This is a genomic window from Streptomyces sp. NPDC002138 (assembly GCF_040296485.1).
Classification (GTDB): domain Bacteria; phylum Actinomycetota; class Actinomycetes; order Streptomycetales; family Streptomycetaceae; genus Streptomyces.
Map to the genome: position 1 here is coordinate 1 of NZ_JBEOXE010000049.1, position 54,470 is coordinate 54,470.

A 54,470-nucleotide genomic window follows, 5' to 3' on the forward strand; every position below is an offset into this window, starting at 1 on the left:
CCCAGACCCCGCGCCTCAAACGCCGGCGAGGCTGGGGTGGGCCACCGCGCCTCAAACGCTGGCGGGGCTGGGGTGGGCGACGTACTGAGTGGGCGGCACAGCCGGCGGCACAGGAGCCCGATTCGTGCCCCGGAAGCCCAAGTCCCGGGCGTCGCCGGGTAGCCGCCAAGCCGGGCGGCGGATCGGAAGTCGCCGGGAGGGGGCGTCAGCCAGGGGCACAACAGCCCGAGCTCCCGCCCCCGGAGCCAGGGGCACCGCAGTCAGAACCCCGCCCCCGGAGCCAGCGGCAGCCGGCGGCGGGTGCGGCAACCCCCGTCACCCGTAAGCGGTACCGGGCCCCGCGCCGCGGCTTCGGATGCGGCATGGTGGGGGGATGCAGTTGCGCCGGGCCGTGCCCCTGTCCCTCGTCGTGCTTCTCGCGGGCACCGGATGCGCCTCGGTCGGCGACGCCTCACCGGACCCCGGCCCCCCGCGGCCCGCCCCCGCGCCCGCCACGGCACCCGCCTCGGCGCCCGCCGAAGATCCCGTCCTGCCGCTCGGCAGGGTCGCCGGTCCCTCGGGTCCGGCGATCGTGGAGCCGGACCCCGCCCCGACCCCGCGGCACTCCCCCGGCGAACGCGCCATGCAACCGTCGGCCCCCCGGCGGACCACCCCCCGCAAGCCCGCCCCCGCCCACCCGCGCCGGTACGTCGCCCCCGCACCCGCGCGCCTGCCCGGCCAGGCGGAGATGGACGAGCTGTGCGCGGCGGCCGAGGGCTCCGTCCCGCCCAGCGTCCTGGACCTGTGCGTGGGCCGGTACGGCGGCTGACCCGCCGGGCACGCACACTCTTCGCGCGACAATGACTTGACCCTCCCCCTGTGTGAGGCCCTGCACTGGAAGGCGTCATGTTCACCATCGGAGACTTCGCCAAACACGGCCGGGTGTCGGTCCGCATGCTGCGTCACTACGACGCCATCGGACTGCTGCGCCCCGCCCGTGTCGACCCCGTCAGCGGCTACCGCCACTACGAGGCCGCTCAGCTCGCCCGGCTCAACCGGATCATCGCGCTCAAGGAACTCGGATTCAGCCTCCTGCAGGTGGGGGCGGTCCTCGACGAGCGGGTGGGCCCGGAGGAGCTGCGCGGGATGCTGCGGCTGCGCCGGGCGGAACTGGAGAGCGCCATGGCCGCCGCGGCGGCCCGGCTGGGCCGGGTCGAGACGAGGCTCCGGACCATCGAGAGCGAGGGAACCATGTCGACCGACGACATCGTCGTCAAGAGCCTGCCGCCCGTGCGGCTGGCCGAGTTGACCGGGATCGCGGCGAGTTACGCGCCGCAGGACATCGGGCCCGTCATCGGTCCGCTGTACGACGAGCTGTGCGTCCGGCTCGAGGCCGCGCGGGTGACTCCCGCCGGGCCCGGGATCGCGTACTACGAGGACGCGCCGGAGCCGGACGGCGGGGCGATCCTGGTGCACGCGGGCCTGCCGGTGGCGGCTTCGGTCCGCGCCGAGGACCTGGCCGCGGCGGCGGGCGGCGGGTCGGGCGCCCAGGTGCGGATCGTCGTGCTCCCGGCGGTGGAGCGCGCGGCCACCGTGGTGCACCGGGGCGCGATGGACGACGTACTGCCCACCTCGCAGGCCCTGGCCCGCTGGATCGACGCCGAGGGCCTGCGGTCGGCCGGGTACGCGCGCGAGCTGGCGCTCGCGTGCCCGCCCGACCGGGCGGAGTGGGTCACCGAGCTGCAGGAACCGATCGCCGGGGACCCCTCCGACGCGTCGCCCGGGCGGCCGTAGGCTGCGGGGATGCGGCGCGTTCTGGTGGTCGGGATCAGCGGGGCCGGCAAGTCGACCCTGGCGGCGGCGCTGAGCCGGCGGCTCGGTCTGCCGCACCACGAGATGGACGCGCTGCACTTCACCGGACCGGGGTGGGCCGTGAACGAGAGCTTCGTGCGGGACACGGCCCGCCTCGCCGCGCAGGACCGGTGGATCTTCGACTCGCTCGGCTACCCCGCCGTCCGGGACCTGCTGTGGGAGCGGGCCGACACCGTCGTCTGGCTGGACCATCCGCGCCGCGTGATCATGTGGCGGGTGCTGCGGCGCTCGCTGCGCAGGACCGTGCACCGCGAACGGATCTTCGGCGGGAACGTCGAGCGCTGGCGCGACTGGCTGCGTGCCGACCATCCCGCCTGGTGGGCCTGGTCGCAGTACTCCGCCCGGCGCGCCGAGATCGCCCGCCGCGCGGCCGACCCCCGCTTCGCCCCGCTGCGGGTGGTCCGCCTGCGCGGCCGGACCGAGGCGACGGCCTGGCTGCGTGACCAGGACGGCACCGGACACGGCCCCGTCCGGCGGTGACCCCCTGGGCGCAGGCTCCTCCTGGTCTCAGGCTCCTCCCCCCTGATCATCCTTCGCGGGGGGCCGGTTCCGTCCGCGAGCGCCACGGCTTGTGCGTCCGCGGCACGGCGTGCAGACGGCGCAGGGCGGTACGGGCGTGGTGGCCGCGGCGGCGCCACTCGGCGCGCGGGATCCCGGCGCGCTGACCGCCGCCGGTGATCAGGGCGTTCACCGGGGCGTGCGGGTCGGCGGCCATCCCCTTGGCCACCAGTACGCCGACGACCAGGGGGAGCAGGGCCACGGCGAGGGCGGCCCCGGCGGTGGTGACGTTCCGCAGGCTCGGGTGGCGGGGGCGGGTGGCGGCGTCGGATGTCATGCCCCCATTCGACCAGCGACGGCCGCGCGGGGAATCGGGCGGCGTACTCAGCTCGTTGGGGGTGTGGTACTCAGACGGCGCGAGCCGGGAGGGGCGGCACGGCATGGTCCATGGGCATGAGCATGAGGGTGCGGTGAGCGGCGGCGGGTTCGAGCCCGCGACGGGTGACGGGCCACCGCCCGCGGGCGGACCGGCGCAGGTGCGGGCCCGGGCGGCGGAGGTCCGTACGGCGTACGAGGGCCTGCTCGCCATGCGCCGGATCCTGGGCGGCGGCTCCGCGGCCGCCGAGGGTCCGCAGGCGCTCCCCGCGCCCTGGGAGCGGCAGCGGATGCCGCGCGCGGTGGCGCTCGTACTGGAGGCGGCGGGCTTCCCGGCGTCGGCGCTGGACGGGGCGGGCGGGCGCGCGGCCACCGGCTACCGGGTGCGGGCCGGGGAGGGTCCGGAGCGGGTCGAGGTGACCTGGGTGGGTCCGCCGGGCGGCGGGGCCGCCGGGGAGGAAGAGGAGCGCCTGACGGCGTGCGCCGAGGTGCTCGGGCGCCACGGCTGGGAGTGCCTGCTCTACCGGGGGCCGCGCCGCCGACGTTTCCTGGAGGTGGAGCCCCGGCGGTAGTGCCGTGTCCGGAAAGGTGTGCCGGGGCGCGGTGTCCGGTGCGGTGCATCTCAAGGCGGAGGGCCACGGCTCGTACTGGACGTACTCGCGTGGTCCGACAACGCGGAGAGGTGCCGTGCCGGGCGCCGCGAGCCGGTGAACCTTTCCGGCCACGGCACCGGGCGGCCGCCGCCGGTAAATCCGGTGTCGTGCGCGGCGGCCGTGGGGCACGCTCGTCGGATGAGCATGATGGAGGCCCTCGCGGCCAGGGTCGACGGCGGCGAGACGGTGGAGTTCCGGCCGCGGGGGTCCTCGATGGTCCCGCTCGTCCACGACGGGCAGCCGGTGGTGGTCGCGCCGGTGGACGCGGCCCGGATCGAGGTCGGTGACATCGTCCTCGCCCGGGTCGGGGGCGCCGTGTTCCTGCACCTGGTCACGGCGGTGGACGCGCCGCGCGGGCGGGTGCGGATCGGCAACAACCGCGGCCACGACAACGGGTGGACGGGCCGCGAGCGGGTCTACGGCATCTGCCTGGCGGTGGGTGGCGCACCGCGTCCCGGCGCCGCGGACCGGATCCGCCCGGTCCCCGGGCCGCCCGGCGGACTGCCGGCACCGCCCCGCACGCTGCCCGGTGCGATCCCGGCCCCGCGGCTGGACCTGGTGCCGCTGGACGTCACGCACGCCGAGGAGATGGTCCGGGTCCTGGCGGACCCCGCGCTGCACCGGTTCATCGGCGGCGCTCCGGCGGACCTGGACGCGCTGCGCGCCCGCTACGCCCGGCAGAGCGCGGGCTCCCCCGACCCGGCGGTCCTGTGGGGCAACTGGGTGCTGCGGCTGCGTGCCGGAGGGAGGCTGGTGGGGACCGTACAGGCCACCGTCGAGGACGGCACCGCGGAGGTGGCCTGGGTGATCGGCACGGCCTGGCAGGGCCGCGGCTTCGCGCGGGAGGCGGCGCGCGCCCTGGTGACCCGGCTGACGGAGCCCGCCCCCGCCGGGCCCACGCCACCCGGGGCGCCGGCGGACCGGGCGCCCGCACACTCCGTGACCACGGACACCGCGATCGCCGGCACCCCGGTCGCGCACACCGTGATCGCACACATCCATCCCGACCATCACGCCTCGGCCGCCGTGGCCGCCGCCTGCGGACTCGCGCCCACGTCCGGGATCCGGGACGGCGAGGTCCGCTGGCGGCTGGACGGCCCGGGCCGGGGCGCGGCTCAGCGCACGTCCGGGTAGCGCGGCAGCCGCAGGGCGTTGGCGACCACGATCGGGCGGACGCCGGGCACGAAGACCTTCTCCCACCGCGAAGGGGCGCGGGCCGCAACGGCCCGCGCCCCCTCTCACGCCCTCGGTGTCACTGCGGCCCGAAGGTCAGGGACAGCAACGGGGTCCCCTCGTTCGCCGCCGCCTCCGAGGACCACAGCCACGCCGGGTCGGCGCCGCCGTTGGTCAGCGCCAGGCTGTAGGAGCCGTTCAGGGCCGCCGCGACGGTGGCCCGGTCCAAGGCGGTCGTGGCGACGCCCGAGCCGTCCGGGATCCCGGGGAAGCCGCCGAGCGCGGGGGCGCCGAGGGCCGGGCGGTTGTTGTACGTCGTGCCCGTCTCCGTCCACGCTCCGGTGACCGGGACCACGGACACGGTGTCCGTCGTACCGGCGCCGCTCATCGTGCTCGTCTTCACGCTGAGCGTGGCCGACTTCAAGACCGTACCGGCGGGCGCCGCGGGCAGGTTGAAGCGCAGGTAGGTCTGGTAGAGCGCGCTGCCGCCCACCGCCAGCGAACCGGAGGTGCCGAAGTTACTGCCGGGCGCGCCCGCGTTGGCGTACGTGTCCTCGGCGGCCTGGACCTGGACCACCGAGTCGGCCGGGGCCGTGGCGAGCGCGAAGTGGTTCTGCACCTGCGCGGGGGTGAGCACCGTCGGGTAGACGGCGGTCTCGTCGAGCTGGCCCGCCCAGTAGTCGCTCGCGGGCCGCTCCGGCCAGCCGTTGAGGTTGTCGCCGCCCGCGTGCCAGTAGCCGGCGAAGTTCTCGTTGGTGGTGACGTTCAGGGTGCCCTGCTGAGCGCCGTCCACGTACAGGACCATGCCGCCCGCGCCCTGCGTCGCGACGACGTGGTGCCACTGGTTGTCGTTGTAGCGGGCGGACCCGCCGGTGGTGATGGTGCGGGTGGCGCCGGTGTAGACGCCGTAGACCAGGCGCCCGTCATTGGTCATGTAGAGGTGCTTGTCGTACTGACCGCTGTTGTTCGACTGGTTGCTGCCGAACCCGAAGAGCTTGCCGCCGCGCGTGGTGTTCGTCTTGAACCAGGTCTCCAGCGTGTACGTGTTCCCGACCGTCGAGCGGCGGTCGCCGTACACCTGGGTGTTCGTGCCGTTGAAGCCGATCGCCGTGCTCGCGCCGGTCACCGCGCCGGGGCTCTGGCGCAGCGCCGGGGCGTTGAGGTGGACGCCGGCGGAATTGCCGCCGTCCGAGGAGTCCGCGACGAAGGGCAGGGCGCTCTCGTCGTAGCGCCAGTACTGCGTGGCGCCGTCCGTACGCACCTGGTTGGGGTAGGCGTCGACGGTGGCCGGGACGGTCACGGAGGCCGTCGCGGAGAGGGCGCTGGTGTTGCCCGCGCCGTCGGTCGCGGTCACCCGGTAGCCGTACGTCTGGCCCGCCGTGACGGTGGTGTCGGTCCAGGACGCCTGCGGGCGCCGGAAGAACAGCGAGTCGGCGGCGACCGTGGCGATCGGGGTGGCCGAGCCGTTGCGGTAGATCTTGTAGGTGAGCGCGCTGTCGTCGAGGTCGAGGCTGGTGCGCCAGCGGACCTGCGCCTGACCCGGCTTGTAGCTCACCGCGCTCGCGACCGGGACGGTCGGTGCTCCGGTGTCGCCGGTGGAGGAGAAGCGGGTCAGGCTCTGCTGCGCCGAGCCGTTGACGGTGGTGAACTCGCCGCCGACCCAGAGGTACTGGACCCCGGCCTTGGAGCCGACGGTCATCACGCGCGGGCCGATGCCCTCGCCGATGCCGTCGTTGGTGTCGGGGGCCCAGCCCAACTTGGCAGTGCCCGAGGTGGGTTCGGCAAGCAGGTGGTGGCGCTGCCCGTCGGGGTACTCGCCGACGCTGGAGCAGTCGTGCGCGTGCGAGGCGCTGTAGAGCACGTTCTGGTAGGGCAGCACGGCCTGGGTGGCGCCGAGGCAGGTGTCGCGCCACCGCTGGTTGAAGTCGCTGAGGTTGAGCGCGATCCGGCCGTCGAACACCCCGCCGCCGGTGCCCTCGTTGCCGGTGTAGAAACCGGTGGCGTCGGCCGCGATGTCCTTGACGACCGAGTTGGTCTCGATGAAGCCGGGGTAGGCCTTGGTGAGCGAGCCGCTGTCCGCGTCGACGACGGCGAGGGCGTGGGTGTCCGTCCCGTTGACGGTGAAGAAGTCGCCGCCGATCAGTACGTTCCGCCCGTCCGGCGTCAGTTCGACCGCGCGGCCCGGTTCGTCCGCGTCGGCCGTGAAGGGCTTGAGCGTGCCGTCGGCCGTGGTGACGGCGGCGAACCGGCGCCGCGGCTGGCCCTGGACGGTCAGGAAGTCGCCGCCCGCGTAGACGGTGTCGTCGGTGACCGCGAGCGCGCGGACCGTGGCCGCGAAGGACGGGTGGAACGAGGCCTTCGGGGCGCAGGTCGCCACGTCGATCGCGGCGAGGCTGGAGACCGGTGTGCCGTTGACGGCGCCGAAGTACCCGCCCGCGTACAGGGTCCGCTTGTCCGGCGACAGGACCAGCGTACGGACGGTGGCGGTGCCGCCGCCGACGGTGAAGGAGAGCGTGCAGGCGGTCGGAGCGCCGGTCGCCGCGTCGAGCGCGACGAAGTTGACCGCGGACTGCTCGGTTCCGGCGCCGCCTTCGGGCGGGCGGACGGCCGAGAAGGTACCCCCGGCGAAGACGGTGCCGTTCGCCTCCGCGAGCGCCCAGACGACGCCGTTGGGCTGCCAGGTCGACAGGGCGTCGGCCGTGAAGGCCACGGGCGGCGTGAGCGCCGCCGCCTGTGGTACGAGGCCGAGACCGATGGCGACGCCGCCACCGGACAGGGCCAGGGCGAGAGCGCTCGCCAGGCCTTTGGATCTGCGCATGAACCCCCCAGTTCAAGGTGCGAGGTGATGGAGGTGCGGGATGGGGCGGGTGCGCGCATGGCTGGAAACAGCCGATCCGCAGCCATGCGTACGGCGCACCTTAGGGCGAATTCGCCATCCGTTCATCACACTTGACCTATCGGATTCCGAACGTGGTGCCCGCCCCCTTCGCACCGCCCCCCTCGTACGGTCCTCAGCCGCCCGCCGTGACACGGCACAGCAGCGCCGCCGCGGAGGGGCGGGACCCGGCCCGGGTGGTGAAGGCGATGCCCGCCGCGTACTCGGTCGGCAGGCACTGGCCCTTGTACCCCCCGTAGGCGAACTCGCCGCCCGGCGCGCCCGGAGGACGGTTGTCCCCCCGGTCGAACCAGACCGTGCGGCCCGCTCCCGCGAGGGCGCCCCGGCCGGGGACGCACAGGGCCGCGGAGAGCCGGTCGCCGCGCACGCTGTACCCGGTCAGGAACTGGCCGGCCGGGCACTGGAGCTTCGTGTAGCCGCTCGCCCAGTCGCCGCCCGCGGGCACGTACCGCTCGTCGCGCACCACGCTCTGGGCGCCGGTCGCGGCCCGCAGATCCGAGCCGGCGCACAGGCCCCGGCCGCCGGTGTGGCTCAGTCCGGCCAGCTGTGAGCCGTCGGGACAGACCGCCTTGCGGGCCCCGGCGTCCCAGTCCCCGGCGGTCCGGGTGACCAGGGAGGCGACCTGGTCGCGGTGGTCGGTGGTGAGCATGGACCAGCGGGTGACCGGGGCGACCGGCCCGGTCCGCCCGGCGGAGGCGGCGAGCCCGCTCCAGACCGGCGTACGCCAGTCCCCCGCGTCCAGGACCCCCGAGCGGCGGCCCCGCGCGTCGTAGCGGAGCAGGGCCCAGCTGTCGCCGCCCGGGACGCCCTGGGCGGTGGTGCTCCAGCCGACCAGCGGCCAGTACGCGAAGTCCAGGTCGGAGGCGGCGAGGGAGGAGGCCAGGCGGCCGAACCAGGTGCGCGGCGCGGCGCCGTTCTCGTCGCCGCCGATGCCGAACTCGCTGACCCAGACCGGGGCGGTGAAGTGGTTGCCCGCCTCGGCGGAGACGTAGAAGGCCTGGTCGTACAGGGCCTGTTGGAGTTCGGCGGCGCTCATGTCCTGATAGCGCGGGTCATGGGTCTCGCCGAGGCCGGTCGCGCCGCTGTGGTGCGGGCCGGTGTACCCGTAGAAGTGGGCGGAGTAGACCAGCTTGTCGGGGACCACGAGCGTGTGCGAGAGCGTCCGCACGGGGCTGAGGGTGGGGCGCCCGTGCGGCAGCCCGTCCAGCGGGACGCCGGTCCAGTTGATGCCCTCGATGACGATGAGCAGGTCGGGGTTGGCCTCCGCGAGGATCCGGTCGCCGGCCTCCTCGGCCGCCGCGTACCAGTCGTGCCCGTCCCCCAGGCCCCAGTTGGGATCGTCGAGGGTGTCGCGGCGGACCTCGTTGTAGAGGTCGGCGCCGACCACCCGCGGATTGTCCCGGTAGTGGCGGGCGAGGAACACCCAGTCGTCGGCCCACTGCTGGGTGGAACGGCCGCTGTTCCAGCGTTCGTTGCCGTCCAGACCGCAGCACCAGCGGGTGGTGTTGGTGTGGTTGTTGAGGATGACCGCGAACCCGTCCGCAGTGAGGGCCGCGACGACCGCGTCGTACACCTGGAAGGGGGTCTTCCCGCGCAGCGCCGGATTGGCGGCGACGGCGGCGTCCGGGACAGGGGCGGTGGTGCGGAGCATCTCGCCGGAGAAGGGCAGCCGGATGCTGTTGAGGCCGAGCGCGTGGAAGTCGGCGAGCAGGGCGGGCAGCGGGGTCCGGTCCAGGCCCAGCGGGATCCCGTGGGAGTCCTGGCCGGCGTGGTGGGTGGCGGGGTCGCCCTGGTCCCCGGAGCCGTTCCAGGAGCCCTGGGCGCCGTCCCAGTTGCCGGAGCGCAGCCGGAAGCGCTCGCCCTTCGCGTCCACGATGAAGCGGCCGCGGGTGGACAGGGGCGGGGTCCAGGCGGCCGCGGCGGCGCCCGGCACCGCGTCCCGTGCCGTCCCGGCCGTCCCGGCCGCGGCCGCCCACGCGGGACCGGCCGGTACGACGGCCGCGGCCAGCAGCGCGGCACAGAGCAGCGGCGCGCACCGCAGGAGGGCGTGGCGGGCCACGCGGAGGGGGCTCTGCATCAGGCACCTGCCGGTCCGGTCGTCTGTCCGATGTGAAGGAACGCGGTCAAGTTACCGGCCGGTCGCGCACAGTGGAAGTGCCGGAGAGGTGCCGGAGGGGACGCCGCTGAAAGGCTGGGAAACGGGCGGGAGAGCCGCGGGCCGGAGCGCGATCGGGCCCCCACCCTGGCGAAAGCGCCACGCCGTGGGCCCGGCCCCTCTACGGTGCCTTGCAGGGGGCTCGGCTCGGTCGGCGGAAGGCGGGGGCGGATGGACAGGGAAGAAGACATGCGGCTGGCGAGGATCACCCCGGAGATCTCGCGCCGCACCATCACGCTGCTACGGGAGCTGGCGGGCCTGGAGCCGCCGGAGCGGGTGCCGGAGGACGCGATGGTGCTGGCCGACGCGATCCTCGCCGAGCACGGCACGGACGGGCTCCGGGTCCTGGTCATGACCCTGTCGGCGTGGGCGACCGCCCAGATAGAGAACGTCGCCGAGCTGAGCCAGCGCAGTTACGAGGCGGTGCTCGACGCGATGGAACTGGCCTGTCTGGAGGCCAACGGCGACGAATGACGGACGGATGACGGGCCTGTGACCGCCGAATGTCGCCGGTGGCCGCCGAGGGGCACCCCTTTTGGCGCCGGTCGGCGACACTGGGTGGAGCGGGGGGTCCCGATCGGAGGCCGTCGTGAGCAACCCTTCCCCCATCCGGCTCGCTGCCGCCCTGTCCACCGAACACCGTGGACGGCTGATGAGCCACGCCCGCGAGGTGAATTTCCACGAGGGCGCGCGCATCTTCGACGAGGGCAACCGGGCCGAAGCCTTCTGGATCGTGCGTTCCGGCACCGTCACCCTGGAGGTCCCGGTCCCCGGCCGCCGTCCCACCCCGGTGGAGAGCCTCGGCCCCGGTGAGCTGGTCGGCTGGTCATGGTTGTTCCCGCCGTACGTCTGGCAGCTCGGCGCCGAGGCGATGACGCCGGTCCGCGCGTACGAGTTCGACGGGACGACCGTCCGGATGCTGATGGACGCCGACCCCGCCTTCGGCTCCGCCGTGGGCCACTGGGTGGGCCGGGTGCTGGCCCACCGCCTGCAACAGACCCGCACCCGGCTGCTCGACCTCTATGCCCCGCATTGAGCGTTCTGCGCCCCGCACCGAGCGCTGGTCTTCGGCCTTTTCGTATACGGGTTCTATACCGCTCCCCCCACAGGTCACAGGACCCGGCGTCGCAACAATGGGCGATCAGCCGGTCGCTTTGGGTGACGTGAAATGGGGGTGCGGGTAAGCGGTCATGCCCTGGGTGGGCAACACTCGTGTCCGTTATCCGAAGCAACCACCCAAGGGAGTGTTCGAAATGCGGTCCATCGCAAGGGGTATGGGTCTCGCTTCCGCCGCCATGGCGCTCACCGCGCTCGCGGCGCTGGCCGGTACGGGGGCGGCCGACGCCGCACCTTCCGGAACCGAGAGCCTCTACGCGCCGTCCGCGCTGGTACTCGGGGTCACGGCGGGCGACAACGCCCGTGAAGGAACGGTCCTGCGCGCCGTGACGCTCGTCTGCGCACCCCGCCCGAGCGGCACGCACCCGAACCCGGCCGCGGCGTGTAGTGAGTTACTGGCGGCCGCCGGACAGGCGGACACGATCACGGCGGGCGGGGCCGGGGCCATGTGCAGCAAGGAATGGGACCCGGTGACGGTGACGGCCGACGGGGTCTGGCAGGGCAAGCGGTTCTCCTACGACCACACCTTCGGCAACCGCTGCGCCCTGCGCAACGGCAGCGGGGCCCTGTTCGCCTTCTGAGCGTCAGCCCAGCTCGAGGCTGGTCACCCCGTAGAGAGCGGGGAGATCGGCCTCGGGAGCGGGTCCCGTGTACATCCGGGCGGCCTCGAAGGTGGGGACCAGGCCGAGTCCGGACATCAGGGCGAGGGCGGCGGGGTTGGCGTCGGGTACGTCCACGGCGACCGGCCCCGCTCCCCCGCCCGGAGCCGCGGGCACCGTCGCCGCCAGCCGCCCGATCAGGGCGGCGGCGACGGCCGGGCCGGCGGCGTACAGCGGACCGATCCGGGCGGCCGCGCTGCACGGCCGGATCACGCCGAGGCCCTCGATCCGCCCGTCGCGGACGGCGGCCAGGGCGGTGCGGCCGGGCAGCCCGGTCCAGGCGGCGAGGAAGGAGTCGCGCGGTTCCGGGAAGAACCGCCGGTCGTAGGCGGCCAGTTCGGCGAAGGGCAGGGAGCGGGCGTCGATCACCTCGATGCCGGACCCGCCGCTCTCGACGGCGGCGCTCAGCCCGTCCACGGCGGGCACGCCCTCGTGGCGGACGTTGTTCCAGGCGGAACGGAAACCGGACTTGCGGTAGTTGTCCTGCTGGGCGACGACCCCGTCGAGGCCGACGAGGCGCCCGTCGAGCCGGTGCATGGCGGCGTTCCAGAGCTGGATCCCGTACCCCCGCCCGCGCACGGCGGGGCGGGCGATGTAGAACCCGATGAAACCGAAGCCCGAGCCGTAGCGGACCGCGGAGACACAGGCCACGGGCTCCCCCTCGAGCCGCCCCATCAGGAAACCGCGCGGATCGGCCACGGCGAACGCCAGCCGGTCGGAGTCGCCCGGGTTCCATCCCTCGTCGTCGGCCCAGGCCCGGAACAGTTCCATGTCGGCGGCGCTCGCGCCGCCGATCTCGAATGCCGTCATGTCCGGTGTTGTACCAGAGACATGACCCGTGCCGGTACGGGGCGTGGGCGCGGCGGAGCCGGGTGGCGCGGGCGCACGGCGGACGCGACGGCCGGCTGTCAGTGGCCGCCGCGGGGCTGCCAACAGCCGCCCTCCAGGTAGGGGCCGTGGGTCTCGATCCGCACCGGGGCGTGCAGCTGGCCGCCGACGCAGGGACCGCCGTCGTACACATGCATCTCGAACCAGAGCCTGCCGCCGTCGGCCGAAGTGGCGGAGATCGCGCCCGGGTCCACCGTGTAGCCGAGGCCCTCCAGCGCGGTCCGCAGCTCCGCCTCGGTGCGCGGCACGGTCTTCCCCTCGCCCGTCAGGGCCTCGCGGATGCGCGTCGCGTGGGCCTCGCCCCGGCACTGGGCCATGGGTGTGTCGGGCAGCTCCCTCTTGAACCCGTTGTTCTCCGCGTACTTGTCCGCCGCCGGGTCCGTACTCGTGGCGCCCGGCACCGGGGGGAGCGTGGTGGCCCGGCCGGCGCACTGGGCGACGATCTCCGGGAACCGCGCGTCGTGCCGGGCGGCGGCATCCCGGGCGCGGGCGGCCCAGTCCACGGACGGGTACGCCGACGGGCTCGGGGCGGCTCCGTCGCCCGTGGTCGACGTGGTTCCGCAGGCGGTCAGCGCGAGCAGACCGGCGGCGAACAGGACGGCGGCGGGAGTTCGGCGGGATGTCAAGGCGTCTCCATGGTCCCTGGCTGACGGTCCCCGGCGGCCGGGGCGGAAACGGTCAGTATGGCCATCTCGCCCCGCGGGCGCCTGAGTAGGAGTACTCAGGCGGGGCCGATGTCAGTGGCCCCGGTTATAACGGGAACGGAAGATCTGACCGTCCGTCCGGGAGAATGCCATGACCGCCGTGCACTGGAAGCTCGTCGTCGACTGCGCCGATCCGTTGCGCCTCGCGCACTTCTGGTCCGCCGCGCTGGGGTACGAGCGCGAGGACCACTCCGACCTGATCGAAAGACTGATCGGCTTCGGCGCGGTCACCGACGCCGACTGGAGGGTCGCGGACGGCCGCAAGGTGTGGCGGCACGCGGCGGCCGTGCGCCACCCCGAGGACCCGGTCGATCCGGCGACCGGTGTCGGGCTGGGGCGGCGGGTGCTGTTCAACGCCGTACCGGAGCCCAGGCAGGGCAAGAACCGGCTGCACATCGACCTGCACTTCGGGCCGGAGCGGCGGGTCGCGGAGAGCGAGCGGCTGACCGCTCTCGGCGCCGCGGTGCTCCGGGAGGTGACGGAGCACGGCAGCTCGCATGTGGTGATGGCGGATCCCGAGGGCAACGAGTTCTGCGTGCAGTGACCGCGCCGGAGCGCCCGGCCGCCGGGTCGGCCGGTCGCCGGCTCCCCCGGCGCGCCGCTTAATGCGTCGCCCCCGCGACCGGTGGCTGCGTAGGGTCGGGGCATGGGGAAACCGCTTGTCGTCGTGTTCAGTGGGGCCGGGATGTCCACCGATTCCGGGATTCCGGACTACCGGGGGCCGCAGGGGCTGTGGCGCCGGGAGCCCGACGCCGAGAAGTTGGTGACCTACGCGTACTACATGGCGGATCCGGAGATCCGGCGGCGGTCCTGGCTGATGCGGGCCGAGATCGCCGCGCTGGAGCCGCGGCCGAACGCCGCGCATCTGGCCGTGGCCGCCCTGGAGCGCGGCGGCACCCCGGTCCGGGTCGTCACGCAGAACGTCGACGGGCTGCACCAGCTCGCGGGGATGCCCGACCGCAAGGTCTTCGAGCTGCACGGCACCGCCCGGGCCGTGGTCTGCACCCGGTGCCACGTCCGGTCCCCGATGGCGGAGACCCTCGGCCGGGTCGCCGCCGGTGAGCCCGATCCGGCCTGCCTGACCTGCGGCGGGATCCTCAAGGCGGGGACGGTGATGTTCGGCGAGCGGCTCGATCCCGAGGTGTTGGCACAGGCCATGACGGTGGCCAAGGGCTGTCAGGTCTTCATCGCGGTCGGGTCCACGCTCCAGGTGCAGCCCGCCGCCTCGCTGGCCGGGATCGCCGCCGAGCACGGAGCCCGGCTGATCATCGTGAACGCCGAGGAGACCCCGTACGATCCGCTCGCCGACGAGCTGATCCGCGAGCCGATCGGGAGCGCGCTGCCCGAGCTCCTCGACCGGCTCCAGGACGTCGGGGTGTAGCCCCCCGCCGGGGTGCGGCTGCCCGGCACCGGGGTCAGCCGCCCGCGTACGCCTTCTTCACCGCGGCCAGGTCGATCTTCTTCATGGTGTAGACGGCGGCGCTGGCCCGGGCGGCCTTCTCCGGGTCGGGGTCGCTGATCAGGTCGATCACCTCGGCCGGGACGACCTGCCAGGACAGTCCGAAGCGGTCCTTGAGCCAGCCGCAGGCCGACGGCTCGCCGCCGTCGGCGGTCAGCGCCTCCCAGTAGTGGTCCACCTCGGCCTGGTCGGCGCAGTGGATCTGGAAGGAGACGGCCTCGCTGAAGGTGAACAGGGGGCCGCCGTTGAGGGCGACGAACTTCTGCCCGTTGATCTCGAACTCGACGACCATCACGGACCCGGCCTGGCCCGGACCCGCGTCGGTGTAGTGGCCGATGCGGCCTCGCTTACCGTCCTTGAAGACGGAGAGGTAGAAGTCGGCGGCCGCTTCCGCGTTGTCGTCGAACCACAGGCACGTGGTGAAACCGTTGCTGATCATGACTGCCTCCAGCGGGTGTGGGCTGTTGTCCACCCATACAGACCGGTCCCGGGCCCGATTCTCATCGGTGGGCCCGGGACCAGTCCGTGAAGCACCCGTTCGGGCTACATCTCGAGCATGCGGTCGACGACGCGCGCCGTGGCCCGGCCGTCGTCGAGGTCGCAGAACTCCGCGCGGAAGGCCGCACGCCGCTCGGCGTACTCCTCGCCCACCGCGTCCGCGTTCCGCACCGCCGCGATCAGGCTCGCCGCATCGTGCAGCAGCGGACCGGGGGCCTTGGTCTCGAGGTCGATGGTGAGGCCGCGCAGGGTGCCGTGGTAGTGCGCCAGGTCGTACGTGAACAGCAGGATCGGGCGGTCGGTGAGCGCGAAGTCGCACATCGCGGACGAGTAGTCCGAGATCAGTACGTCGGCCACCAGCAGCAGGTCCGTGGCGTCGGGCCAGCGGGACACGTCCAGGACGAAGCCGTCGCGGACCGCGTCCCGGACCTGCTCGGTCACCCGGTAGTGGCCGCGGACCAGGAGCACGTGGTCCTCGCCCAGCTCGCGCCGGGCCTCGTCCAGGTCGATGCGCAGGTCGAGCTTGTAGCCGCCGCTCCAGCCCTCGTTGTTCTCGCGCCAGGTCGGCATGTACAGCACGACCTTCTTGCCCTCGGGCAGGCCGAGGCGGCGGCGGATCGTGGCGATCCGGTCGGCGTCGGGGCGCACCAGCGCGTCCGTGCGGGGGCTGCCGACCTCCATGACCTCGCCCTTGAAGCCGAGAGCGCGCTTCAGGATGGGCGTGGCGAAGCTGCTCGGGGAAGCGAGCAGGGACCACTGGGCGCTGTCGTGCGCCAGCGACTCGAGCACCTCGGGGTTCGAGTAGTAGTCGTGGATGAAGTCATGGCCGATCTGCTTGAGCGGCGTGCCGTGCCAGGTCTGTACGACGACCTGGCCCTCGCGGCGGAAGAACGACGAGGGGACGCTGTCGTTGACGACGTAGTAGCGGGCGCGGGCCAGCACGTCCCATGATTCCAGGCTGCTGTACTGCACGGCGCGGGCGGTCGGCGGGACCTCGGCGCGGCCGTCGCGGACCAGCCAGATGTGCTCCAGCTTCTCGCCCCGGCGCAGCAGTTCCTCGTGGATGGCGCGCGGCGAGTCGCCGGCGCCGTTCCCCTGGAAGGTGTCGTAGACGACGATGTCCTTGAGCGGCGCCCGGCGCTGCGCCGGGTAGGTCTCGTCGCGTGCGATGCGCTGGGCGTACCGGGAGCGGTCGTGCGGGGTCAGCAGCGGGTCGGTGACGAGCGCCATACGGTCGAAGAAGCGCGCCTCCACCCGCATCCGGCGGCCGTCCACGGTGAAGGCGGCGGGGCCGCTGCCGAGGGCGGGGGCGATCAGCTGGACCGGGGCGCCGCGGTCGACTCCGAGCAGGCTCGCGGTGACGCCGCCCTGGCTGACCGGGCGCAGTGTCGGCCACCAACGGCCGTGCGGCAGCGAGGTCTTCCCGGCGAAGTGCTCGGGCAGCATCGGGGTGAAGGAGGCCTCGAAGCGGCCGTCCGCGACGGTGACGGGGTAACTGAACTCCTCGCCGTGCCAGTTGTGCAGGACCAGTTCGTACGGCTCGTCGGCGCTGTCGGCGGGCGGCTGGAAGATGCCGCGCAGGGTCAGCGTTCCGCCCTCCGTGGTGACCTTCTCCACCAGCGGGGGCGAGGGCTGCAGGGAGAAGCACAGGCGCCCGACGGCGGTGCGCTTGACGAACACGGAGCGGCCGGTGCCGTCGCCGGGGACGGGCAGGACCAGGCCGGTGAATCCGCCGCGTTCGTCGTGCGCGAGGTCGACGGCGGTGCCGTCGGCCCGGGTCACGGACAGGTTCCACGGCTCGGGGAGCCATTCGCCCGGGGCGGGCACGGCGTCCGGCACGGCGGCCAGGTCGGCGATGGGCACGCGCACGGTGAAGGCGGTGCGGCCGCCGTGGGCGCCCGCGGTCGTCTCCAGCGGCAGGGTCAGGACGGTGCCGCTGTTCTGGTGCTCGGCGCGCAGCGCGGCTCCGGCACCGAAGTCCGCGGCGAGTTCACCGCTGAGTTCGAAGCCGCTGCCGTCGGCGTCCGCGCGGACGTCCAGGACCCGGGCCCGTACGACCTCGACCGTGACGGTGAGCGCGCCGGAGACGGTGGGGACGATCCGGACGTCGGGGGTCACCCAGTGGGCGGGCGGGGTCAGGCCGCTGTCGTGGTCGCCGCCCTTGAGGCGGGCGCGGTGCAGACCGCCGGCGCCGGTGACGGCGACCGAGGTGGTCCAGGTGCCGTCGCGCCACTTGCCGCCCTGCTGGAAGACGGAGGGGTCGACGACCGCGGTGAATCCGGCCCAGTCGGCGTGCCGCAGCGCGAGGTGCGCGGCGTTCACGGTGGCCATGGGGGCCGCGACGGTACGGGTGTTGACGACCGTACGGCGGCGCTTGCCCTTCTCCCGGAAGATCAGCATCTTGCGGGAGCCCAGGCGGCTCTCGGCTCCGAGGTGTCCGGGCAGGGCGTAGCCGCGCAGCAGCAGCTTGCCACCGCTCCACGCCGCCTGCTCGAGCCGGCTGACGACGCGGCGTTCGCGCGGGCCGAGGGTGAGCACCTTGGCGGGGACGGGCGGGCGGCCCTGCAGGAAGGGGTAGTCGGCCTGCGGCCGGGCGAGGCCCTTGACGGGGACGCTGTACGAGAAGTCGCCCTGGTGCTTGAGGAGGGCGATGAAGTCCTCGACACGCCCCTCGCGGGCGAGGTAGGCCTTGAGCCGGTCGGCGACGGTGAGGTCCGTCCAGGGCCCGCTGCCGATCTCGCGGACCAGGGCGCCGACGTCACGGACGAACGCGTCGCGGAAGTCCTGGCCGCCCTCGGGTACGTACTTGTAGATGAGCGGGAGTTCCTCGCTCAGCACGTTGTGGTCGTAGTCGCGCAGGTAGCGCTCGTACTTGGCGCCGCTCTTCGCCTTGAGGGCGTCGCGCACCAGGCGCACCGAGGTGACGCGGTCGGTGAGCGAGACCGGGTCGGTGGAGCGCTGGGTGATCGAGCGCTCGCCCGTCTCGCGGACGCGCCAGTGGTACACGACGTCGCTCAGGACGTCGACGCTGGTGGCGAAGTAGTGCGCGGGGATGCTGACCGGGGCGTCCTCGTAGAGGATGCCTTCCGGGTACTGGAAGCCGTGCTCGTCCCAGAAGGTGCGCCGGTAGACCTTGTTCCAGGCGGTCCGGTCGGTGACCAGGGGGGCGAATTTCGAGATGTGCGTCTTCAGCCGGGTCTTGGCGAAGGGCGCCTTGTGCCCCCAGGACTGGTTCATGCCGACGGAGCGGAAGCGCAGGACGTTGCCGCCGACGAAGTCCGAACCGGTCTCGTCGAGGGTGTCCACCATCAACTGGTACGCGTTGTCCGGCAGGGTGTCGTCACTGTCGACGAAGGCGAGGTACTCGCTGCCCTCCGACAGGTGCCGGGCACCGGTGTTGCGGGCGGCGCCGAGTCCGGCGTTCTCCTGCATGACCAGCCGGAAGCGGCTGTCCCGCGCGGCGAAGGCCTTGGCTATGACGGCACTCGTGTCCGTGGAACCGTCGTCGACCATGACGACTTCGAAGTCGCCGAATGTCTGCGCGGCGAGAGACTCCAGGCACTCGTCGAGGTAGAGCTCGACGTTGTAGACAGGGACGACGATGCTCAGGCGCGGGGGCATGGGTGACGAATTCTCCAGCGGGTCTATCAGTCAATGATCAGCTAATTACAGCATCTTACTCTGTAACGGGATTATAAACTCCACCCAATCTGGACAAATCGGTGCAGGTGGCGGGGCGAACGGCAAAGAATTCAACCGCCCGCCGCCCCACCGGTGACGTTCGTACCGTCAGACCTCGAGTTCGGCCTCGATCCGCTTCAGCTGGTGCCGGGCCATCGCGAGGTTGGACCGGTTCTTGTCCAGCGCGAGGTAGAGGAAGAGTCCCTGGGAGTTGCGGCCGCGCAGCAGCCGGATGAGGTGGTACTGCGAGCCGAGGGTGATGAGGATGTCCTCGATCTCCTCCTTGAGGCCGAGCAGCTCCATGGTGCGGACCTTGGCGCGCACCACGTCGGTGTTGCCCGCGGCGGCGACCGCGAGGTCCAGGTCCTTGCTGCCGCCGATGGTACCGAGGGCCATGCCGCTGCCGTAGTCGACCAGGGCGGCGCCGAGGGCTCCGTCGATGGTGGTGGTCTCCTTGAGGGCGGTCTCCACGTTGGCCATGGGGGTTCCTTTCCGGTGTTCCTACTGGTGAGGGAGCGATGAATGGTGCGGTGTGTGGTGATCAGGGTCACTGGGCCCGGTGGGCTCAGTGGGGTATTCCGGGGGTCTCCGGGCCGCGGCGGCCGAGGACGCCGTCGATGAGTTCGGCGATCCGCAGACTGGAGCGGCGTGCCTCCAGGTGGAGCCGGCCGACGTTGGCGCGCGGTTCGGCGATCAGGGTCAGGACCGCCGCGTCGCCCGCGGCGTAGGTGGCGACGTACCCGTGCTCGCCCCGGACGAGCAGCTCCCGGAAGTCGCCCTGTCCGGTGCAGTCGCTGAGCCGCTGGGCCACCCCGAGGGCGGCGGCGGTCAGCGCCGCCACGGATTCCGCCTCGGTGGCGGCGGTGTCCTGGGCGAGCACCAGACCGTCGGCGCTGGCGGCCAGGGCCCCGGTGAGCTGGGGGACCCGGGCCCGCAGCCGCCGCAGCTCGGCGAGGATCTCTGCTTCGGCTTCGGCGGGCACCATCGACAGTCGTCTCCGTTCGGTTTGGCGTCCCCGTTCGGCCTGCCGCCGGTCGGCGCGCGGTCGCAGCGGGAGCCTCACAGGCTTGCCTCCAGTGCGTCGCGCAACCGGCGCAGCAGGGCCACGTCCGGGGGCTGGGCCTCGGTCATCCAGGCCGGCAGCGGCTGCGCCGCGGGCGCGGGCACCGGTGCGTGCGGGGTCTCGACCAGTCCGGCCGCCGCGAGCCGGCGTATGTCGAGCAGGGTGTGGAAGGCCGGGCGGCCGAGCGCCCAGGCCAGCGCGGCGGGGGTGCGCACCCCGTCCGCCTGGCGCAGCAGGAGGCGCTGGCGGCTGGTGACCGTCTGGCCCGGCGCGGCCGCCCGCGGCACCACGGGTGAGCAGTCGAGCAGGGGGTACGGCCACACCGCGTCCAGCAGCTCGCGCCGCCGCTGGGTCTCGCGCTCGACGGCGGCGGCCGGTACGGAGCGCACGGAGCCGATCCAGTGGGTGGCCCCGCGCCGGAAGCGCGAGGGGCCGCTGCCCGGGGTGAGCGCGAAGAAGGCGGCGTCGAAGATCGCGGCGAGGTGGCAGATCTCCAGCTCGCCCCCGGCCATCCCGCCGCTGTCGACGAGGAACCGGGCGACCTGGCGGCGGGCTCCGGCCCGGTCCACGGCCTCCCGCCAGCGTTCGGGGGCGAGCCCCCCGCCGGTGGTGAGCAGGACGTCGAGACCCGGGGTGGCCGGGCTTTCCGCGTGCACGATCCGCCCGTCCTCCAGGAAGAGGGTGCCGCGGTCGCGTAAGAGGGCGCCGGTGGCCCGCTCGGCGGCGAGCCGGGTGAGCAGCGGGGAGACGGCGGCGGGGCCGGGCCGGCTGTCGGCGGCGAAGGACGCCGTGGTCATCTGAGCACCAGCCCTTCCGCCAGGTCGCGGAGTCTGAGCCGGGCGAGGGCGAGGTTGCCCTGGGACCGGTCCAGCCAGAGGTGGAGGAAGACGCTGCTGTCGAAGCTCGTCTCGACGAAGCGCAGGACGTGGTAGCCCGTGCGGGTGGTGACGATCAGGTCCTCGATGGGCGGTCCGGCCTCGTCACCGGGGTCCGGGCGGCCGTCCGCGTCCGGAGCGGCGGGGGCGAAGGACTCGTACTCGGCCGCGGCGCGGGCCAGCTCCGCGGTCTCCGCGGCGGTCGTCTCGTGGTCTCCCACGGGTGACTCCCCCGCGGTGCCGAGGGCCAGTCCACTGCTCCAGTCCACGAGCGCGGCCCCCCGCGCACCCGGCAGGGTCATGGCTTCGAGCAGGCATTCGTCGATCCCGGGCAACGCGGGTTCCCCTCCCGGCCGGTCGTGCGTGGTGCACGGTCGTGCGGCGCGACAGAGAGGAACTTACTGAAGTTCCACACTGCGGAAGGGTGTTCTGGCATTTTCGCCTGGAACATGCGCTGGATGCTTGCGCAGGGGTGGCCGGATGCCGACCAGGATCGGTCATGTACCGATCGCAGGTGGTCAGGAGGCCAGCGGCAGAGGCCGGCCGGCGGCCAGCCGGAAGGCCCCGTCCTCGTGGCGAACGTACCCCTCGTGGGTGAGGGTGCGCAGCAAGTGGTAGACGGTCGGGAGGGGGATCCCGGTGATCCTTGCCAGTCTCTTCGCCGTCGCGCCACCCTCCGCGTCCATCGCCTCCACCAGGCGCAGCGCCCGCTGGACGGATCCGATGAGGGTGGGTGTGGTGTCCTTCTGAATGTGCTGGGTGCCCATGACTAGTCCCCCTGCTCCGGTACACGGTCTGGCAAACCCATCCAAGTGGGCGACGGACCGCAAAACCAGCGGACGCGCGTAAACCTGAGCATAAGATCAACTGTGGCTGGATTCCGCCCGTCCAAATGTCGTCGCCTATCCGGCCCACCCGGCGGGCGTCAGGCCCGGGTCCAGCCGTCGAAGCGCCAGGGCGTGGTGACCGTGAGGGCGTGTCCGCTGCCGGAGACCGTGATGCACGAGTCCCGCGGGGTGCCTCGCTCGAAGCAGATGTGCAGCGAGCCGTCGGACGCGACCTCGGCGTCCGAGACGCGGCACAGGTTCAGCTCGCCGAGCGCGGCCATCTTGTGCGCGGGGAGGGTGGCGTCCGGGGAGCGGACGATGTGCTCGTCGCCCGAGGCGTCGTGACCCACCCGGATCCAGCCGAATTCGGGCTGTTCCAGCCGCCAGGAGGCGTCGATGGTGATGCGGGCCTCGACGTCCACCGCGTCGTCGTGGAAGACGAGGTAGGGCCAGGCCTGGCGTTCGCCGACCTCGTAGACGACGGTGCCGACGAGATCGGCGGCGTCGAACGCGTACCCGCCCGGCTCCGCGCCCGCCCCCGGGCGGTTCGCGCAGCGGCTGTCGAGGCACTCGGGGAGCGGGTCGACGACGGGGCCGGGGACCGGGGCGTGGCCGGTGAGCCTGCCCCACAGCGCGGGCACGGCGTGGCGCTGGACCAGGTCGACCACGTCCTCGGCGACGGCCGAAGCGCTGCTTTCGTCGGTGATCGTCCACCAGTGGTCGTGCGGGTGGCCGAGCAGCTGGCCGATCCGGGCGTGCCAGCCGACGGGGCCGACGCGGTTGGCCGACAGCCGGGTGCCGAGGGCGGGGCGCAGCCGCCGCAGGTCCTCGTGCTCCTCGTATCCGACGGCGCGGAGGTTGACGGTGAAGCGGCAGTGGTCGGGAGTGGAGCCGGCGCTGCGCTGGAAGCCGATCAGCGCGTGATCCGGGGCGGCGACCGCGAGCCGGTACTCCCGGCCTGCGCCGGTGAAGCCCGCTTCGCGCAGTGCCGGGGCTATGCGCTCGCGGAGCATCTGATGGAACAAGTCGGTCGCATTCACTCCGGCAGTCTCCCAAGCGGGACCCTCCGGGGGCAAAGCGGTTCGCCGCGCGGTCGGTCGTGCGATGCGTCACGCGGGTCGCCGCGCCCCCGCGCCCACGCAGGCGGCGGTGCCGAGCGCGATCATGACCACGTAGCCGAGGACCTCGTACCCGGAGGGGATGAGGAAGCGGGTGAAGCCCATGAAACGGATCCAGCCGAACCACTCGTGGAGCAGGCCGCTCGCGCCGCCCACGACGAGGACGAAGCCCACGAGGCCGAGCAGGCCGCCGAGCGGGGAACGGGGGGTCGAGGTCGTCATGCCCCGACGGTAGGCGGCGGAGGTGGGCCGCCGCGTCGGGCTTCCGGCGCCGCGTTCCGCGACTTTCGGGCACTGCGGGCGCCCGCGCCGTCCTCCTTTCGTATCGGCCGGGACACCGGCGGGGGCGGGCGGGGGCGGTCCAGGCCCTCCCCACCGGAGCCCTTCCCGTGTCACGCTGCCCCGATGGAGCGGATCATCGAGGAGATACGCGAGGACCTGGCCCGGCGGATCGCCGTGGCGGCGGACCGGCTGGCCGAGCGGACCCTGGCCGAGGACCCCGCGTACGCCGCTCCGCTCGGCCGCGCCGAGCTGCGCGAGCGTGCCCACCGGCAGCTGCGCCAGACCGTCGAGGGGGTGGTCCGCAGCTCCCGCGGACTGCCGGTGGACCTGACGGAGGCCCGTTCCGTGGGGGCGCTGCGGGCCGAACAGGGGCTGCCGCTGGCCGCGTTGCTCCGCAGCCACCGGCAGGCCGGGCGGCTGCTGTGGCAGACCCTCACCGAGGCGGTGACCGCGCACGACCGGGCCGCGCTGCCCCGGCTGCTGCCCGGGGCGAGCGTGCTGTGGGACGTGCTGGACCAGCAGACGGACGCCACCGCCGAGGCGTACCGGGAGGCGGAGGCCGCGCGCGGCGGCCGTGACCGGGAGCGGCGGGCGGCTCTGCTCGATTCCCTGCTCGACGGCGGGGCGCCCGAGGCGGCCGCCGCCGCGGCCGCTCAGCTCGGGCTGCCCGGCCAGGGGCGGTTCGCGGTGCTCGTGCTGGGTTCCGGCGCGGACCCCGTGGTCCCGCCGCCGGTGCCGGCCGCCGGGCCGCGCGTGCTGTGGCGGATCCGGGCGGACGGGGACGGCGCCCTGGTCGAGCTGGGCCACCATCCGCTGGAGGCGGTGCGGGAGTTACTGGCTCCCTTGGGGATACGGGCCGGGGTGAGCCCGGTGGTGGCGGTGCCCGCCGACATCGCCCGGGCCCGCAGGCTGGCCGTCCTCGCGCTGCGCACCACGACCGGCCCCGGCAGCCCGCGCACGGCCCTGCTGGACGAGCGGCTCCCGGAGGCCCTGGTCGCGGGCCAGGGCGAGCTCGCGGGGCGGCTGCGCCAGGTGGTCCTGGGCCCGGTGCTGGCGCTGGCGCCCGAGGACGGGCGGGTGCTGCTGACCACGCTGGGCACCTGGCTGGCCTGCCAGGGTTCGACGACGTACGCGGCGCAGCGGCTGTACTGCCACCGCAACACGGTCTCCAACCGGCTGCGCCGTCTCGAACAGCTCACGGGCCGCTCGCTGACCGACCCGGCGCACGTCGTGGAGCTGGCGCTCGCCCACGCCGCGGTGGTCCAGCGGTCGGCCGACGGGCAGGGCGCATCCGCGCCAAAGTCGCCGCACCGCGCGCCGCGCCGGTCCGGCCCGGCCGGGTGATCAGCAAGGTGGTCGCGGGCGGTACCCCGGGGACGGGATCCGGTCAGCCCGGTGCGACCCGGTCCCGCGGGCGCCCGTGTCTCGGTCAGGCTCGGTGACGCACCGCACCGACCCCACACGGGAGACACCATGCCCCACGGCTTCCTTCCCCCCACCTTCGACGAACCGACGGCCGAACTGCTGCGCGAGCTGGAGCGGCCGGGCGGCGACGGCCGCCGGATGTTCCAGCTGCGGATCACCCCGGACGACCGGCGGATCACGTTCGAGAAGGAGATCCGGGCCCAGCACTTCGGCCCGACCAGTCCGCGCGAGGACGACCACCGGTTCGTGGTGTTCAGGGACCTGTACAGCGGCCGGCTCACGCTGCTGCACTGGACCCACTTCGGGGCGCCGTCCCAGCGGCCGTACGGGGAGACGACCGAATTCTTCGTCACCCTCGCCAACCACGACACCGATGTGAGCCGGGTCGACGAACTCGCCGCGGACCTCACCGGCGCGACGGCCCGCACCGCCGGGCTGAAGGCGGCCCACGAGTTCTACGCGGCGGAGCGCGAGCAGGCGCGCGCCCGCCAGATCCAGTACGAGCTGGACATGCTGCTCAGCGATGTCGCGATGCAGGCGAAGCAGTACGGCGCCCAGGGCCTGGACGGCCCGGCGCTGGACGAGCTGCGCGCCCACCCCTTCTACCGGCTGGCCCGGGAGCACTGCCTGCTGGTCGCGGGGGGCGACCGCGACTACAGCGCGCTCACCCACGACACCCGGCGCCGGGACCTGCTCAAGGGCAGACGCCCGGTGGTGCGCGCGGAATACGGCGATCTGGTGGAGACCCAGCCGTCCGAGCTGACGGCGGCGGCGCCGGACCGGCGCCACACCCGCTACGCGAACCTGTTCTGGGAGCGGCACGAGAGCGAGGGGTTCTTCGTGCTCCGCCGGTGCCCCTCGGACCACGAGTTCAGCCGTGGCGGGGTGCCCCGCCCGGCCGAGGACGGTGACAACTTCGCCACCCTCGCGCTCTCCGAAGACCAGGACATCTCCGGAATCCGGGTGCTGCCGGACGACGGCGGCCGGCTGCCGTCGGCGGACGAGAGCGTGCCGCCCGCGCAGGGCCTGTCGGAGCCGTGGCCGGTGTACGGCGGGTACCCGGGGTACGGCGAGTACGGCACCTACGAGGACTTCGAGGCGTTCGGCGGCGCCGAGATCCGCGACGGGTACGACGGGTACGGCGCCCTCACCGAGGCCGTCACCCGGCGCACCGCGATGGACCCGGCCGACGGTTCGTGCCGTACCCAGCGGTCCTACAACGGCCGGGAGAAGGTCAACGCGCGGTGCCGCGTCACCATGGACCTGGCGGACCGGGACGCCGAGGAGTGGACGGTGAAGGTGGCCGTCTGCGCGGACACCTTCAGCTGGGACACCCTGTTCTGGGACTGGCGCGACCACCGGTACGTCGTCACCGCCGAGGTGCGCACCGAGGTCGCGCACCGCGTGCGCCATGCCGGGGGCGCCGCTCCCTACGCCGTCCGCCGCACCCACGGCCGGTGCGCGACCGGGGGCTACGGGGGCGAGCTGACCTTCACGCTGCCCGTCGGCTCGGGACGGTACGTGATCGAGTGGACGTACGACGTGCCGTGCGACAGCCCCGACAAGAACGACGGCTTCCCCTTCGGCTTCTCACCGAACTACTCCCCCGACCGCCACCTCACCGCCCGGGGCGCGGTGATCGTGGACACCGCCGTCGGATAGCGGCGGGAGCTATCCCGTGCGGGCGGGCGCGTCCTGTCCGGGTTCCTCGTGCCCCGCCGATTCGAGCAGGTACGGTACGTCGATCACGGCGACCCCGGGAGTGAACAGCAGCCGCGCCTTGAGCCGCAGCGCGTTCTGGTTGTGCAGGGGCTGCTCCCACCAGTGGCCCACCACGTACTCCGGGATGACCACCGACAGCATGTCCGTACCCTCCTGCGCGGCCTGTTCCTGGACGTGGGCCAGCACCGGGCCGACGACCTCGCGGTAGGGCGAGTGGAGGATCTTGAGCGGGATCCCCGGGTCGTGCTCGGCCCAGGCCGTGCGCAGCCGGTCGGCGTCCTGCTCGTCGGCGGCGACGCTGACGGCGGTGAGGGTGTCGGGGCGCAGGCCCAGGGCGAAGCCGATGGCCTTGAGCGTGGGGGCGTGCACGGAGGCGACCAGGACGATCACGTGGTGGCGGGCGGGTTTGCGCGGTTTGACGCCGGGGGCGACGGCCACCTGGCGGGCGACCTGGTCGTAGTGGCGCCGTACGCCCTTCATGCCGAGGAAGAGCACGGGCATGGCGATGACGACCAGCCAGGCGCCGTGCGTGAACTTGGTGATCAGGACGATGACCAGGACCACGGCGGTCATCACGGCGCCGATCGCGTTGATGGCGAGGCGGCGGTGGATGTGGATGCGCTGCTCGCGGGGGGTCTCGTCGGAGGCGAGTTCCTTGCGCCAGTGCCGGACCATGCCCGCCTGGGAGAGGGTGAAGGAGACGAAGACGCCGATGATGTAGAGCTGGATGAGGCGGGTCAGTTCGGCGTCGAAGGCGACGATGAGGGCGATGGCGGCGAGGGCGAGGAGCACGACGCCGTTGGAGTAGACGAGCCGGTCGCCGCGGTTGTAGAGCTGGCGCGGCGCGTAGCGGTCCTTGGCGAGGATCGAGGCGAGCATCGGGAAACCGTTGAAGGCCGTGTTCGCGGCGAGGATGAGGACGCCCGCCGTGACGGCTTGCAGCAGGTAGAAGAGGAAGTCCCAGCTGCCGAAGGTGGCGCGGCCGATCTGCGCGAGCGCGGTGGAGGTCGGCGTTCCGGCGGGCAGGCCCAGCTCGGTGGGGTCGGCCGCGACGTGCACCTTGTAGGACATGGCGAGCACCGTGATGCCGACGAACATGGTCACCGAGAGGGCGCCCATGGCGGCGAGGGTGGTGGCGGCATTGCGGGCCTTGGGCTTCTGGAAGGCGGGGACGCCGTTGCTGATCGCCTCGACTCCGGTGAGGGCGGTGCAGCCGGAGGCGAAGGCGCGCAGGGCGAGCAGCACCACGGCGAGGCCCGTGTAGGTGCCGGCCGCGGTGATCGGCAGCTCGGCGGACTCCGCGCGGATGGTGGTGCCGGTGCCGAGGCGGACCGCCGCGACCGCGAACATGAGGTAGATGACGAGGACGAAGCCGTAGGTGGGGACCGCGAAGACCCGGCCCGACTCGCGCACGCCGCGCAGGTTCATCAAGGTCAGCAGCACGACGAAGCAGACCGAGAGGAGGACCATGTGGTCGCTCAGGGAGGGGATGGCCGAGGTGATCGCGGCGACGCCGGAGACGACGGAGACGGCGACGGTGAGGACGTAGTCGACGAGGAGGGCGCTGGCCGCGGTCAGCGCGGCGGTCGGGCCGAGGTTCTCGGCGCTGACGATGTAGGCGCCGCCGCCACCCGGGTAGGCGTGGCAGGTCTGCCGGTACGAGGCGACGACGACCACCATCAGGAAGACGATGGCGGCTGCGGCGTACCAGGCGAGGTGCAGCAGGGTCACGCCGCCGAGGGCGAGGATCAGCAGGATCTCCTCGGTGGCGTAGGCCACCGAGGAGAGGGGGTCACTGCAGAAGATCGGCAGGGCGAGCCGTTTGGGCAGCAGGGTCTCGCCGAGACGGGCGGTGTCGAGCGGCTCACCGACCAGTACCCGTTTTGCGTTGATGCGCCTCATTCAAGAATGATCAAACGATTGCATTGGTTTCGGCCCATTTTATGGCGCACCTGGGGTAATGGGCTTGTCCGGCTCGCGATGACCTTCGATCATCTTGGGGTGCCGGGGTGCCCGGGACACGGCCGCCGGCACGTCGACGGAGTGGAGTCAGCCATGATCAGCGGTGCGCATGTCGTCCTCTACAGCCAGGACGCCGAGGCGGACCGTGCCTTCATCCGCGACGTCCTCGGCTTTCCCGGCGTCGACGCGGGCGGCGGCTGGCTCATCTTCGAGCTCCCCCCGACCGAAGTCGCCGTGCACCCGGCCGACGGGCCGCCCCGGCACGAGTTCTACCTGATGTGTGACGACCTTGATTCCCAGCTCGGCGAGTTCCGCGCCAAGGGCGTGGAGATCACCCGCCCGGTCAGCGAACAACGCTGGGGCAAACTGACCGCGATCCGCCTCCCCAGCGGCGCCGAACTTCCGCTGTACGAGCCGCTGCACCCCCTCGCCCACGGCCTGTGACCCCGGTGGGCGGCAGGCCGCGGACCTACTTGGAGTCGATCCGTCCGAGCGGGTCGCCGCCGGCCGCCAGGGCGTCCCGCGCCGTCTGCCAGGCGGGATCGCCGGGGTAGAGCTCGCTGCGCAGGTAGGCCCAGGTGAGCCGGGCGACCGCGGCGACCCGCTCGGGGTTCTCGTCGGTGGTCTCGGCGACGTCGTATCCGGATATCCCGCCGAGACCGTGCTCCGCGTCGAACAGGGTGAGCAGGGACTTGGGCCCCGGAGCGAGGGCGTACGGGTCGGCGTGCCACTCGGGGCCGGAGACCGTCAGGAAGGCGGAGTCGTCCTTGTCGCCCGCGACCACGAGCGCGGGCGCCGTCATCGTGGAGAAGTCCGTGGTCAGGAAGAACGAGTAGTTCTCGACGGTGAACTCGGTGAGGGCGTCACCGCCCCGGCCGGGTGCGGCGAGCAGCACGCCCGCCTTGATCCGGGGGTCGGCCAGGTTCACTTCCGTTCCGTCGTGGGGGTCGGTGAGGCGGGCGCCCAGCAGCAGGCTCGCGGTGTGTCCGCCCATCGAGTGCCCGGCGACGGCGACCCGGCTCGGGTCGAGGCGTCCGGCGAGCTGCGGGACCGCGGCCTCGATCGCGTCGAGCTGGTCGAGGATGCGCGTCATGTCCTCGGCCCGGGTGCGCCAGTGCGCATGAGCCCCGGGGGCGTGGGGGTCCTGGATCAGGGTCCTGGAGTCCGGATGGGTGGGCTGGATCACGACGAAGCCGTGCGCCGCCCAGAAGTTCGCGAGCGGAGCGTAGCCGTTCAGCGAGGAGAGGTGATGGGAGAAGCCGAGGCCGTGCGAGAGGAGGAGGACCGGAAGCCCGCTTCCGGTCATCGGGGCGGAAACGCGCACCTGCAGGTCCACCGTGCGGCCGGGAGCCGGCAGCACCACCGGGCTGAGGGAGAGGACCGGAGCGGGTGTGGTGGAGGAGATGGCGGTGTCAGCGAGTTCACTCATGACGGGCATGCCCTTCGATGGCCCCTGCCGTCGGCCGCGCGCGACCGGGGGCAGGGATGACGGAGTACCCGCACTCAGCTACCCTGAAAGCGGATCGTTGTTCCATTTAATATACGGATCGGTGATCCGTTTAGTCAACGTCGAAGGAAGGAGAGCCTGGTGCCGACCGCAGGCCAGTCCACAGGGGCGTCCGCCCGCGGCAAGCGGGCGGACGCGGTGCGCAACCAGCAGACGCTGCTCGAGGCCGCCGCCGAGGTGTTCGTGACCTCGGGGATCGACGCACCGATCCGGGAGATCGCGGCCCGGGCGGGCGTGGGGCTGGGGACGCTCTACCGCCACTTCCCGACCCGGGCGGATCTCGTCACCGCCGTCTACCGCCACCAGATCGAGGCGTGCGCCGAGGCGGGCCCGGAGCTGCTGGCCGATGCGACCTCACCGTTCGAGGCGCTGCGCCGGTGGGTCGACCTCTTCGTCGACTTCCTGGTCACCAAACACGGACTCGCCGACGCCTTGCAGTCCGACAGCGACCGCTTCGCCGCGCTGCACACGCACTTCCTGGATCGCCTGCTGCCCGTCTGCGCCGAACTCCTCGACGCCGCGGCCGATGCCGGCGACATCAGGCCCGGCGTACAGCCCTACGAGCTGATGCGCGGCATCGGCAACCTCTGCATCGGCCAGGACAGCGACCCGCGCTACGACCCCCGCCGGCTGATCGAACTGCTCCTCGGCGGGCTGCGGCAACCGCACGCCCCTCACGGAGCAGCCGCCCGGTAACCGCACGGGCGCCGTCCGGCCAGCGGGTTACGGGCGGGTCTGGCGGTCGAAGGCGGCGGCGCAGGCCGCGAAGGCTTCGGCGGGCCGGCCGATGGCCGCGCCGGGTCCCGCGGTCAGGGTCAGGCGCGGGGCCGCCGCGCCGGCGGTGCCCACGGTGACGGCGCACTCCAGCTCCCCGGGGGCCGCGGCCGCCGGTACGGAGAACATCAGCTCGGCCCCCTGCGGGCGCAGACCACCGGCTTCCAGGGCGGCGGCCATGTCCGCGGCCAGCGGCTCGGCACTGTCCTCGAGCCGCCCGGGGCGCAGCGGGAACGCCTGGTCGAGGGCGAGGACGCCGACCCCGCGCAGGGTGGTGACGCGCAGCCGGACCTCGCGCGCGCTGAAGGCCGCGTGGGCGTGCAGGACGTATACGGCGACCAGCGCGGCCCGCGCGCCCACGCGGACCGGATCCCCCTCACCCGGGCCATGGCCGTCGCCGTGGCCGTCGAGGGTCCAGGAGCGGTGGCGGGCGGTCAGCCGTACGGGCGCGTGGCCTTCGGCCAGGGCGGTGAGCCCGTCGGGGACGGTGTCGCCGAGCAGCCGGTCACCGCCGTGGTCCACGCAAAACAGCCGGCCCAGTTCGTCGACGCCGAGGAGGCTGTCGGCATCGGTGCGCCCGAAGGGGAACAGCCGCACGCCCAGGACCTGCGCGAGCCGGCCGAAGGTCCGCCCGGCGTGCCGGGCCTCCACCGGGTCCACGACACACCCGGTGGGCGCGACGTCCCGGCCCGGGCCCCAGGCGGGTATCCGCAGACCGTGGAACGCGCGCAGCGCACTCTCGGCCGCCGGGAACAGCTCCCACGGGCCCAGGGGCGCGGTTTTCAGGACGGCCAGCAGCGCCGCGTCACCGGCATCCCGCCCGGGCCGCCATCCGGCAGCCGTCAGCGGCCCGGTGCCGACGGTACTGGCGGTACTGGCGGTACTGGCGGTACGGGCGGTACGGGCGTCACCGGTCATGGATGACATGGATGCCGAGCCGGTCGAGCAGCGCGGAACAGGACCGGCAGACCTCGGCCTCCGTGCCGTGCTCGGGATCACCCTGGGGGCGGATCTTACGGGCGACGACCGCGGCGCCGGCGAAGTGCGCCAGCGCCTCGTCGAGCGTGCCCGTACGCCCGTCACCGCGCTGCCCGTCGAGCGCGTACAACTGGTCCGACACCAGGGCCGATTCGGCGCAGTACCCGGTGAACGGCTCACGCTGCGCAACCGGGAGCGCGTCGAAGAACGCCCGCACGGCGGGGTGCAGATGCGGTTCCCCGTCGCCGCTGAGATTGGTGTGGCTGACCACGGCCCCCTGCACGAGCAGCGAGGCGGCCACGCCGGGAATGCCGTCAGACACAGTAGTCATCCACTTCGTCCTGGTCGCCGCGCATCAGGCTGGAGAGGGCTTGGGCCTCGTCCTGGCCGAGGAAGTAGGGCCCGGTGTGGTGAAGGTAGAAGAACCGGCCCAGATCGTCCATGAGGACGATCCCCGCTTCGCCGAATTCGTATCCGACGGGGAACAGCTTCCGGCCCACCTCGTTCGACAGCTCGGTGATGTCCTCGGCGTCCCCGTCGTAGCCGAGCGTCGGGTCCGCCACGAAGATGCGCTCGGGCGCCAGGGGCGCGGCGAACTCCAGTCCGGCGTACCGGCTGACGAATTCCCTTACCGCCTCCCAGGGAGTCAGGGGGAAACCCTGCCGGGCGGAGTCCCTGACCCGGGTGTCGATGAGCCGGTCGGCCTCGGCGCTGTCGCGCAGATCCGGAGTCCAGCCATGGCGGCGAAGCCAGGCCTCCACCTCTTCCGGCGGTGCGGGCGGTCTCATGTTCCGTACTCTCTGTTCCGTAGGTCCGCTGGGTTCATTGGCTTCGCTGGGTGCGCCAGGCTCACTGGAGGATGGTGATGCCGAGCCTTTTCATCACCGGATCGCAACTTCGGCACGGTGGAATGTAACTCCCGTGCGGAACGGTTTTCCCGTCGCGGTCGGGTTGATCACCTGTGGTGACAGTGTGCATGACACTCCCCTTGAGTGCCTCGGCGGCCTCGTCGGCGGTGGTGACGCTGTGCCCCGACGCTTGCAGGGCGTGGAGCCTGTCCGATACCAGGGAGACCTCGGCACACTTTCCATGTCCCCGCCCTTTCTCCAACTCGCCGCGGTCGTGCGCGTCGGAGACGTCCTGGTACAGATCGGCGAGGACCGGGTGCGTCGTCGGAAACGACTGACCGTCCTTCTTCTGCGAGCTGGTGTGCGACGTGATGACCCCGTCGTGCAGCAGAGCGCCGGCGCAGCCCTGCTTGACCCGGTCCTTGCCGGTGGGTTGCATACCTGACGTCTTGTTGGCGTTGTCCGCCAGCCGACTGGCCTCGTCACGCAGGACCTGGTGCTGATCCGCTTCGTCGAGGTGATCGACGCGCAGGGCGTCTCGGCGGTGGTGGCGCATCTTGCCCGCGCTCTGGCCGTGCCAGGCGGGCTGGGGGTCCATCCGGCGGCCCTTGGGGCCGTCGTCGGATCCGGGGCCGCCCGGGCCGCCGTTGCCGCCGGTGGGGGGCTTGCCGCCGTCGTGGCCGTCTTTGCCGCCCGAGCCGCCTTTGCCTTCGTGGACGTGGTCGCCCTTCTGGCGGTTGATGCGGTCGCGGATGGCGTCGTCGTTGTTCTTGTGGTCGGTGGATATCTGCTTGACGGCCTTGGGCAGCGTCTTGCCGACGTGGTCGCCCATGGACTTGGTGGCCTTGGTGAGGGCCGTCATCGCTTTGTCGGCGATGGGGTCGATGGCGCGGGCGATCGAGTCGCGGCCCCGGGTGCGGCCGTGGTGGGACTTGGCCTTGGTGAGTTTGGTGGTGGTCTTGCCGTGGATGCTGGTGCTGACGTTGCCCAGCTGGGTCCCGGCGCGGTCGTGCTCGGTGTGGTCGATCTGGAGGTCGACCAGGCCCGTACCGCCCGTACCGCTCCCGCCTGCGGAGGCGAGGTGCATCGCCTCCTTGCCGCCCTGGACGCCCTGGCCGAAGCCGTCCTGGCCGGCCTTCTTCGTCTGGCCCAGGTCGACGCCGTCCTGAAGGCCGATGGCCATCGCGCCGAGCTGGACGACGAGGTCGGCGGCCATCTCCTCCAGCGCCGAGACGGCGGGCTCGGTGAGCGCGGAGACGATGTAGCCGACGGCTTCCTCGACGCACTCCTTGATCAGGCGCTTGACGACCTCCTGGGTCGCGCGCATCGCGCCCGCGCCGATGAGGGCGGAGAGGCCGCCGGTCACGGGGATCAGGGAGATCGCGATCCCGGCCTCGGAGGCGAGGTAGCCGAGCTGGACCAGGGCGGCGACCTTCATGCTCTCGACGGCTCCGGCGGCCAGGTCCATCGCGCCGCCGATGGTGCGGGCGGCTCCGGCGATGTCCTTGAAGTGCTTGCCCTTGACCGTGTTCCAGTGGGCGTTGAGGGCCTCGATGGACTCGCCCTTGCCGGAGGACAGCAGCCGCTCGAAGTGGTTGTTGGCGAGCTGCCCGTCGTCCTCGAGGTCGTCCGCGAATTCCCGCAGCGCGTCCGCCATGTCGCGATAGGCGTCCTCGTCGACATTCGGCCAGGCCACACCGATGAGGTCCAGCAGTGTGTCCGCCCAGTCCGGCACAGTGACCGACATGCTCCACCCCCGTGGGAATCATGATCATCAACCGAACATTCGTACCACGTAACCCTTCTGACGAATAATCCGCGCCTGCAGATCCAGGGACCGACGTGCGTCAGATCCCGTGATGCTCACCCCCGCCCCCGCCCCCGCCCCCGCCCACCAGAACCTGCGGGCAGCCGAGCCCCTCCGCGCCCTCGCGAGGCGTGGCAACCTACTGGCATGCCGTGGGAGCTACGAGAACACGCTTGTCCCGGACGAGGCAGTGGGATGATCACGTAGCGCCCGGCGCTCGACGAGGACGCCGTGGGCGGGGGTCCCACCCCTGGATGGACGCGGTCGGATTGCGGGCGCACCGCGGCGGGGCTGAGCTGGGGAAGGCTGCGCCGAGCGGCGCGCGGGGGCTTGGACCGTTGGAGAACGATCATGGGTGACTTCCTCGTGACCACGTCCGTCGCCGGGGGCCAGTCGCAGCCCTGCGTCGACGCGCTGAACACCAGCGCCGAGTTCACAGCGCTGTGGGCGGACGACGCCGTCGCCGGCATCAAGGGGCAGCGGTTCAACGCCGCCGGAGCGAAGGTCGGTACGGAGTTCCTCGCCAGCGAGGCGGCCCCGGCGGGCGGCAATACGACCCGGCGGTGGCCCTTCCTGGACTCCGTCGGCTCGCACACCTTCGCGACGTGGATCGAGCAACCCTTCAACCTGCCCCCACCGACCCCGGTGGTGGTGCTGCGGCGGTTCTCCAACGGGCAGCCCGCCGGGCCGCCCGTCCACGTCAGCACCGACTCCATCGACACCGCGTTCCCGCCCACGGTCACCCGCATGGTCGACGGCGGCTGCCTGGTCGCCTGGACGGGCGGCGGCTCGCAGCAGCGCATTCGCGCGCAGCGTTTCACGTCAGAGGGCCAGAAGACGGACTCCGAGATCGCGGTGAACACTACTGCGGCGTTCCACACCGACGCCGCCGTGACGCTCCTGAGCAATGGGGATTACGTCGTCGCCTGGACGAACGGCCAGCCGGTGGGAGGCGGCGGGATCGTGTACCGGGTGTTCGCGCTCGACGGCACGCCCCGGACCGGCGAGATGCATCCCAACTTCGCGGGATTCACCGGGCGGGGCGCGCTGACGGCCCTCGACAACGGGCGGTTCGTCGCAGCACACATCAAGGAGACGGTGCAGAGCGACCTCGGCGTGCTCCAGACCACGGCCGTGGCCAGCGTCATCGATCCGGTGAGCGGCAACGTCCTCCTCAGCGCCTCCGCGGGCTCTCCGAAGCACTTCAACCGAACCTCTCCGGCACTGACGGCCCTGCCGGGCGGGCGCTTCGTCCTCGCCTGGGTGGAAAAGAGCGCGGACACGACCGTGACCGTGCCGACCGTGATGGCACAGCTCTGCTCGGACACCGAGCTCGAGATCGGCCCCCAGGTCCAGGCGAGCTCCGGAACCAACGGCAACCGCTTCCACCTGAGCGCCGCCGCCATGTTCGGCGACGGCGATCCGGCCAGCGTGTTCCTGTCATGGACGGACATGGCCGACGGCGGCGACACAACCATCCGCGGCAGCCTGCTCACCGCCAACCCCGGCGGGCTCTCCATGTGATCCGCTGTGCCGAATTGATCCGACTCGTCGACTTGATCCCTCTCGTCGACTTGATCCGTCTCGTCGACTTGATCCGTCTCGTCGACTTGATCCGTCTCGTCGACGACGTCGCACCCGCCCCTCCGGCAAGCTACTGGCCTGGAGCGAGGGGCGAGTCGATCCGGAAGCATGCGGACTGCAGATCATCGACGCTGCTCAGCGGTTCGGCGAAGAGTTGGAAGTTCCGATGGCGGATGAAGCGCTCGGGGAATTTCACCGATCGGAACGACGCCTGGTTCGGGTCGATTTCCGCCATTTCGAGGATGAAGGTCGAGTCCTCGCGGACTTCGGCCGCGACGGCAGGGTCCGTGATCCCTTCGAAGAACTTGCTGTGGATACGAAAGTCGTCGAACGTCGCGATCTGCAGGCAGAAGCCCAGAGGGGCCACGGCGCGCAGCAGTCGTCCCTTTTCCCCGAAGCTCTGATGCGGTCCATCCCACTGGAACGTGGCGTTGCCGCGGTCCGCATCGGTTTCGATCTTCGCGATGTCAACGAGGCCATCATGATCGATGATGAAGAAGTCCGGGAGGTTGTTCGAAAACAGCGAAAGCCTGTGCGCAGCCATGACGACCCCGTTCCTACGGTGTGCATGCCTTTGACTGTCAAGTGCGCCGTTTCCATCATGCCCTTCCCGGGAAGTGCCCGCCAGCGCTCCACACGCCCGGCTTCCCTGGCGACCACCACGCGTTCCTCGGCGGGGTACCGGCCCTCCGGGCACCACTGACGGAGCTCAGTCGTGCCCGGAGCCGCTCGCAGGTGCCGCCCCCCGTGACGGTCCTGCGAGTCGGTGGCCAGGGATCAGCTGGGGATCAGCAGTTGGGGATGACGTAGCCCGAGTTGTCCTTGGCCTCGTCGTTGCCCCAGTTGGAGAGGTAGTAGGCCGAGATGTAGGCCGGGCCACTGCCCCAGAGGTTGGTGTCGAGGTCGGTCTTCAGCCACCAGTGGTTGTAGTTGCCCGAGGAGTCGCGCACCTCGTCGCCCCACTTCTTGCAGAGGACGTAGTTGTCCGACGCGCCGTAGAGGTAGCCGCGGAGCTTGCAGCGGGTGGCCCAGCCGTTGGTGAGGCAGTCGGTGTAGTTGTAGCCGTTGGCGGTTCCGAAGGTCGCGGTCTGGTAGTGAGCGGCGGCCTGCGCCTGTACGGGGGCCACCAGGGCCGGGACGGTGAGCGCGGTGAGGAGGGCGGGAAGGCCGAGGACGACCGGGTTGCGGCGGATCCATGAACGGGTGCGGGCCATGAGGGCTCCTTCGTCTGCTGGCTGGGAGCGGCCTGGACAGCCGCTGCGACACCCTGTCTAATCGGCCCAGGGTTTGTCCGGCAGGGGCCTGGGTGCCGGACAAACAACCGTGGTCAACAGGGGGTTGGGCGTGGGCCGTCCGGAAAAGCCGCTCGACCCGGACGGCGGCCGGACGGCGCTCCTGGCAGCCGGGCTGCGCGAGCTGCGGGAGCGGGCCGGGCGTCCCGGTTACCGGGTGATGGCCCAGCGCGTCCACTACTCCGCCAGCACGCTCGCCGAGGCCGCCAAGGGCAGACGGCTGCCGTCGCTGGAGGTCACGCTGGCCTACGCGACGGCCTGCGGGGGCGATGAGGCGGAGTGGCGGACGCGGTGGGAGGCGGCGGCCGACGCCGGGGGTGAGACGGCGCGCGAGAGCGCGGCGCAGCCGTGCCCGTACCAGGGTCTGGCGGCCTTCCAGCCCGAGGACGCCCTGTGGTTCTTCGGCCGTTCGGAGATGGCCGGGCGGCTGCGCGAGCGGGTCGAACGGCTGCCCCTGGTCGGGCTGTTCGGGGCCTCCGGCAGCGGGAAGTCCTCGCTGCTGCGGGCCGGGCTGGTCGGCGGGCTGGAAGCGGGCGGGGGCGCCGCGAGCCGTTGGCGGACCGTCCTGATGACCCCGACGTCTCACCCGGTGCGGGAGTTGTCCGACCAGGTGGCGAAGTTGTCCGGCGGTGACGCCGGGCGGCTGTACGAGGAGTTGACGGCCGATCCGGCCGCCCTGGACATCGCCGTGCGCGGCGCGCTGGCAGCGGGCCCGGCCGAGACGCGGCTGCTGCTGGTGGTCGACCAGTTCGAGGAGCTCTTCACCCTCTGCACCGACGAGACGGAGGCGTTCCGCTTCGTCGACGCCCTGCTGGACGCGACGCACGGTCCTGGCCGGCGGACCACGGTCGCCCTCGGGGTACGAGCCGACTTCCTGGGCCGCGTCACCCGGCACCCCGGGCTGACCGAGGCCCTGCGCGACGAGGCCCAGATCCTGCTGGGGCCGCCCTCGCAGGCCGAGCTGCGCGAGATCGTGGTGCGGCCGGCCGCGCGGGCCGGGATGCGGCTGGACCCGGAGCTCGCGGCGGTCGTCCTGGCGGACGCGGCCGAGCAGCCGGGCTCGTTGCCGCTGGTCTCCCACGCACTGCTGGAGACCTGGCACCAGCGCACCGGCGAGGAGCTCACTGCGGCCACCTACCGGGCCTGCGGCGGTGTGCGCGGCGCTCTGGCGCAGACGGCGGAAGGGGCGTACCAGCGGCTCGGGCCGCAGCAGGACCTCGCCCGGCGGATCTTCCTCCGGCTGGCCGCTCTGGGCGAGGGCACCGAGGACACCCGCCGGCCGATCGCCCGCGCCGAACTGTCCGGCCTGGCCGCCGACGACGCGCTCGACGAGGTACTGGAACTGCTGGCCGGGGCCCGGCTGATCGTGCTGGACGGGGAGGTCGTCCAGCTCGCCCACGAGGCCCTGATCCGGGCGTGGCCCCGGCTGCACCGCTGGCTGACCGACGACCGCGCGAGCCTGCTCGTGCACCGGCGGCTGACCGATGCCGCCCAGCACTGGCAGGCGCTCGGCCGGGATCCCGGGGCGCTCTACCGGGGCACCCAGCTGCAGACCGCGCGGGCCTGGGCCGCGGAGCACCCGGGCGAGGCCAACCAGTGGGAGACGGAGTACCTGCGGGCGGGTGCGGAGCTGGCGGCGGCCGAGCGGGCGGCGGGGCGGCGCCGGACCCGCCTGCTGCAGCGGCTGGTCGCCTGCACGGCGGTGCTGCTGGTCCTGGCGCTGCTCGGCGGCGCCCTGGCGTTCAGTCAGCGTCAGGACGCCCAGCGGCGCCAGACGGCCGCCCTGGCCGGGGAACTGGCCCTGAAGTCCCGCTCGTTGTTGGGGAGCGACCCGGCGCTCGCGGGGCTGCTGGCGGTGACGGCCGCCCGGATGCACCCGGACGCCGAGACCCGGGGCGCCGTCCTGAGCGCCGCCGCCGTGCCCCGCCGCACCGAGTTCGGCACCCCCGGCGTGCCCGTGTACGCCGTCGACTTCAACCCGGACCGCACGCTGCTCGCCTCGGCCGGGGGCGCCGGATCGGTGACCCTCTGGAACCCGGCGACCGGTACCGAGGTGGCCGAGCTCGCGGGCGGCCAGGGCCTGATGCAGCAGGTGCGGTTCAGCGGGGACGGGCGGCTGCTGGCCTCGTCGGGGATCGACGGCACGTCCGGCTCGGTGATCGTCTGGGACGTGGCGCAGCGCCGCCAGGTCACCCGGCTGGTGGAGGACGGCGGGGGCCGGGGCATGGCATTCAGCGCGGACGGGCGCCTGGTGGCGGTCGGCGCGGCGGGCGGCTCGATCGTGCTGCACGATCTCTCCACCGGCGCCCGTACGGTCGTCGCGGCCGGCCCCGCCCAGGTCACCTCGCTGGCCTTCAGCCCGGACGGGGGTCTGCTGGTCTCCGCCTCCGGCGCCGACGGACCGCAGGTGTGGGAGGTCGGAACCGGCCGACGGATCGCCCAACTGGCCGCCGCCCGTTCCGATTCGGTGGCCTTCGGCGCGAGCGGGCGGATCCTGGCGGCCTCGGCCGACGACCACGGCCTGAGCCTGTGGGACCTGAGCGGCCCGGCCCCGGCGGCGATCGCGCCACCGGCGCTGACGGCCTCGTACGCATGGACGCCCTCCGCACCGGCCGGGGACCGCATAGCGGTGGCGGACGAGGCGGGGACCGTGCACCTCTGGGACTTCCGGCGCGGTGTGGCGCTCGGCTCGTACCCGGACCGGGGGCGCAGCGAGACGGTGTCGGTGGCGCTCAGCCGGGACGGCGCCATGGTGGCCTCCGCCGGCTACAACGGCACCATCGTGGTGCACGATCTGGCGGCCGAGCCGTTCGGCGGCTTCAGCGCGAAGGTGACCGATGTCCGGGTCAGCCCCGACGGCGCCACCGTGGCGACGGCCGGGAGCGACGGCGCCGTGCGGCTCTGGGACCGCGCCGGAAAGCCGGTCGCCGTGCTGGACGGCCATCAGGACGAGGTGGCCGCGATCACCTTCAGCCCGGACGGCCGGCTCCTGGCCGCGGTGAGCCGCAACCGCCTGGTCACCCTCTGGGACACGACGGAGCACCGCAGGCTGGGCGAGCCGCTGGGCCCGTTCGGCTTCGGCTCCGCGACCGGCATCGCCTTCGCACCCGGGGGCAGGCTGCTGGTGGTGGCGGCGCTCGGCCTCTTCGCCTGGGACGTCGGCACCCCGGCCGCGCCGGTGGACGTCACGGCGCGCTACGCCTCCCGGCTGGCCACGGCGGTGGCCTTCCTCCCCTCGGGGGACCGGCTGCTGGGCGTGGGGCCGTCGGGCAAACTGACCAGCTGGGACGCGGCCTCGGGGGCGCTGCTGCGCCGCGACGACACCGGTCAGGGCGCGGTGCAGGCACTGGCGCTCAGCCCGGACGGCAGCGTGCTGGCCACCTCCGGCGACGGCCGTACGGTGGCGCTGCGCGACGGCCGGACCGGTCGGCAGACCGCGCTGCTGAAGGGGCACAGTGCGGCCGTCCAGACGCTCGCTTTCAGCCGGGACGGGCGGCGGCTCGCCTCGGCCGGCGACGACGGTACGGTGATGGTCTGGGACGTCGCGACGCGGAGCAGGCTGGCCACCCTCACCGGTCACACGGGGCGGATCCGGGCCCTGGCCTTCACCGCCGACGGCGCCCTCCTCTCCGGCGCCGAGGACGGCCGCGTGGCCCGCTGGCCGCTCGACCCCGGCCCCGCCGCGGCCGGTATCTGCCGGTCGGCGGGGCGGGGCCTGACCCGGGAGCAGTGGGCGGAGCACCTGCCCTCGGTGCCGTACCGGGCCTCCTGCCCGTAGGCCGTCTCTTTCGGATCTTGCCTGGCCCGCGCGGCCACGACCGCCCCGGCAGCCGCCCGTACGCACCGGAGCCTCGCCGCCGTGCCGCAACCGAGCCCGGGAGCCCGGAGGATCAAGTGGCCGCGCCGACCGGGAACAGCTGGTCCGGTCGGAACAGTTGCACCAACCGAGTGGCTGGCGCCCGGCGGCCCCGGTGTCGCGGCACCCGCCGCGCACCGGATCAAGACGTACTTCTACAGGAGGACCTTTCCATGACTGACCGGCCCTTGACCCTCATGGCGGTACACGCCCACCCCGACGACGAGGCCACCGGCACCGGAGGCGTCCTCGCGCGCTACGCGGCGGAGGGCATCCGCACGGTCCTGGTGACCTGTACCGACGGCGGTTGCGGTGACGGACCCGGCGGCATCAAGCCGGGCGAACCCGGGCACGATCCGGCGGCCGTCGCCTTGATGCGCCGTCAGGAACTCGAGGCCAGCTGTGACGTCCTGAAGATCAGCGACCTGGAGCTGCTGGACTATGCCGACTCCGGCATGATGGGCTGGCCGAGCAACGACGCCCCCGACTCCTTCTGGCAGACCCCCGTGGAGACGGGCGCCGCCCGGCTCGCCGAACTCATGCGGCACTACCGGCCCGATGTGGTCGTCACGTACGACGAGAACGGCTTCTACGGCCACCCCGACCACATCCAGGCCCACCGCATCACGATGGCAGCGCTGGAGATGACCGAGCTGACACCGAAGGTGTACTGGACGACGATGCCCCGCTCGATGATGCAGCGGTTCGGCGAGCTCATGCGCGAGCTGCACGAGGACATGGAGGACATGCCGGAGCCGGATCCGGCCGAGGCCGCCGCCATGGCCAAAATCGGCCTGCCCGACGAGGAGATCACCACCTGGGTGGACACCCTCGCGTTCAGCGGCCAGAAGTTCGACGCGCTGGCCGCGCACGCCAGTCAGGGCGAGAACATCTTCTTCCTCAAGATGGGCAAGGAGAAGTTCGGCGAACTGATGGGCACGGAGACCTTCGTACGGGTCAAGGACACCACCGGGGCGGCCACACCCGAGAGCGATCTCTTCGCCGGACTGCGCTGACCCCGCCCGCCCGAGGGAGCGGCCTGCGCTGTCCGGACAGCGCAGGCCGCTCCCTCGGGTCAAATTGGCGTGTGACGTGGGGGTTCGCAGGGGCATACGGAGGGGGATGCGGCAATGATCGAGGTCGGGCGCGACGGGGCCTTCAGCGTCAACAGCGTCGGACGGGATCGGGCGCGTTCCCGCTGAGCTTCACCGTCCGTGAGGCCGACGGGTCGTGGCGGGTCGGTGCTTCGGCAGCCCGGGCCGGCGAGTTGACCGATGTGCATGATGCTGTACGTGTGCGTGGAAGGCGTCAGCCCGATGCGCCGCTCCACCACCCTGGCCACCCTGGCCGCAGTCCTCGAGGAGCCGGTGCCGGTACCGCTCAGGGCCGGACCACTGGCCGCCGTACTGGCCGAGCTGCTGGTCCGCGACCCGGCCGAGCGGCCCGCGGCGGAGGGGCGGGACGGGCTGCTGGCCGCCGTCGCCCCGGACGCCGGCACCGCCGTACCGCCGGAGCCCACCCGCGTCGACCGGGCGCCCACCTCACCTGCCGGTGCTTCGCCCGTGTCCGGCCGACCGCCGTCCGCCGCCCGGTTCGGCCCGCCACCGCGGCCGCTGCCGCCCCCGCCGCCGTCCACTCCCGTGCCTTCGCCGCCGCACGCGGCGACGCCCCGGGACGCACTGCCCACCATCGGCCCCCTGAGCGGCCGTGAACCCCACGAGCCCGGACCGGCTCGCCGACGGAAGGCCACCGCGCTCGCCGCAGTGGCCGCCGTGACGGCCCTGGCGCTGATCGGGATCGGCAGGTACACCCTGTTCAGGCCGGGCGGGGGCGGGCACGGCGACGGGAGGGGCGCGGCCGCACCGAAGGTCTCCGTGGTCTCCACGGTCCCCGGTTCGCCCTCCGCGACTCCCCCACCCGGCCCCGCCCCCGCTCCCGGCTCCAGCGCGGGTACCGCTGGCTCACCGGGCGCGACGGACACCCCGGCCGGTACGCGGCCGCGCGTCCCGGCCGCCATCGTGCCCGGTGGTGACGATCCGGCACCCGGCGCCGGCCGCTGGATCGCCCAGCTCTACTCCGAGCCGGAGAGCACCGGCATCGCGGCCCGCGACCAGCGGTTGGCGGCGGTCCACGCCGTGGTCCCGGAGGCCGGCGTGCTGCGCAGCGAGGACTACGCCTCCCTCCGGCCCGGCTACTGGGTGATCTACGCCCCGGCCCGTTCACCGACGGCCGGGCGGCCCTCACCTTCTGCGCGCAGAGGGGCCGTACCACCGCCAACGAGTGCATCGGCCGCTGCCTCAGTAACGACCAGGGCGATGACGGGTACCAGTGCACGCCGCCCGCGAACGCCCCCGGCGGTCGCTGCCGCCATCCATGATCCGCCCGCGGTTCCACTCCCATGACATATGTACCGTCCAAGAGGGGATCCGCGGCCCTGGGGAGCGGCCCGCCGCTCTTCGTAGACTCCGAAGCATGTCGCGATCACACCAAGCCGGACGCGAGGACTCGTGGGAGGGCGTCGTCACCGCCCTGTCCCGAGGACTGCTCGACGGTTCAAACATGTACCACTTCATCGAGGTCCACCTCACCGACGGTGCGACCATCAAAATCCGGATCGGCCGTCGGCTCTGGAAGTCACTCACGGTCGGCGACCGGATCGTCAAGCGCCCCGACGCGGACCCCGCCAAGGCGTAACCGACATCGTCGCGTTCGTGGCGGTGAGTGGAGGTGGAGGGCCAACCGCCGTGCTTGCGCCGTCGCCGCCCGTTCCCGCCGGAAACCGAGTAAGTCGGTCTAGGCAGTGGGGAGGAGGTCGGCGACGAGGGCGGCGAAGTCTTCGGGGGTGAGGATGCGGATGCCCAGTTCCTCGGCCTTGGTGCGCTTGGAGCCGGCCTTTTCGCCCGCCACCAGGAGGGTGGTGCGCTTGGATACCGACGAGGATGCCTTTCCGCCGGCCCGTTCGATCAGCTCGTTCATCTCGTTCCGGGACAGCACCGCGAGGGGGCCGGTCATGGAGCCGGTGACCACGACGGCCTGTCCGGCCAGCGGGCCGCCCGCCGGGGCCTCGCCGTCGGCGCCGTCGGCCGCGGCGGCCGCGTCGTTCGTGTCGTTCGCGTCGGTCGCGTCCGGCGCGGGCTTTTGCGGCGCGGTGATCTGGGTGCCGACCTGCTGGGCCTGGAGCTTGTCGAGGAGCGGGGCGAGCTCGGCGAGCTCGGCCGCGACGACGCGGGCCTTCTCGGTGCCGATGCCGGGGACCTCGGCCAGCGTGTCCGCGTCGGCCGCCCGGATCGCGGTCATCGAGCCGAAGTGCGCGGCGATCCGGCGGGACATCGTGCGCCCCGTGCCACGGACGCCGAGGGCGCAGAACACGCGGTTCAGGGCGGCGCCGCGGGCGGTCTCGATCGCGGCCAGGAGGTTGGCGGCGCTGGTCTCGCCCATCCGGTCCAGGCCGAGGAGCTGCTCGCGGGTCAGCGTGAACAGGTCGGCGACGTCCTTGACCAGACCGGCCTCCACCAGCTGGATCGCGCGCGTGCCGCCGAGACCTTCGATGTCGAGCTGGTCCCGGCCCGCCGCGTAGATCACCGAGGCCACGGCCTGGCAGCTGCGGCCGCGCACGCATCTCCACCGCTGCTCGGAGGTGTCGATCGCGTCGCCACAGCGGGGGCACGTCTCGGGGAAGAGGATCGGGGTCTCGGCGCCGGTGCGCTGGTCGGCCAGCGGGGCCTCGACCCGCGGGATCACGTCGCCCGCCCGGTACACGAACACCTGGTCGCCGATCATGAGCCCGCGGCGGGTGATGTCGGACGGGTTGTGCAGCGTGGCGTAGGTGACCGTTACGCCGTCGATGACCACGGGCTCCAGGACGGCGCGCGGGGCGATGATCCCGGTCCGGCCGACGTTCCACTCCACCGCCAGCAGGCGCGTCACCTTGTGTTCGGCCGCCAGTTTCCGGGCCACCGCCCACCTCGGGGCGCGCGAGCCGTTGCCTGCCTGCCGCTGGTCCTCGGCCGTGTCGGCCTTCACGACGACACCGTCGATGCCGAACGGAAGGTCTCCGCGCAGGCCGGCGATCACGTCGATGCGTTCCTGTACCTGCTCCACGGTCTCGCATCGCATCGGGGCGGCGGCCGTCGCGGCGGCCGTGTTCGCGCCGAGCGCGGCCAGCTCCTCCAGCAGAGCGACGTGGCCGAGGCCGTCCAGGCCGATCGCGCTGTAGGCGAAGAAGGTCAGCTCGATCCGGTAGGGGCGGTCCTTGGCCCTCAGGGTGCCCGCCGCTCCGCTGCGCGGGTGCGCGAAGGGCGGGGCCTCGTGGGCCAGCCGGATCCGGTTGGCCTCCTCGAACTGCGCGGTCGTCAGCAGCACCTCGCCGCGCAGTTCGACGTCGATCGGCCGGGTGAGGACCGGCGGCAGACCGAGGACGGCGTCGGCGGCGTGGGTGATGTCCTCGCCGGCCAGGCCGTCGCCGCGGGTGAGGACCTGAACGAGCCGGCCACCGCGGTACCGGGCGGCCACCGCGAGGCCGTCGAGCTTCGGCTCCACACACCACGCGGCCACGGGGTGCCCGAGACGCCGCTCCAGCCCCGCGGCCCACTCCGCGAGCTCGTCGGCGTCGAAGACGTTGTCGAGGGAGAGCATCGGCACCGAGTGCGGCACGTCGCCCTGCACGGCCCCGCCCGCCACCTTCCCGGTCGGCGACTCGGCGAGCACCTCGTCCGGGTGGGCCTCCTCGTAGGCCGCGATGGCGCGCAGCAGCCCGTCGTACTCGTCGTCACCGAGCGGGGTGGTCCCGTCGCCGTAGTACGCGGCCGACGCCGCCACGGCGGTGGTCACGGCCTCCGTGTAGGCGGCGGGGGAGAGCAGCGGGGAACTGTTTTCGGTCATGAAGGTCATCATCGTGCCCGGCACTGACAACGGCCCTGCCCGACCCGGCCCGCCCCCTGCCCGACCCCACAGGGGGGATAGGGTCGTCCGGTCACGGACGGCAATCGGATCGTCTGTCCAACCCAGGGGAGCCGACATGACTGATCTGAACTCGCTGCGGGCGAGCCTTGCGTCGGGTGAGCACGAGTTCGCCGACACCTTGGCCTTCGTCGCCGCGCATTACGAGTACCAGCCGCAGGCGTTCCGCAACGGCGAGCTGACGAATGCCGCCGGTGAGAACGAGGGGTCCTGCAAGACGCTGGGGCTGGCCCTGCTCGAAGGGCTGAGCGACCAGGAGGCCCTGCTGGCGTTCGGCGAGCACTACCGCAGCGTGCTGGCGACGCCGGACGACACTGATCACGGCAACATTCGCAACCTCGTGGCCCACGGCCTGGCAGGGGTGAGCTTCGCCGGGCAGCCGTTGGCCCGCAAGGGCTGAGCGGGCACGGTGCCGGCAGCGGGGTGAGTCCGGCCGTCTCGGCACACGGCTGGTAGCGCACGCCTAGTAGCTGTCGTAGCCGGGCTTGCCGCTCGGCCGGTAGATGCCGAGGACCGTGCCGCCCTTCGTCGTCGAGACGCTGACCGGCTCCAGCGCGCTGGGGATCGCTCCGTCGGCGAACAGCCGCTTGCCGGTGCCGATGATCACCGGGTGGATGGTCAGCCGGTACTCGTCGACGAGGTCGTGCCGCATGAGGGTCTGGGCGAGGTCGCCGCTGCCGACGACGTTGATGTTGCCGCCGTCGGACGCCTTCAAGGTGCGCACGGCATCGACGACGTCGCCCTCCAGCAGGGTGGAGTTCTGCCACTCGACGGACGTCAGGGTCCGAGACGCCACGTACTTGCGCGTGCTGTTCATCCGGTCGGTGAACGGGTTGGCGGGATCGGCCCGCGGCCAGTACGAGGCGAAGATCTCGTACGTCTTGCGGCCGAGCAGCATCGCGTCGGAGTGCCGGTACCAATCGGCGATGCCCGCGCCGACCTCCTCGTCGCTCACCGCTTTCTGCCAGCCGCCGTGCTCGAAGCCGCTCGCCGCGTCCTCGTCCGGACCTCCCGGCGCCTGCATCACGCCGTCGAGCGTCAGGAACGTGCAAACGATGATCTTGCGCATGGTGGGCCCCTTTGTCGTGGGTGGACGTCGAAGGGGTGGACCGCGCGACCGCCGGAAACTCATCGGCGGACGCCCCATCCGGCTCATTACCGACACGCGGAGTAACGATCGCGGCGCGCTCCGGGACGTCGCGGCGCAATGCGGGGTCATTCGTTCGGGGTGCGCGACGGGAGCCCTCGTACGCGTCCGCCCGCGCATCCGCCTTCGTACACCTCGGCCGTACGATCGACCGCTCGCCGCCGACCCGTCGGTTTCCGGCCGCGTGACGCCGCGCCGCGCGACGCCGCGCCGCGCCGCACGACGCGCTCGGGCGGACCATGGAAGAAGCAGCGCCGGACACCACCGGGCACACAGGACAGGAGGAGGTGCAGCGAGGTGAGCTTGTACATGGACGTCCACCAGGGCATGCACGGCATCACCGAGGAGCAGCTCTCGGCGGCCCACCAGGCGGACCTCGAGATCCAGGCCGAAGAGGGAGTGCGCTTCGAGCGCGCCTGGGCCGACCCCGCGTCGGGCACGGTGTACTGCCTGTCCGAGGCCCCCTCGGCCGAAGCGGTCCAGCGGATCCACGAGCGGGCCGGGCACCCGGCCAGTGAGATCCACCCGGTTCCACTCAGCGTCTGACGGCTTGACCGGAACTGTTCGTACAGCCAAGGGGGGGACGGGAGGCCCTTGGCATATGACGGGGGCAGGAACGGCGCTGATGTTGCCAAACGGCTTACAGCCCATTGCCGTCTGTGCAACAGTCGTAACCGGTCCTTCCTTCAGACTTGGCCGTGCCGCGCCTGTATCGGAGTTCTCATGCCGTCCCACCCGTTCGCGGACCGTCCCGCGCAGCCGCCCCGGCCAGGGTCGGTGGACGCGCTGATCACGCAGACCCGGCGGTTGCGCGGAGACGTGGACGCGGTGCGCCGCGACACGGTCGTGGACGACGATGACGCGCAGGGCCGCTGGCAGCGCGCGCTGTGCGATCTGGCGGTGCACCAACTCGACGACCTGGGCGAGCACTTGGGGCAGCTCAAGGAAGGCCTTCCCGCCGTCCCGGCCCCCGCCCCCGAGCCCGCCGCCGAGGCGCTCCATCAGCCCGCGCCGGAGACCGGTGCCGAAGCCCAGCAGACCCGGGTCGGCAGCGCCGAGTGGAACCTGCTCACCGACGAGGTCAGCTGGTCCGACGAGCTGTTCCTGATCTTCGGCCGCTCGCCGGAGGCCGGCCCCCTCTCCCTGGACGAGCTGGGCTCCACCCTGTTCACCGAGGACCAGCCCCTGCTCACCGCGATGGTGACGGCCTGTCTGGTCGACGGCAAGGCCATCGACGGCGAGTTCCGCATCGTCCGCGCGGACGGCCGGGTCCGCACCCTGCACATGCGCGGCGAGCCGGTCCTGGACGAGTCCGACGGCTGTACGGCGTCCATGTGGGCCGTGCTGCGCGATGTGAGCGACCTGCGGCGCAGCGAGCGCGCGGTGCGCGAGTCCCGTGATTCGCTCCAGCGCCAGCGGCAGATCGCCCAGAGCGAGCACCGCCTGGCGGTGGAGATGCAGGAGGCGGTCCTCCCCCCGTGGGGCGGCTCCCCGCGCTTTCCGCAGACCGCCGCGGGCGCGCTCGACGTGGCCGCCCACTACCTCCCCTCCGCGACCAGCGCCCTGATCGGCGGCGACTGGTACGACGCGATGCAACTCCCCGACGGACGCTCCCTGCTGACGGTCGGTGACCTGACCGGGCACGGGGTGACCGCCGCCTCCGGGATGGCGATGATGCTCGGCGCGCTGCGCGGCATGGCGATGGCCGGGATCGAGCCGGGCCCGCTGATGGGCTGGCTGAACCAGCTCCTGGAGACCTCGGTCCAGCCCGCGCTCGGTTCCGCCGTCTGCTGCAGTTACGACCCGGCGCGCCGGGTGCTCTCCTGGGCCCAGGCCGGTCACCCGGCCCCGCTGCTCTTCCGGGGCGGCCGCGGCCGCGCCCTGCAGCCGCCGGAGGGCGTCCTGCTGGGCGCGACCTCCGGAACGGCCTACGGGCAGCGCGAGGAGCGGATCGAGCCGGGCGACGTACTCGTCCTGCACACGGACGGGTTGACGCCGCGCAGCATCGAGTTCGGCCGTGCGGACGGACCCGAGCGCCTGCTGGCGCTCGCGCCGCGGTTCGCGGCGGCCCGCTCGGCGCAGGACTGCGTACGGGCGGTCATCGAGGAGTTCGACGCGTCCGGGCGCGAGAACGACGCCTGCGTGCTGGTCGCCCGGGTCGGGGAGTGAGTCGTACCGCCTGAAGGCCGCCTGAGGGTCGGTGTTCGGGGCCGCGCCGTGGCGCGGCCTTTCCGGTGCGTGCGTAGCGTCCGTCTGGTGCGTGCGTAGCGGCTGGTCCTTACGTCGGGTCGCCGCCGTACGTCGGGTCGCCGCCGCACGTCAGACCTGGGTCCCGCGGCTCCTCCGGGTCGGACTCGTCGGCAGGGCCGACTTGATCTCCTGGCGCAGGTCCTCGATGCGCCCGTAGCCGGAGTACTGCCCGGTGAGCCGGTACATCTCGCGCAGCCGGTCCCACGTGCGGTGCGAGGAGGTCTCGTTCATGGAGACCAGCGCGAGGCGCGCGTACCGGTCGGCCTGCTCCGGGTCGTCGGCCAGGAAGCAGGCCGACGCCATCGAGATGTAGTCGAAGATCTGCGAGCGCTGGTGCCCGGAGGCGCGCAGCCGCAGCGCCTCGCGGGCGTGCCGCTGGGCGATCGGCGCGGCGCTCGGATCGTGGTCGGCGAGGGTGCGGTAGGCCAGCGCCTGCATGCCGTGCAGGTCGGCCTCGTCGAAGTGCTGCATCCAACTGGGCGGCGGCACATCGCTCTTGTCGGAGACGAACAGGTCTTCGGCCTCGCCGAGGGTACGGCGCATCGCCTGCCCCTTGCCCATAGCGGCCTGTGCCCACGCCTCGATGGTGTGCAGCATGGCCCGGGTGCGCGGCAGGGTCTCCTCGCCCGAGCCGGACTGGGCCAGCTTCATCAGGTCGAGGGCCTCGTTGGGCTTGCCCAGGTGGACCATCTGGCGCGCCGCCCGCGAGAGGGCCTCGCCGGCCCGCGGCCGGTCGCCGCCCTCGCGGGCCGCGTGCGCGGCGATGACGAAGTACTTCTGGGCGGTGGGTTCGAGGCCGACGTCGTGCGACATCCATCCCGCCAGGACCGCCAGGTTGGCCGCCACCCCCCAGAGCCTGCGCTGGAGGTGGTCGGGGTGGTGGTAGGCGAGCATGCCGCCCACCTCGTTGAGCTGGCCCACGACGGCCTTGCGCTGGAGACCGCCGCCCCGGGAGGCGTCCCAGGCCCGGAAGACGTCCACGGAGCGCTCCAGCGCTTCGATCTCCTGTGAGCCGATGGGCGCGGCCTCGTAGCGGTCGTAGCCCGCCGGGTCGGCCTGGAATCCGTCGCCGCCGAAGCGTGGCGCGGGGATGGCGGGCTGGGGGTCGGAGTGCAGCCAGTCGTGCATGGCGTGGGTGAGGGCGGAGCCGGCGGTGAGCACGGCACCCGCGCCCATCAGACCGCGTCGGTTGAGCATGAGGTCCATTCCCGTGAATTCGGTGAGGACCGCGGCCGTGCGTTCGGGCGCCCAGGGCAAGCCGTCGGGGTTCTCCTTCGCCCCGTCCTGCTGCCGTGCCGAGGTGCGCCGCTGCCGTACGAACCCGAGGTCCTCGATGGTCACGACACGACCGAGCCGCTCGGTGAACAGGGCTGCCAGTACGGTCGGCACCGGTTCGCGCGGGGTCTCCCCCACGTCGATCCAGCGCCGTACCCGCGAGGTGTCGGTGGCCAGCTGGTGGTGGCCCATGGCCGCCGCCTGCCGGTTGACCATCCTCGCGAGTTCGCCTTTGGACCACCCGGCGAGCCCGAAAAGATCGGACAGGCGGGTGTTGGGTCCTTTGCTCACGTCAAGCCCCCAGGTTCTCGGCTGAGTTGACAGTAGCCCCCCGTCAGATGCCGAGCGACTATTCGCCATGGTTCGCCAGGGTGCGCCAGATGGTGTGCCACCCACGGGTGGGTGTCAGGTAGGAATGCGCCTCCCCGACCCGGTCACCGGCGGAACTCCCCAGGGTGATGTACGGGATCGAGCGGGGCGGCGTACGCAACTCGTCGGCGCACGAAGGGATCCGTATCATCATGTACGCAGCAACGTCCTCCGTGTCCGCGCCGTCCCGGCCGCACCGCACCTTCCAGGCCGGCGGCGGCCCCTACCTCGAACCCGGCCGTCCCTCGAACGCGGCGCAGACCGCCGTACGGGCCCGCCGGATGCCGGGCAACGGGGCCCAGCCGATCAGCGGAAGAATCGACCTCTCCGGCCCGCAGGGCGCGCAACTGCGCACCGCGCTCGCGTCGGTGCAGCGGATCTGTCCGGAGTTCGCGCCGGTGCAGGTGCTACGTCGCAGCGGCCGGTCGGTCCTCCTGGTGGGAACCACAGGACGGATGACGGCCGTCGCCAAGGTTTTACTGGACCACTCCCCCGAATGGCGCGAGCGGTACCGGCACGAAATAGCGTCGTACCGGGCCTTCGTCCGGCACCGCCCGCCGGTCCGGGTGCCCCGGCTGATCGCCGCGGACCCCGAGAACTGCGTCCTGATCGTGGAGCGGATGGCGGGCCGGGTCGCCGCGCTGCAGCGGCACCCGGTCGAGGCCCCGCCGCGGGCCGACGTACGGGCGGCGCTGGGCGCGGTGTGCCGGGTCAACCAGTGGCGCCCGCCGGGCGACCTGTTCGGCCGGCCGCTGGAGTACGCCTCCCGGATCTCCCGCTACCACGAGCTGGGCCTGCTGACCGACCGGGACCTCGGCGACCTGCAGAAGCTGCTGCACGGGCTGAAGATGGGCGGGGTGCAGCCGCAGTTCAACCACGGTGACGCGCTGCTGTCGAACCTGCTCCTCTCCCCCGCGGGGCCGGTGCTGCTCGACTGGGAGCACGCGGGCTGGTACCTGCCCGGGTACGACCTGGCGACGCTGTGGACGGTGCTGGGCGACGCCCCGGCCGCCCGCGGGCAGATCAGCAGGCTGGCGCAGTCGGCGGGCCCGGCCTCCCGGGACGCCTTCCTGGTCAACCTGATGCTGGTGCTGACCCGGGAGATCCGGATGGCGGAGACGGCGGTCCAGCGGTCGATCACCTCGGCCGCCCCGGCCCAGCCGCTGCCCTCCGGCGCCCTGTCGAGCGGCGAGGAGCACCGGCTGCTGCTGCGCCGGCTGCACGACGACTGCGGGATGGCCCGCAGGGCGGTCCGGGCGGCGGTGGGCACGCGCTGACGGCCCCCGCCGGGCGGTGACGGACCGCTCGGGCAAGGCTCAGGCAGGGCTCCCCGAAATCCCGTGGCGCGCACACCCGGTGTGCGCGCCACGGGATTTCGCACGTTCCGGGCGCACTCGCCACCCCTGCGCATGCCTTGACATCACATGATCCCCCGAACACCTTTTCTGACTCAGCATCAGACATGCTGGAGAGCCGCCCCTTCCTCCCCACACCGCTGGAGCCTGCCCATGTCCGCAAGCCCAACCTCCCCTTCCCGGCGTACGGTCCTGGCCGGCACCGGCGCCGGGATGCTGGCCGCCGGTCTGTCGTCCGTCACGGCGCGGGCCGCCGACGCGCCCGTGCTCGGCGAGTACGACGTCGTCGTGGTCGGCTCGGGGGCGTCCGGGATGACCGCCGCGCTGACCGCCGCCGGGCGCGGCCTGAGCGTGCTGGTGGTCGAGAAGGCGCCCACCTTCGGCGGTTCCGCGGCGCGTTCGGGCGCGGGCATCTGGCTGCCGAACAATTCCGTGATCCTGGGCGCGGGGGTGCCGGACACCCCGGAGAAGGCCGAGGCGTACCTGTCGGCGGTCGTGGGCCCCGGCGTGCCGGCCGCGCGCCGCCAGGCGTTCCTGGCGAACGGGCCGCGGATGCTGGACTTCGTGATGGCCCACAGCCCCCTGAGGTTCCGCTTCATGGACGGCTACAGCGACTACTACCCGAACCTGCCCGGCGGGCTGCCGAACGGGCGCTCGATCGAGCCGGACCAGATCGACGGGAACGTCCTGGGCGCCGAACTGGCCCATCTGAACCCGGCGTACATGCCGGTCCCGGCCGGGATGGTGGTGTTCAGCCAGGACTACAAGTGGCTCAACCTGGCCGCGGTCAGCGCCAAGGGACTGGCGGTGTCCACCGAGTGCCTGGCGCGCGGGACGGCTGCCGCCCTCCTCGGGCAGAAGCCGCTGACCATGGGCCAGGCCCTGGCCACCGGACTGCGGGCCGGGCTGCTGCGGGCCGGGGTGCCGCTCTGGCGGAGCAGCCCCCTTGTGGACCTGGTCCAGGAAGGCGGCGCGGTGACCGGGGTCGTCGTGGAGAAGGACGGCGCGCGGGGCGTCGTACGGGCCCGGCGCGGCGTGGTCATCGGCTCGGGCGGCTTCGAGCACAACGCCCAGATGCGGGCGCAGTACCAGCAGCAGCCGACCGGCACCCAGTGGACGGTGGGCGCGAAGGAGAACACCGGCGACGGCATCCGGGCGGGCCAACGGGCGGGGGCGGCGCTCGCGTTGATGGAGGAAGCGTGGTGGGGCCCGACGATCCCGCTGCCGGGCGAGCCGTACTTCTGTCTGGCCGAACGCACCCTGCCCGGCGGGCTGATCGTCAATGGGGCCGGAGCCCGGTTCGTCAACGAGGCGGCGCCGTACAGCGATGTGGTGCACGTGATGTACGAGAAGGACCGGGGCGCGCCGGGCTCGCACATTCCGGCCTGGCTGATCGTGGATCAGAACTACCGCAACAAGTACCTGTTCAAGGACGTCCTGCCCACGATCGTCTTTCCCGACTCCTGGTACGAGGCGGGCGCGGCGAAGAAGGCGTGGTCCTGGGACGCGCTGGCGGGTCAGATCGGCGTACCGGCGGCCGCCCTGCGGGCCACGCTCAACCGGTTCAACGCGCAGGCGTGGAGCGGGACCGACCCGGACTTCCACCGGGGCGACACGGCCTACGACCACTACTACACGGACCCGGGGGTGCACCCGAACTCCTGCCTGGCCCCGGTGTGGGCACCGCCGTTCTACGCGTTCAGGATCGTCCCGGGTGACCTGGGCACCAAGGGCGGGATCGTGACGGACGAGCGGGCGCGGGCGCTGCGGGAGGACGGCTCGGTGGTCCGGGGTCTGTGGGCCGCGGGCAATGCGAGCGCCGCCGTGATGGGGCACAGCTACGCGGGGGCGGGCTCGACCATCGGTCCCGCGATGACCTTCGGCTACGTGGCGGCCAACGACATCGCGGACGCGTAGCGCGGGGCGGCCGGGCGGGTCCCGTGGCCCCCGAGGCCCCGAGGCCCCGAGGCTCCGGGACCACGCGGCCGGGCGGCGCTCAGCCCTGCTGGAACAGCTCCGGGGGCAGCGGCTTGAGCAGCGCGTAGAGGTCGTCGGTGATGGGGCGGTCCCAGCTGGCGATGGTGACCAGCACGTTGTCGCTGCGGTCGAACTGCACGCAGGAGATCCGGGACTCCGACAGCTTGATCTTGCGGACGATGAGGAGGTTGTCGCCCTGCATCACGGGGCAGTCCTCGGCGCCGGTGACCTCGACGTCCTCGTCGTTCTCGAGGGCGTCGAGGAGCTGGGCCACCTCGAAGGGGACCTGCTTGTCGGCGAGCTCCCGGGCCGGGGAGCCCTCGGGGAGGTTTCCGATGATCATCGCGGGGCCGCGGCCGCCGAAGAGGTCGTAGCGCAGGAAGACACCCTGGCAGCTGCCGTCGGGAGCGGGGAGCAGCCCGGCCCCGAGGTTGCCCGGCCAGTCGCCCGGGTCCATGGCAAGGACATCGAAGTCCGGGCCGGCGGGGGTGGCGGCGCTGCGGCGGCGGAGGAAGGACGACCGCCGACCGGCGCAGTATCGACCTGGTGTTCTTCGTCAACGGGCTCCCGGTGGCCACGGTGGAGCTGAAGACCGACTTCACCCAGTCGTTG

At 72.7% G+C, this 54,470-nt stretch carries 48 protein-coding genes and 3 pseudogenes; 24 read left to right on the top strand and 27 right to left on the bottom strand.

Features of this window, described 5'->3' with window-relative positions:
* Positions 1-373 precede the first annotated feature (373 nt).
* From ABT084_RS27235 to ABT084_RS27245, 3 genes are all read left to right on the top strand, one after another.
* The gene (locus ABT084_RS27235; protein ID WP_351049073.1) at positions 374-808 is read left to right on the top strand and encodes a hypothetical protein; all 435 of its coding nucleotides are present in this window, start codon (positions 374-376) and stop codon (positions 806-808) included.
* Between the two features lie 77 nt (positions 809-885).
* Complete coding sequence (locus tag ABT084_RS27240) at positions 886-1,773, top strand: MerR family transcriptional regulator (RefSeq protein WP_351049076.1); 888 nt, start codon at positions 886-888, stop codon at positions 1,771-1,773.
* A gap of 9 nt (positions 1,774-1,782) precedes the next feature.
* Entirely contained in the window at positions 1,783-2,331 is a 549-nt protein-coding gene (locus ABT084_RS27245; RefSeq protein ID WP_351049079.1) for an AAA family ATPase, read from the top strand.
* Between the two features lie 46 nt (positions 2,332-2,377).
* On the opposite strand, the gene ABT084_RS27250 is transcribed toward ABT084_RS27245, so the two are convergent.
* Entirely contained in the window at positions 2,378-2,686 is a 309-nt protein-coding gene (locus tag ABT084_RS27250) for a hypothetical protein (protein ID WP_351049082.1), read from the bottom strand.
* Positions 2,687-2,789: 103 nt separating this feature from the next.
* On the opposite strand from ABT084_RS27250, the gene ABT084_RS27255 reads away from it, so the two are divergent.
* Both ABT084_RS27255 and ABT084_RS27260 read left to right on the top strand, forming a co-directional pair.
* Positions 2,790-3,296, top strand: coding sequence for a hypothetical protein (locus ABT084_RS27255; RefSeq protein ID WP_351049085.1), 507 nt, complete (start codon positions 2,790-2,792; stop codon positions 3,294-3,296).
* 603 nt (positions 3,297-3,899) lie between these two features.
* The gene (locus ABT084_RS27260) at positions 3,900-4,511 is read left to right on the top strand and encodes a GNAT family N-acetyltransferase (protein ID WP_502969212.1); all 612 of its coding nucleotides are present in this window, start codon (positions 3,900-3,902) and stop codon (positions 4,509-4,511) included.
* A 118-nt stretch (positions 4,512-4,629) separates the two neighbouring features.
* On the opposite strand, the gene ABT084_RS27265 is transcribed toward ABT084_RS27260, so the two are convergent.
* Positions 4,630-7,368, bottom strand: coding sequence for a DNRLRE domain-containing protein (locus tag ABT084_RS27265; RefSeq protein ID WP_351049088.1), 2,739 nt, complete (start codon positions 7,366-7,368; stop codon positions 4,630-4,632).
* Positions 7,369-7,561: 193 nt separating this feature from the next.
* Positions 7,562-9,523, bottom strand: coding sequence for a glycoside hydrolase family 5 protein (locus tag ABT084_RS27270; RefSeq protein ID WP_351049091.1), 1,962 nt, complete (start codon positions 9,521-9,523; stop codon positions 7,562-7,564).
* A 249-nt stretch (positions 9,524-9,772) separates the two neighbouring features.
* Between ABT084_RS27270 and ABT084_RS27275 the strand changes: the two genes are divergently transcribed.
* From ABT084_RS27275 to ABT084_RS27285, 3 genes are all read left to right on the top strand, one after another.
* Entirely contained in the window at positions 9,773-10,075 is a 303-nt protein-coding gene (locus ABT084_RS27275) for a hypothetical protein (RefSeq protein ID WP_351049094.1), read from the top strand.
* A 115-nt stretch (positions 10,076-10,190) separates the two neighbouring features.
* Complete coding sequence (locus tag ABT084_RS27280; protein WP_351049096.1) at positions 10,191-10,637, top strand: Crp/Fnr family transcriptional regulator; 447 nt, start codon at positions 10,191-10,193, stop codon at positions 10,635-10,637.
* A gap of 238 nt (positions 10,638-10,875) precedes the next feature.
* A complete protein-coding gene (locus ABT084_RS27285) occupies positions 10,876-11,298 on the top strand; it encodes a subtilase-type protease inhibitor (RefSeq protein WP_351049099.1) in 423 nt (140 codons plus the stop codon).
* 3 nt (positions 11,299-11,301) lie between these two features.
* Here the strand turns inward: ABT084_RS27285 and ABT084_RS27290 are convergent, their stop codons facing one another.
* Entirely contained in the window at positions 11,302-12,186 is an 885-nt protein-coding gene (locus tag ABT084_RS27290; protein ID WP_351049102.1) for a GNAT family N-acetyltransferase, read from the bottom strand.
* A gap of 98 nt (positions 12,187-12,284) precedes the next feature.
* On the bottom strand, positions 12,285-12,890 hold the full coding sequence (locus ABT084_RS27295; RefSeq protein ID WP_351049105.1) for a hypothetical protein: 606 nt from the start codon (positions 12,888-12,890) through the stop codon (positions 12,285-12,287).
* A gap of 169 nt (positions 12,891-13,059) precedes the next feature.
* Between ABT084_RS27295 and ABT084_RS27300 the strand changes: the two genes are divergently transcribed.
* Complete coding sequence (locus ABT084_RS27300; RefSeq protein WP_351049108.1) at positions 13,060-13,512, top strand: VOC family protein; 453 nt, start codon at positions 13,060-13,062, stop codon at positions 13,510-13,512.
* Positions 13,513-13,614: 102 nt separating this feature from the next.
* Entirely contained in the window at positions 13,615-14,349 is a 735-nt protein-coding gene (locus ABT084_RS27305) for an SIR2 family NAD-dependent protein deacylase (RefSeq protein ID WP_351049111.1), read from the top strand.
* 34 nt (positions 14,350-14,383) lie between these two features.
* Here ABT084_RS27305 and ABT084_RS27310 read toward each other — a convergent pair whose 3' ends face one another.
* The 9 genes and pseudogenes from ABT084_RS27310 to ABT084_RS27350 form a co-directional block, all read right to left on the bottom strand.
* Entirely contained in the window at positions 14,384-14,866 is a 483-nt protein-coding gene (locus ABT084_RS27310) for a VOC family protein (RefSeq protein WP_351049114.1), read from the bottom strand.
* A 104-nt stretch (positions 14,867-14,970) separates the two neighbouring features.
* The gene (locus ABT084_RS27315) at positions 14,971-18,546 is read right to left on the bottom strand and encodes a bifunctional glycosyltransferase/CDP-glycerol:glycerophosphate glycerophosphotransferase (RefSeq protein ID WP_351049117.1); all 3,576 of its coding nucleotides are present in this window, start codon (positions 18,544-18,546) and stop codon (positions 14,971-14,973) included.
* Between the two features lie 168 nt (positions 18,547-18,714).
* Positions 18,715-19,086 carry a hypothetical protein gene (locus ABT084_RS27320; protein ID WP_351049119.1) on the bottom strand — a complete coding sequence of 124 codons (372 nt, stop codon included), beginning with the start codon at positions 19,084-19,086 and terminating at the stop codon, positions 18,715-18,717.
* 85 nt (positions 19,087-19,171) lie between these two features.
* Complete coding sequence (locus ABT084_RS27325) at positions 19,172-19,591, bottom strand: roadblock/LC7 domain-containing protein (protein WP_351049122.1); 420 nt, start codon at positions 19,589-19,591, stop codon at positions 19,172-19,174.
* Between the two features lie 74 nt (positions 19,592-19,665).
* Complete coding sequence (locus tag ABT084_RS27330) at positions 19,666-20,466, bottom strand: transcriptional regulator (protein WP_351049125.1); 801 nt, start codon at positions 20,464-20,466, stop codon at positions 19,666-19,668.
* Positions 20,463-20,879 (bottom strand): hypothetical protein, encoded by a 417-nt coding sequence (locus tag ABT084_RS27335; protein WP_351049128.1) that lies wholly within the window; start codon positions 20,877-20,879, stop codon positions 20,463-20,465. The genes ABT084_RS27330 and ABT084_RS27335 overlap by 4 nt, the downstream gene beginning before the upstream one ends.
* Positions 20,880-21,089: 210 nt before the next feature.
* Positions 21,090-21,311, bottom strand: a pseudogene (locus ABT084_RS27340) (helix-turn-helix domain-containing protein); the annotation flags it as partial.
* 158 nt (positions 21,312-21,469) lie between these two features.
* The gene (locus ABT084_RS27345; RefSeq protein WP_351049130.1) at positions 21,470-22,411 is read right to left on the bottom strand and encodes a DUF4304 domain-containing protein; all 942 of its coding nucleotides are present in this window, start codon (positions 22,409-22,411) and stop codon (positions 21,470-21,472) included.
* A gap of 69 nt (positions 22,412-22,480) precedes the next feature.
* On the bottom strand, positions 22,481-22,711 hold the full coding sequence (locus ABT084_RS27350; protein WP_351049133.1) for a hypothetical protein: 231 nt from the start codon (positions 22,709-22,711) through the stop codon (positions 22,481-22,483).
* A 183-nt stretch (positions 22,712-22,894) separates the two neighbouring features.
* Between ABT084_RS27350 and ABT084_RS27355 the strand changes: the two genes are divergently transcribed.
* Together ABT084_RS27355 and ABT084_RS27360 are read left to right on the top strand one after the other, a co-directional pair.
* Positions 22,895-24,115 (top strand): PucR family transcriptional regulator, encoded by a 1,221-nt coding sequence (locus tag ABT084_RS27355; RefSeq protein WP_351049136.1) that lies wholly within the window; start codon positions 22,895-22,897, stop codon positions 24,113-24,115.
* Between the two features lie 129 nt (positions 24,116-24,244).
* Positions 24,245-25,858, top strand: a complete 1,614-nt coding sequence (locus ABT084_RS27360) for a hypothetical protein (protein ID WP_351049139.1) — start codon at positions 24,245-24,247, stop codon at positions 25,856-25,858.
* Positions 25,859-25,867: 9 nt separating this feature from the next.
* On the opposite strand, the gene ABT084_RS27365 is transcribed toward ABT084_RS27360, so the two are convergent.
* Positions 25,868-27,820, bottom strand: coding sequence for an APC family permease (locus ABT084_RS27365; RefSeq protein WP_351049142.1), 1,953 nt, complete (start codon positions 27,818-27,820; stop codon positions 25,868-25,870).
* A 153-nt stretch (positions 27,821-27,973) separates the two neighbouring features.
* On the opposite strand from ABT084_RS27365, the gene ABT084_RS27370 reads away from it, so the two are divergent.
* On the top strand, positions 27,974-28,324 hold the full coding sequence (locus ABT084_RS27370; RefSeq protein WP_351049145.1) for a VOC family protein: 351 nt from the start codon (positions 27,974-27,976) through the stop codon (positions 28,322-28,324).
* Positions 28,325-28,349: 25 nt separating this feature from the next.
* Here the strand turns inward: ABT084_RS27370 and ABT084_RS27375 are convergent, their stop codons facing one another.
* Complete coding sequence (locus tag ABT084_RS27375) at positions 28,350-29,309, bottom strand: alpha/beta hydrolase family protein (protein ID WP_351049148.1); 960 nt, start codon at positions 29,307-29,309, stop codon at positions 28,350-28,352.
* Between the two features lie 159 nt (positions 29,310-29,468).
* On the opposite strand from ABT084_RS27375, the gene ABT084_RS27380 reads away from it, so the two are divergent.
* On the top strand, positions 29,469-30,083 hold the full coding sequence (locus ABT084_RS27380) for a TetR/AcrR family transcriptional regulator (protein WP_351049151.1): 615 nt from the start codon (positions 29,469-29,471) through the stop codon (positions 30,081-30,083).
* A 27-nt stretch (positions 30,084-30,110) separates the two neighbouring features.
* Here the strand turns inward: ABT084_RS27380 and ABT084_RS27385 are convergent, their stop codons facing one another.
* The 5 genes and pseudogenes from ABT084_RS27385 to ABT084_RS38070 form a co-directional block, all read right to left on the bottom strand.
* Complete coding sequence (locus ABT084_RS27385; RefSeq protein ID WP_351049154.1) at positions 30,111-31,079, bottom strand: SUKH-3 domain-containing protein; 969 nt, start codon at positions 31,077-31,079, stop codon at positions 30,111-30,113.
* Complete coding sequence (locus tag ABT084_RS27390) at positions 31,069-31,470, bottom strand: YwqJ-related putative deaminase (RefSeq protein ID WP_351049157.1); 402 nt, start codon at positions 31,468-31,470, stop codon at positions 31,069-31,071. The genes ABT084_RS27385 and ABT084_RS27390 overlap by 11 nt, the downstream gene beginning before the upstream one ends.
* Positions 31,454-31,927, bottom strand: coding sequence for an SUKH-3 domain-containing protein (locus ABT084_RS27395; RefSeq protein WP_351049160.1), 474 nt, complete (start codon positions 31,925-31,927; stop codon positions 31,454-31,456). Before ABT084_RS27395 ends, ABT084_RS27390 begins: the two co-directional genes overlap by 17 nt.
* Positions 31,928-31,988: 61 nt before the next feature.
* Positions 31,989-32,585: a YwqJ-related putative deaminase gene (locus ABT084_RS38065; RefSeq protein ID WP_502969213.1), complete on the bottom strand. Its 597-nt coding sequence runs from the start codon at positions 32,583-32,585 to the stop codon at positions 31,989-31,991.
* Positions 32,586-32,627: 42 nt separating this feature from the next.
* Positions 32,628-33,734: pseudogene (locus ABT084_RS38070) on the bottom strand (WXG100-like domain-containing protein); the annotation flags it as partial.
* A 411-nt stretch (positions 33,735-34,145) separates the two neighbouring features.
* On the opposite strand from ABT084_RS38070, the gene ABT084_RS27405 reads away from it, so the two are divergent.
* Positions 34,146-35,318 carry a hypothetical protein gene (locus ABT084_RS27405; protein ID WP_351049163.1) on the top strand — a complete coding sequence of 391 codons (1,173 nt, stop codon included), beginning with the start codon at positions 34,146-34,148 and terminating at the stop codon, positions 35,316-35,318.
* Between the two features lie 130 nt (positions 35,319-35,448).
* On the opposite strand, the gene ABT084_RS27410 is transcribed toward ABT084_RS27405, so the two are convergent.
* Entirely contained in the window at positions 35,449-35,922 is a 474-nt protein-coding gene (locus ABT084_RS27410; RefSeq protein ID WP_351049166.1) for an AbfB domain-containing protein, read from the bottom strand.
* A 244-nt stretch (positions 35,923-36,166) separates the two neighbouring features.
* Positions 36,167-36,592, bottom strand: a complete 426-nt coding sequence (locus ABT084_RS38075; RefSeq protein ID WP_502969210.1) for a hypothetical protein — start codon at positions 36,590-36,592, stop codon at positions 36,167-36,169.
* Between the two features lie 130 nt (positions 36,593-36,722).
* Here ABT084_RS38075 and ABT084_RS27420 point away from each other — a divergent pair, with 130 nt between their 5' ends.
* The 4 genes from ABT084_RS27420 (at position 36,723) to ABT084_RS27435 (ending at position 43,220) form a co-directional block, all read left to right on the top strand.
* On the top strand, positions 36,723-40,448 hold the full coding sequence (locus ABT084_RS27420; protein WP_351049169.1) for an nSTAND1 domain-containing NTPase: 3,726 nt from the start codon (positions 36,723-36,725) through the stop codon (positions 40,446-40,448).
* A 251-nt stretch (positions 40,449-40,699) separates the two neighbouring features.
* Complete coding sequence (locus tag ABT084_RS27425) at positions 40,700-41,542, top strand: PIG-L family deacetylase (protein WP_351049172.1); 843 nt, start codon at positions 40,700-40,702, stop codon at positions 41,540-41,542.
* A 264-nt stretch (positions 41,543-41,806) separates the two neighbouring features.
* A complete protein-coding gene (locus ABT084_RS27430) occupies positions 41,807-42,928 on the top strand; it encodes a serine/threonine-protein kinase (RefSeq protein WP_351049175.1) in 1,122 nt (373 codons plus the stop codon).
* A gap of 70 nt (positions 42,929-42,998) precedes the next feature.
* Positions 42,999-43,220 carry a DUF7489 domain-containing protein gene (locus tag ABT084_RS27435; protein WP_351049177.1) on the top strand — a complete coding sequence of 74 codons (222 nt, stop codon included), beginning with the start codon at positions 42,999-43,001 and terminating at the stop codon, positions 43,218-43,220.
* Positions 43,221-43,319: 99 nt separating this feature from the next.
* Here the strand turns inward: ABT084_RS27435 and ligA are convergent, their stop codons facing one another.
* Complete coding sequence (gene ligA / locus ABT084_RS27440) at positions 43,320-45,407, bottom strand: NAD-dependent DNA ligase LigA (RefSeq protein WP_351049180.1); 2,088 nt, start codon at positions 45,405-45,407, stop codon at positions 43,320-43,322.
* 136 nt (positions 45,408-45,543) lie between these two features.
* On the opposite strand from ligA, the gene ABT084_RS27445 reads away from it, so the two are divergent.
* Positions 45,544-45,885, top strand: a complete 342-nt coding sequence (locus tag ABT084_RS27445; protein ID WP_351049183.1) for a HopJ type III effector protein — start codon at positions 45,544-45,546, stop codon at positions 45,883-45,885.
* A 63-nt stretch (positions 45,886-45,948) separates the two neighbouring features.
* Here ABT084_RS27445 and ABT084_RS27450 read toward each other — a convergent pair whose 3' ends face one another.
* The gene (locus tag ABT084_RS27450) at positions 45,949-46,554 is read right to left on the bottom strand and encodes a dihydrofolate reductase family protein (protein ID WP_351049185.1); all 606 of its coding nucleotides are present in this window, start codon (positions 46,552-46,554) and stop codon (positions 45,949-45,951) included.
* A gap of 375 nt (positions 46,555-46,929) precedes the next feature.
* Between ABT084_RS27450 and ABT084_RS27455 the strand changes: the two genes are divergently transcribed.
* The gene (locus tag ABT084_RS27455; protein ID WP_351049187.1) at positions 46,930-47,178 is read left to right on the top strand and encodes an SCO4226 family nickel-binding protein; all 249 of its coding nucleotides are present in this window, start codon (positions 46,930-46,932) and stop codon (positions 47,176-47,178) included.
* 177 nt (positions 47,179-47,355) lie between these two features.
* Positions 47,356-48,801: a PP2C family protein-serine/threonine phosphatase gene (locus ABT084_RS27460; RefSeq protein WP_351049190.1), complete on the top strand. Its 1,446-nt coding sequence runs from the start codon at positions 47,356-47,358 to the stop codon at positions 48,799-48,801.
* A 150-nt stretch (positions 48,802-48,951) separates the two neighbouring features.
* Here ABT084_RS27460 and ABT084_RS27465 read toward each other — a convergent pair whose 3' ends face one another.
* Positions 48,952-50,448 (bottom strand): DNA-binding protein NsdB, encoded by a 1,497-nt coding sequence (locus ABT084_RS27465; protein ID WP_351049193.1) that lies wholly within the window; start codon positions 50,446-50,448, stop codon positions 48,952-48,954.
* A gap of 230 nt (positions 50,449-50,678) precedes the next feature.
* Here ABT084_RS27465 and ABT084_RS27470 point away from each other — a divergent pair, with 230 nt between their 5' ends.
* Complete coding sequence (locus ABT084_RS27470; RefSeq protein ID WP_351049196.1) at positions 50,679-51,803, top strand: aminoglycoside phosphotransferase family protein; 1,125 nt, start codon at positions 50,679-50,681, stop codon at positions 51,801-51,803.
* A 231-nt stretch (positions 51,804-52,034) separates the two neighbouring features.
* Entirely contained in the window at positions 52,035-53,798 is a 1,764-nt protein-coding gene (gene kstD / locus ABT084_RS27475; protein WP_502969211.1) for a 3-oxosteroid 1-dehydrogenase, read from the top strand.
* Positions 53,799-53,877: 79 nt separating this feature from the next.
* Here the strand turns inward: kstD and ABT084_RS27480 are convergent.
* Positions 53,878-54,375: pseudogene (locus ABT084_RS27480) on the bottom strand (hypothetical protein); the annotation flags it as partial.
* Positions 54,376-54,470: the final 95 nt, after the last annotated feature.

Bases quoted from the DNA above. Each gene is read 5' to 3' on its own strand.
- ABT084_RS27325 (WP_351049122.1), bottom strand. From the start codon at position 19,591: ATGGTGCCCGCCGAAGCCGAAGCAGAGATCCTCGCCGAGCTGCGGCGG.
- ABT084_RS27405 (WP_351049163.1), top strand. From the start codon at position 34,146: ATGGGTGACTTCCTCGTGACCACGTCCGTCGCCGGGGGCCAGTCGCAG.
- ABT084_RS27425 (WP_351049172.1), top strand. From the start codon at position 40,700: ATGACTGACCGGCCCTTGACCCTCATGGCGGTACACGCCCACCCCGAC.
- ABT084_RS27305 (WP_351049111.1), top strand. From the start codon at position 13,615: ATGGGGAAACCGCTTGTCGTCGTGTTCAGTGGGGCCGGGATGTCCACC.
- ABT084_RS27445 (WP_351049183.1), top strand. From the start codon at position 45,544: ATGACTGATCTGAACTCGCTGCGGGCGAGCCTTGCGTCGGGTGAGCAC.
- kstD (WP_502969211.1), top strand. From the start codon at position 52,035: ATGTCCGCAAGCCCAACCTCCCCTTCCCGGCGTACGGTCCTGGCCGGC.
- ABT084_RS27330 (WP_351049125.1), bottom strand. From the start codon at position 20,466: ATGACCACGGCGTCCTTCGCCGCCGACAGCCGGCCCGGCCCCGCCGCC.
- ABT084_RS27285 (WP_351049099.1), top strand. From the start codon at position 10,876: ATGGGTCTCGCTTCCGCCGCCATGGCGCTCACCGCGCTCGCGGCGCTG.
- ABT084_RS27255 (WP_351049085.1), top strand. From the start codon at position 2,790: ATGGTCCATGGGCATGAGCATGAGGGTGCGGTGAGCGGCGGCGGGTTC.
- ABT084_RS27320 (WP_351049119.1), bottom strand. From the start codon at position 19,086: ATGGCCAACGTGGAGACCGCCCTCAAGGAGACCACCACCATCGACGGA.
- ABT084_RS27265 (WP_351049088.1), bottom strand. From the start codon at position 7,368: ATGCGCAGATCCAAAGGCCTGGCGAGCGCTCTCGCCCTGGCCCTGTCC.
- ABT084_RS27275 (WP_351049094.1), top strand. From the start codon at position 9,773: ATGGACAGGGAAGAAGACATGCGGCTGGCGAGGATCACCCCGGAGATC.
- ABT084_RS27350 (WP_351049133.1), bottom strand. From the start codon at position 22,711: ATGACGACCTCGACCCCCCGTTCCCCGCTCGGCGGCCTGCTCGGCCTC.
- ABT084_RS27385 (WP_351049154.1), bottom strand. From the start codon at position 31,079: ATGACCGGTGACGCCCGTACCGCCCGTACCGCCAGTACCGCCAGTACC.
- ABT084_RS27315 (WP_351049117.1), bottom strand. From the start codon at position 18,546: ATGCCCCCGCGCCTGAGCATCGTCGTCCCTGTCTACAACGTCGAGCTC.
- ABT084_RS27235 (WP_351049073.1), top strand. From the start codon at position 374: ATGCAGTTGCGCCGGGCCGTGCCCCTGTCCCTCGTCGTGCTTCTCGCG.
- ABT084_RS27355 (WP_351049136.1), top strand. From the start codon at position 22,895: ATGGAGCGGATCATCGAGGAGATACGCGAGGACCTGGCCCGGCGGATC.
- ligA (WP_351049180.1), bottom strand. From the start codon at position 45,407: ATGACCGAAAACAGTTCCCCGCTGCTCTCCCCCGCCGCCTACACGGAG.
- ABT084_RS27360 (WP_351049139.1), top strand. From the start codon at position 24,245: ATGCCCCACGGCTTCCTTCCCCCCACCTTCGACGAACCGACGGCCGAA.
- ABT084_RS27290 (WP_351049102.1), bottom strand. From the start codon at position 12,186: ATGACGGCATTCGAGATCGGCGGCGCGAGCGCCGCCGACATGGAACTG.
- ABT084_RS27410 (WP_351049166.1), bottom strand. From the start codon at position 35,922: ATGGCTGCGCACAGGCTTTCGCTGTTTTCGAACAACCTCCCGGACTTC.
- ABT084_RS27375 (WP_351049148.1), bottom strand. From the start codon at position 29,309: ATGAGTGAACTCGCTGACACCGCCATCTCCTCCACCACACCCGCTCCG.
- ABT084_RS27370 (WP_351049145.1), top strand. From the start codon at position 27,974: ATGATCAGCGGTGCGCATGTCGTCCTCTACAGCCAGGACGCCGAGGCG.
- ABT084_RS27450 (WP_351049185.1), bottom strand. From the start codon at position 46,554: ATGCGCAAGATCATCGTTTGCACGTTCCTGACGCTCGACGGCGTGATG.
- ABT084_RS27430 (WP_351049175.1), top strand. From the start codon at position 41,807: ATGATGCTGTACGTGTGCGTGGAAGGCGTCAGCCCGATGCGCCGCTCC.
- ABT084_RS38075 (WP_502969210.1), bottom strand. From the start codon at position 36,592: ATGGCCCGCACCCGTTCATGGATCCGCCGCAACCCGGTCGTCCTCGGC.
- ABT084_RS27270 (WP_351049091.1), bottom strand. From the start codon at position 9,523: ATGCAGAGCCCCCTCCGCGTGGCCCGCCACGCCCTCCTGCGGTGCGCG.
- ABT084_RS27435 (WP_351049177.1), top strand. From the start codon at position 42,999: ATGTCGCGATCACACCAAGCCGGACGCGAGGACTCGTGGGAGGGCGTC.
- ABT084_RS27300 (WP_351049108.1), top strand. From the start codon at position 13,060: ATGACCGCCGTGCACTGGAAGCTCGTCGTCGACTGCGCCGATCCGTTG.
- ABT084_RS27470 (WP_351049196.1), top strand. From the start codon at position 50,679: ATGTACGCAGCAACGTCCTCCGTGTCCGCGCCGTCCCGGCCGCACCGC.
- ABT084_RS27245 (WP_351049079.1), top strand. From the start codon at position 1,783: ATGCGGCGCGTTCTGGTGGTCGGGATCAGCGGGGCCGGCAAGTCGACC.
- ABT084_RS27240 (WP_351049076.1), top strand. From the start codon at position 886: ATGTTCACCATCGGAGACTTCGCCAAACACGGCCGGGTGTCGGTCCGC.
- ABT084_RS27390 (WP_351049157.1), bottom strand. From the start codon at position 31,470: ATGACTACTGTGTCTGACGGCATTCCCGGCGTGGCCGCCTCGCTGCTC.
- ABT084_RS27310 (WP_351049114.1), bottom strand. From the start codon at position 14,866: ATGATCAGCAACGGTTTCACCACGTGCCTGTGGTTCGACGACAACGCG.
- ABT084_RS27395 (WP_351049160.1), bottom strand. From the start codon at position 31,927: ATGAGACCGCCCGCACCGCCGGAAGAGGTGGAGGCCTGGCTTCGCCGC.
- ABT084_RS27250 (WP_351049082.1), bottom strand. From the start codon at position 2,686: ATGACATCCGACGCCGCCACCCGCCCCCGCCACCCGAGCCTGCGGAAC.
- ABT084_RS27460 (WP_351049190.1), top strand. From the start codon at position 47,356: ATGCCGTCCCACCCGTTCGCGGACCGTCCCGCGCAGCCGCCCCGGCCA.
- ABT084_RS27365 (WP_351049142.1), bottom strand. From the start codon at position 27,820: ATGAGGCGCATCAACGCAAAACGGGTACTGGTCGGTGAGCCGCTCGAC.
- ABT084_RS38065 (WP_502969213.1), bottom strand. From the start codon at position 32,585: ATGGACCCCCAGCCCGCCTGGCACGGCCAGAGCGCGGGCAAGATGCGC.